This is a genomic window from Streptomyces sp. NPDC018026, assembly GCF_044327745.1.
Taxonomy (GTDB): domain Bacteria; phylum Actinomycetota; class Actinomycetes; order Streptomycetales; family Streptomycetaceae; genus Streptomyces; species Streptomyces rubrogriseus.
In genome coordinates this window covers 469,736-525,317 of record NZ_JBIRFY010000001.1, presented here as the reverse complement: position 1 = coordinate 525,317, position 55,582 = coordinate 469,736, and the positions used below count along the sequence as shown (strand labels likewise).

Sequence of the window (55,582 nt, the reverse complement as noted above, 5' to 3'; positions counted from 1 at the left end):
CGTCCGGCTCCTCCCGTCCTTCCTCGACGGCCTCCTCGCCCGCTCGGGGCGCCACGTCTTCGGCCGCACCGTCACCCATCTGCTGCGGCACCCGTGAACCGGAGGTTGCGGGCCGGGGACGGGGTGCGGACGGAATCGCGCCGCACCCCTCGCCGAGGCCGTTTCCCGCGTACCGTGCCGGCATGTCTCTCAGAGCGCGCACCTTCACCCAACTGTCCCTCTCGGGTGCATTGTTGACCCTGGCCGTGACCGCCCAGCCCGCCTCCGCCACCGATCGGGGCCACTCGGTCCCGCTGCGCATCGCCACCTACAACATCCACGCCGGGGCGGGCTCGGACGGCGTCTTCGACCTCGACCGGCAGGCCGCCGCGCTGCGCGCCCTGGACGCGGACGTGATCGGCCTCCAGGAGGTCGACGTGCACTGGGGAGCCCGCAGTCAGGGGCTCGACGTGGCCGGGGAGCTGGCCCGGCGGCTCGGCATGCGGGTGTCCTTCGCGCCGATCTACAGCCTCGACCCCGTGACGGCGGGGGAACCCCGGCGCGAGTACGGCGTGGCGGTGCTCTCCCGCTTCCCGGTCCGTTCCGCGACGAACCACGAGATCACGCGCCTGTCCACGCAGGACGAGAACCCGGTACCGGCCCCCGCGCCCGGATTCGGCGAGGTGACGCTCAAGGTGCGCGGGGTTGCGGTGCAGGTCTTCGTGACCCACCTCGACTACCGCGCGGACCCGGCGGTGCGCCGGGCCCAGGTCGCCGACACCCGGCGGATCATGGCCCGGGAGCGGGCGGAGCTGCCGGGCGCGCACCAGTTCCTGCTGGGCGACTTCAACGCCGACCCCTCGGCACCCGAGCTGGCGCCGCTGTGGAAGGAGCTGCGCGACGCGGGCGCGGGCACCGCCGCCACGTATCCGGCCGAGGCCCCCGTGAAGCGCATCGACTACGTGGCCGCCGGAAAGGACGTACGGATCCGCGGCACCGCGGTGCCGGAGGAGCCCACGGCCTCGGACCACCGCCCGGTGGTCGCGGACGTGTCCCTGCCCAGGACCCCCGGCCGGGGCTGAGGCCCGTTCAAGCCGCGATGTCGGCCTCGGGCTGGAGCGCGGGGCCGAGCAGCAGACCCCCGTCCAGGACGAATTCCGAGCCCGTGGCGAAGGAGGCGTCCTGGGAGGTGACGAAGAGCAACAGGCGGGTGATGTCGGCGGGTTCGGCGAGACGGGGGATGGCGAAGGGATCGGGCGAGTAGAAGTCGGCGATGGCGGGCAGGCCCGCGACGGCGGGTTCGTTGATCAGCGGTGTGGAGACGACGCCCGGGTGGAGGGAGTTCACCCGGATGTTGTCCCGCCCCAGCTCCAGCGCGGCCGTCTTGGTCAGTCCGCGCACGGCCCATTTGCTGGCGGTGTAGGGGGCGTAGAAGGCCGTGCCGACGTGGGCCATGGTCGAGGCGATGTTGACGACGACTCCGCCACCGCCCCTGCGCATCGACGGCGCCACGGCCCTGATGCCGAGGAACTGGCCGGTGACGTTGACGCCGAAGGTGTGCTCCCAGACGCGGAGTTCGGTGTGCTCGATGGGGGCCGCCGGGTTCTGGACGCCCGCGTTGTTCACCAGGACGGTGACCGGCCCGAAGTGGCCTTCGACTTCGCGCACCGCCGCCGCCCAGTCGTCCTCGCTGGTCACGTCCAGGTGAACGGAGAGCGCCCGAGGACCGAGCTGTGCGGCGAGATCGCGGCCGGCGTCGTCGTCGCGGCCGGCGATGACGACGTTCGCCCCCTCGGCGTGGTAGCCCCGGACGTGACTGCTGCCCATGCCCCCACTGCCGCCGGTGACGATGACGGTCTGGCCCTCGAAGCGTCCCATGATGCTTCCTTCCGGACTTGCGCCAATGGTGAGCCGAGCGGCTCACCTCTCCTCTCAAGGTAGGAGCGGGACCAGAGGTGAGTCAAGTGACTCACCTCGTAGCGAGAGGCATACTGGAGGGCATGACGGCACAGCCTTCGGAATACCACCGGCGCGTGGCAGCGCAGAAGCGGACGTCCATCGTCGAGGCGGCGACGAAACTGTTCCTCGACTCCGGCTACGACGGCACCTCGCTGGCCCGCGTCGCCGAGGCGGCCGGGGTGTCGAGGGCGACCCTGTTCAAGCAGTTCACCAGCAAGGCGGCCCTGTTCGAGGCGATCGTCACGGAGTACTGGAAGGCCGACGACGAGGAGGCGCCGCTTCCCGAGCCGGGGGATCTCCGCGCGGGGCTCGAGACCGTCGGACGCCGATACGTGGCGCTGCTCACCCAGCCCGGCATGGCCGCCCTCTTCCGTATCGTCATCGCCGAGGTGCCGCGCTTCCCCGAGCTGGGCGAGACCCAGTTCAACCTCGGCAAGATGCCCTACTTCGCATCGGTCCGCCGCTACCTGGAGGCGGAGAACGCCGCGGGTACCGCCCGGCTCGACGATGCGGAGACGGCGGCGACCCAGTTCCTCGGGATGATCTCCAACTACGTGTTCTGGCCGCGCATGCTGCTCGCACGTTGGGAGCCCGACGACGCCGCCCTCACCAACGCGGTCGACCAGGCGGTGCTGACCATGCTTGCCCGGTACGGCGCACAGGGGGCCCACGGCGCCTGCCGCCCCGGTGCTGCGCCGGAGGCAACGCGGACGCCCTCCGACTCCGGGTAGGGCACGGAATCGATGACGGATCCCGCGTCGGGCTCGGTGCGGATCTCGAGGTGGAGGTGTGGGGAGGAGGACTTTCCCGTGGAGCCGGATCGTGCGATGCGCTGCCGCGTCCACACCGTCCGGCTCGCCTGGACGGACTGGAACCGGCCGGCAAGATCTGGGGCTGAGCCCGGCCTTTACCCCGAGAGACGGCGACGGGCTCGTCGGTCTGCATGAGGGCCCGACCATGCCCCCCGGTACCCCGGCCTCCGAAGCGCTACGCCGTCGGGTCGGTGCGCCGTGTCGGGGCCGCCGGGGCTTCGTGGTGGATGGGGGTGTGTGCGCCGGTCAGGGACGTGCCCGTGCCGCCGTGGCGGGTCGCGACGATCTCGGCGGCGATGGACAGGGCCGTCTCCTCGGGGGTGCGGGCGCCGAGGTCGAGGCCGATCGGCGACCGGAGGCGGGACAGGTCCAGCTCGCTCACCCCGGCCTCGCGCAGCCGCGCCTCGCGGTCCAAGTGGGTGCGGCGGGAGCCCATCGCGCCGACGTACGCCACCGGGAGGCGCAGCGCCAGCCGGAGCAGCGGGATGTCGAACTTGGCGTCGTGGGTGAGGACGCACAGCACCGTACGGGCGTCCACGGCGGTGCGCGCCAGGTACTCGTGCGGCCACTCGACGACGACGTCGTCCGCGTCCGGGAAGCGGGCCGGGGTGGCGAAGACGGGGCGGGCGTCGCACACCGTCACGTGGTAGCCGAGGAAGTCGCCGGCCCGGACCAGCGCCGAGGCGAAGTCGATCGCGCCGAAGACGATCATGCGGGGAGGCGGGACCGAGGACTCGATCAGCAGGGTCAGCGGTGCACCGCAGCGCGAGCCCCGCTCGCCGATCTCCAGGGTGCCGGTGCGCCCGGCGGCCAGGAAGGCGTCCGCATCGGCGGCAACCGTGCGGTCCAGCCCGGGGCGGCCGCCGAGGCCGCCGGTGCGGGAGCCGTCCGCGCGGACGACGAGCGCGCGGCCCAGCAGTTCCGCCGGGCCGCTCACCACGCGTGCCACGGCCGCCGTCTCCCCGTGTGCGGCGGCGGCGAGGGCCGCGGCCAGGGCCGGGCGGACCGGGTCGGCCGCCCGTACCGGGGAGACCAGGACGTCGATGACCCCGCCGCAGGTCAGGCCCACGGCGAAGGCGTCCTCGTCGCTGTACCCGAAGCGCTCCAGGACGGTTTCGCCGTCCTGGAGGGCCTGCCGGCACAGCTCGTACACGGCTCCCTCCACGCACCCGCCGGAGACCGAGCCGACCACCGTGCCCTCGGCGTCCACCGCGAGCGCGGCGCCGGTCGGCCGGGGGGCGCTGCCGCCCACGGCCACCACGGTGGCCACGGCGAAGTCGCGCCCCTGCTCGACCCACCGGTGCAGCTCTTCGGCGATGTCCAGCATGTTCCGGTCCTCCTCGGCCCACGGGTACGTGAAGGGTTCCCGTCGTGGCGGCTAGTGCACGCCCAGCCAGCCCTCGATCGGGTTGAGGGCGAAGTAGACGACGAAGATCACCGTCAGGGCCCACATGAACGTACCGATCTCCCGCGCCTTGCCCTGCGCGACCTTGATGGCGACGTAGGAGATGACTCCGGCGGCGACACCCGCCGTGATCGAGTACGTGAACGGCATCAGGACGACGGTCAGGAAGACCGGGATCGCGGTGGCCCGGTCGGCCCAGTCCACGTGCCGGGCGTTCATCATCATCATCGCCCCGATGACGACCAGCGCGGCGGAGGCGACCTCCTGCGGGACGATCGCGGTGATCGGGGTGAAGAAGAGGCAGGCCGCGAAGAACAGGCCGGTGACGACCGAGGCGAGCCCGGTGCGGGCCCCCTCGCCGACGCCGGTCGCGGACTCGACGAAGACGGTCTGCCCGGAGCCGCCCGCCACGCCGCCGATGGCACCGCCGGCGCCGTCGATGAACAGCGCCTTCGACAGGCCGGGCATGCGGCCCTTGTCGTCGGCGAGCTTGGCCTCGGTGCCGACGCCGATGATGGTGGCCATCGCGTCGAAGAACCCGGCGAGCACCAGCGTGAAGACGATCATGCCGACCGTCATGGCCCCGACCTCGCCCCAGCCGCCGAACTCCAGGTCGCCGAAGAGCGAGAAGTCCGGCATGGAGACCGCGCTGCCGTGCAGTTCGGGGGCGCCGTTGGCCCACTGCTCGGGGTCGATGACCCCGGTGGCGTTGAGGATCGCCGCGACGATCGTGCCGGTGACGATGCCGATCAGGATGGCGCCGGGCATGTTGCGGGCCTGGAGCATGAAGATCAGCAGCAGGGTGCCCGCGAAGAGCAGGACCGGCCAGCCGGCGAGTTCCCCGGCCGGGCCGAGGGTGAGCGGGGTCGCCTCGCCCGCGTGCACGAAGCCGCCCTTGACCAGGCCGATGATGGCGATGAACAGGCCGATGCCCATGGTGATGCCGTGCTTGAGGGCGAGCGGGATCGCATTCATGATCATCTCGCGGAGCCCGGTGACCACGAGCAGCATGATCACCACGCCGTACATCACACACATGCCCATGGCCTGCGGCCAGGTCATCTGGGGGACGACCTGGCCGGCGACCACGCCGGACACCGAGAGCCCGGCGGCCAGGGCGAGCGGCACCTTGCCGACGAAGCCCATCAGGAGCGTGGTGAGCGCCGCGGCGAACGCCGTCGCGGTGATCAGGGCCTTCTGGCCCAGGGTGTCCCCGGCGGCGTCCTTGCCGGACAGGATCACGGGGTTGAGCAGGACGATGTAGGCCATCGCCATGAAGGTGGTGATGCCGCCGCGCACCTCACGCGCGACCGTGGATCCCCGGTGGGATATGTGAAAGTACCGGTCGAGCCAAGACCGTCCGCCGGGGACGCGGGAGCCCGCGCCCGCGTCTTCGGCGGTGATCTTGGGCTCCACTGACTGCTGGGTCATGGGGCCGTCTCCCAAGGTTCATAGGTGCACCCGGCCGGCCGCTGGGGCGGCCGCGGGATTTGGGATATGCACGACCCGGGGGACGGCCCGAGACGAACGCATGTGTGGTGGTACTGCTGGTACTGGCGGTGCTGGTGGCAAGAGTCGTACTGGTGGTACGTCAAGTACCGTCGGAGCCCGCCGTGCCGGTGAGGTGTTCCGGCCGTACGGGCGTGCGGTCGAGCGCCAGCCCGGTCGCGTCCCTGATGGCCGCGAGGACCGCCGGGGTGGACGACAGGGTGGGTGCCTCGCCGACGCCGCGCAGCCCGTAGGGCGCGTGGTCGTCGGCGAGTTCGAGCACGTCGACCGGTAGGGCCGGCGTGTCGAGAATCGTGGGGAGCAGGTAGTCCGTGAAGGACGGGTTGCGGACCTTCGCGGTCACGGGGTCGACGACGATCTCCTCCATCACCGCGATGCCCAGGCCCTGGACGGTGCCGCCCTGGATCTGGCCGACCACGGAGAGCGGGTTCAGCGCCTTGCCGACGTCCTGGGCGCAGGCCAGCTCGATCACCTTGACCAGGCCGAGTTCGGTGTCGACCTCGACGACGGCGCGGTGCGCGGCGAAGGAGTACTGGACGTGTCCGTCGCCCTGGCCGGTGCGCGGGTCGAAGGGCTCGGTCGGGCGGTGCCGCCACTCCTCCTCGACCTCGACCGCCTCGTCCTCCAGGACGTCCACGAGGTCGGCGAGGACCTCGCCGCCGTCGGTGACCACCTTGCCGCCCTCCAGGAGGAGTTCGGCGGTGGCCCAGGCGGGGTGGTACGAGCCGAACCTGCGGCGCCCGAGCTCCAGGACCCGTTCCCGCACCAGCTCGCAGGCGTGCTTCACGGCGCCGCCGGTGACGTACGTCTGCCGGGAGGCCGACGTCGAACCGGCCGAGCCCACCCGGGTGTCGGCGGGCCGGATGGTGACCTGGGTGACGCCCAGCTCGGTGCGGGCGATCTGCGCGTGGACGGTGACGCCGCCCTGGCCGACCTCGGCCATCGCCGTGTGCACGGTGACGACGGGGCGGCCGCCCGCGGCCTCCAGGCGGACCCGGGCGGTGGAGTAGTCGTCGAAGCCCTCGGAGAAGCCGACGTTCTTGATGCCGACGGCGTAGCCGACGCCGCGTACGACGCCCTCGCCGTGCGTGGTGTTGGACAGGCCGCCGGGCAGCTGCCGTACGTCGGCGCCCTCGCTGGACTCCCACTGGCGCTCCGGCGGCATCGGCATCGCCTTGACGCGGCGCAGGAGTTCGGCGACCGGCGCCGGGGAGTCGACCGGCTGTCCGGTGGGCATGAGCGTGCCCTGCTCCATGGCGTTGATCCGGCGGAACTCCACCGGGTCCAGGCCGAGTTCGGCCGCCACCTTGTCCATCTGCGCCTCGTAGGCGAAGCACGCCTGGACCGCGCCGAAGCCGCGCATGGCGCCGCAGGGCGGGTTGTTGGAGTAGAGGGCGAGGGCCTCGATGTCCACGTCGTCGACGACGTACGGTCCGACCGACAGCGAGGCGGCGTTGCCGACGACGGCCGGGGAGGCGGAGGCGTAGGCGCCGCCGTCCAGGACGATGCGGCACCTCACGTGGGTGAGCCGGCCGTCGCGGGTGGCGCCGTGTTCGTAGTGGAGTCTGGCCGGGTGGCGGTGGACGTGGCCGAAGAAGGACTCGAAGCGGTTGTAGACGATCTTGACGGGTTTGCCGGTGCGCAGCGCGAGGAGGCAGGCGTGGATCTGCATCGACAGGTCCTCGCGTCCGCCGAAGGCGCCGCCGACGCCGGACAGCGTCATCCGCACCCTGTCCTCGGGCAGGCCGAGCACGGGGGCGATCTGGCGCAGGTCGGAGTGGAGCCACTGGGTGGCGATGTAGAGGTCGACGCCGCCGTCCTCGCCGGGCACGGCGAGACCGGACTCCGGGCCCAGGAAGGCCTGGTCCTGCATGCCGAAGTGGTAGTCGCCGGTGACGATCACGTCGGCGTGGGCGGCGGCCGCGTCGGCGTCGCCGCGCACGATGGGCTGGCGGTGCACGATGTTGGGGTGCGGGACGTGGGCGCAGTGGTGGTCGTCGCGGTGCTCGTGGACGAGGACCGCGTCGGGGGCGGTCGCGGAGGCCTCGTCGGTGACGACGGGCAGTTCCCGGTACTCCACCCGGATCTTGGCGGCGGCGCGGCGCGCGGTCTCCGGGTGGTCGGCGGCGACGATCGCGACCGGCTCGCCGTGGTGGCGGACCTTGCCGTGGGCGAGGACCGGGGTGTCCCGGATCTCCAGCCCGTAGTGGCGCACCTCGGTCGGCAGGTCGTCGTACGTCATGACGGCGTACACACCGGGGGTGGCGAGCGCCTCGCCGGTGTCGATGGAGACGATCTCGGCGTGTGCGGTGGTGGAGCGCAGGATCTGGCCCCAGAGCATGTCCTCGTGCCACATGTCGGACGCGTACGCGAACTCGCCGGTGACCTTGAGGACGCCGTCCGGGCGGAGCGTGGACTCGCCGATGCCGCCCTTGGTCCCGGAGCCCTGGGTGAGGCCGGTGGGTGCGCCGTTGGCAGGCATGCTCAGGCCTCCTCGGACCGGCGGGCGGCGGCCAGGCGGACCGCGTCCATGATCTTCTCGTAGCCGGTGCAGCGGCACAGGTTGCCCGACAGCGCCTCGCGGATGTCCTCGTCGCTCGGGTCCGGGTGGCGCTCCAGCATCTCGTCGGCGGCGACCAGCAGTCCGGGGGTGCAGAAGCCGCACTGGACGGCACCGGCGTCGATGAACGCCTGTTGCACGGGAGCGAGTTCGATGTTCTCGCCGGTCTGCGAGTCGGTCCCGCCGGCCTGCCACCGCCGGGCCGCGTCCGGCGAGGTGCTCGCCCCGCCGTGGGCGCCGGTGGCGGGTTCGCCCTCGGCGCGTCGCCGGGCGAACCGAGCCAGGCCCTCCACCGTGACGACCTCGCGGCCCTCGGCCTGGCCGGCCGCGACCAGGCAGGAGCACACCGGCACGCCGTCCAGGCGGACCGTGCAGGAGCCGCACTCGCCCTGCTCGCAGGCGTTCTTGGAGCCCGGCAGGCCCATCCGCTCGCGCAGCACGTACAGCAGGGACTCGCCCTCCCACACGTCGTCGGCCTCCTGCGGACGTCCGTTGACGGTGAGGTTGACGCGCATCACGCGGCTCCTTCCGTGGTGCGGCGGGCGCCGCGGTACGACTCCCAGGTCCAGGTGAGCGTCCGGCGGGCCATGACGCCGACCGCGTGGCGGCGGTAGTCCGCGGTGCCCCGGACGTCGTCGACGGGGTGGCAGGCGGCGGCGCACAGGTCCGCGAACCGTTTGACCGCCGACGGGGTGACGATCTTCCCGTTCTCCCAGAAGCCGCCCTCCTCCAGCGCCGCGTTCAGGAACTCCTCGGCGGCCGTGGCCCGGACCGGGGTGGGCGCCGCCGAGCCGATGCCGGTGCGGACGGTACGGGTGGCGGGGTGCAGGGCGAGGCCGAAGGCGCACACGGCGATGACCATGGCGTTGCGGGTGCCGACCTTGGAGAACTGCTGCGGTCCGTCGGCCTTCGCGACGTGCACGGCGCGGATCAGCTCGTCGGGCTCCAGCGCGTTGCGCTTCACGCCGGTGTAGAAGGCGTCGATGGGGATGCGGCGGATGCCGCGCACCGACTCGGCCTCGACCTCGGCGCCGGCGGCGAGCAGCGCCGGGTGGGCGTCGCCGGCCGGGGACGCGGTGCCGAGGTTCCCGCCCACGCCGCCGCGGTTGCGGATCTGCGGGGAGGCGACCGTGTGCGAGGCGAGGGCGAGACCCGGCAGCTCGGTGCGCAGGTCCTCCATGATCCGGGTGTACGGCACGGAGGCACCGAGCCGTACGGAGGTCTCGCCGACCTCCCACTCGGCCAGGTCGCCGATGCGGCCCAGGTCCATGAGGTACTCGGGCCTGCGGTGATCGAAGTTGATCTCGACCATCACGTCGGTACCGCCCGCGATCGGCACAGCGGTGGGGTGCTCGGCCTTCGCGGCGAGCGCCTCCTCCCAACTGGCGGGGCGAAGGAAGTCCATGACCGGCTCTCTTCCTCGTCTGATCGGTGCGCATTGCTCGGGCGGGTCTGATCGGGCGTACGGATTGAGCCACCTGCGGGTACGGGAGGCCCGGCTCGTTCATGTGCTGTTCACGCGGAACGGCCTCAGTACACCGTCGTCCGCTCCACCAGGGTCAGTCGCAGAAACCATGAAGGAGTTGGCTGGCCAGGGCGGGCATCTTGTAGATTCGTATGAACGGAGGTGCTCAATTGCCTCCCTCTTCTCCTCTGGAATCGGGCGACACAGCCGCGTGACCTGGAACACTTCGAGACAAAGAACGGCGGCGACGAGAATGCGGCTGCGCGCACTGCTGGACACCGACGCGCTGGGCCTCAAGCTGCTCGGCGGCGAGGACGAGCTGGACCGCACGGTCCGGGGCGTGATGACCACCGACCTGCGCGACCCCAGCCGCTACCTCTCGGGCGGCGAACTGGTGCTCACCGGTCTGGCCTGGCGCCGCGGCGCCGCCGACTCCGAGCCGTTCGTCCGCCTCCTGGTGCAGGCCCAGGTGGCCGCGCTGGCCGCCGGTGAGGCGGAGCTGGGGGACGTGCCGGAGGACCTGGTGGTGGCGTGCGCGCGGCACCGGCTGCCGCTGTTCGCGGTGCACGAGTCGGTGGCCTTCGCGACGATCACCGAGCACGTCGTGCGCCAGGTGTCCGGCGAGCGGGCCGGGGACCTCGCGGCCGTGGTGGACCGGCACCGCCGGATGATGACCTCGGGACCGGCGGGCGGCGGCCCCGACGTGGTCCTGGACCTGCTCGGCTCCGACCTCGACCTGCGGGCGTGGGTGCTCTCCCCCACCGGGCGGCAGGTCGCCGGGCCGAAGGACGCCGAGCCCGCGCTCTCCGCACAGGTGTGCGCCGAGCTGGCGGCCGAGCACCTCGCGGCCACCCGCACCGGCCGGCGCGCCCCGCACCGGGTGACCGTGGGCTCGACGACGTACAGCCTCTTCCCGGTGCGCGGCCGGGGACAGCCCCCGGTCACGCCGCCGGGGGCGCGTTCGCCGCAGGGCGCCGGTGCGGGGCGCGACGTGCGCGAGACGGTGCTGTCCGACTGGCTGCTGGTGGTGGAGGCGGACGCCGGGGACTGGGCCGAGGAGCGCCTGGACCTGCTGTACGGCGTCACCCAGCTGATCGCGGTCGAGCGGGACCGGCGGGACGCGGCGCGCACGGTGCGGCGGCGGCTGGCCCAGGAGGTCCTGGAGCTGGTGCAGACGGGCGCCGCGCCGGCCGAGATCGCGGCCCGGCTCCGGGTGGCGGCGCCGGTGCTGCTGCCCGGCCTCGGCGCCGCGCCGCACTGGCAGGTCGTGGTGGCCCGGGTGGAGTGGGAGGACGGCGACGAGCAGACCGGCCGGGTCGCGCAGACCCTGCTGGAGGAGATCCTCGTCGACCCGCACGCCACCGGGCCCGAGCAGTCGGACCGTATCGCCGTGGCGCACACCGGTGAGGAGGCGGTCGCCCTGGTACCGCTGCCGGCGGTCTCCAGCGAGCACGACGGCTCCGAGGCGGGGGTCCTCGCGGAAGCGCTGCTCGCATCCGTGCGGGAGCCGTTGGCGGCGGGGCTGGACGGCGACGGGCGCATCACGCTCGGCGTCAGCGCGGCCGTGCACTCGGCGGAGGGGCTGCGCGGGGCGCTGGAGGAGGCCCGGCACGCGCGCCGGGTCGCCGCGGCCCGCCCCGGCCGGGTCTGCGCGGCCGGCCACCAGGAGCTGGCCTCGCACGTGCTGCTGCTCCCCTTCGTCCCCGACGACGTCCGGCGCGCCTTCACCGCCCGGCTGCTGGACCCGCTGCGGGACTACGACCGCCGCCACCGCGCCGAGCTGATCCCGACACTGGAGGCGTTCCTCGACAGCGACGGATCCTGGACGCGCTGCGCGAACCGGCTGCACCTGCACGTCAACACGCTGCGCTACCGCGTCGGGCGGATCGAGCAGCTGACGGGGCGCGACCTGTCGCGCCTGGAGGACAAGCTGGACTTCTTCCTGGCCCTGCGAATGAGCTGAGCGGGGCGCGCGGAGGGCGCCGGAGAGCCCGGCGCGCTCCCAAACCTCGGCGGCCCGAAGTCCACGACTTTGTGAAAAGTTTCACCCATCCCCTTGGCCGGGCCGCCGGATCCGTGCTGAGATGCGGCCACCACTCGAGAGCTCGATGGCGTGCTAAGGGGAGGGCGACGTGGCGCATTCCGCCATGGCTGGTTCTGGCTGGGGAACGACCGAAGGTGACGATCCGCTCCAGACCGCGGTATGGCGGTTGCGCTCGCGCGGCTGCTGGGCCGACGCGGCCGCCCTGCTGGAGCCGGTCACCGCGGACACCGCCTTGCAGCGGACCGCGCTGCTGGTGGAGCGGTGCCTGTACACGGAGCAGGGCTGGGCCGAGGCCGAGGACGCGCTGCGCACCGCGGAGGCCCTGGCGCACACCGACGACGAGCGCGGGGCCGCCGCGTGCGAACGGGGGCAGCTCGCCTACGCCGCCACGGTGCACGGGGTGCGGGACCGGGCCGACGAGGCGCGGGCCGCGCTGGGGCGGGCGGCGGCGCTGATCGCGCCGGGGGCCGGGGGGCGGGCGCTGCTGGACTTCCGGCGCGGGCTGCTCGCGGAGAACCTGACCCGCTCGCCGCAGGCCGCCCGCGCGGCGTACCGGCGGGCCCACGCCGGTGCCACCGCGCACGCCGATCCGCTGCTCCAGTCCTTCACCTGGCGGCATCTGGCCGGACTCGCCCTGCGGGAGGGGGAGCTGGCCGAGGCGCGGCACGGTTTCGCGGAGTCGCTGCGGATCCGCGAGGAGCTGGGGTACCTCGTCGGCACGGCCCCGGCGCTGGCCTCGCTCGCGGACGCCGAGTCGGAGCCGGAGGCGTCCCGGCTGCGGGAGGAGGCGCGGCGGCTGTTCCGGCTGCTGGGCGGCGTACCGACCTGGCTGGCGCGGCAGTTGGCGCCGCCGGCGGCGGGTGCGGCGACGGCGTGAGGGAGCCGCGCCCGGACGGACGTCACGGGTGTCTGCTCCAGCGCGGGGCCGTGTTGGCCCAGGCCGCGTCCCACTGGGCGAGGTTGCGCCGGTGCAGCACGAGGCCGGTGGCGGCGTGCGCCGCTAGGCCGGTGATGACGACGCCCAGGAATGCGAGGATCGCCCAGCCCATGGTGCGGCTGCGGATCTGCTCCGCGGTCAGCGGCGGCTCGGTGATCCGGCCCTCGTCGTCGACCCAGACCAGGACCGTACTGTCCGCCGGCAGTCCCGGTTCGACCTCGGCCTTCCCGGTCCGGCTCGCCCCGTCGGGGCCGGTGAAGCGGACCGGGACCGGGTAGCGGGTCTTCTTCGCCTCGTCCGAGCCCGGCTCGGGATGGCGCGGGGCGTCGTGGGTCAGCACCGCGGGGCGGTGGTCCCGGGTACGCGCCTCGTGCTCGGCGGTGCTCCGGTAGTGCCGGTAGGCGCTGTCGCCGACCCCGAACATCGCGGCCGGGGCCGCCACCAGCACGGCGAGCACGAGCCCGAGCGAGACCCACGCCCGCAGCCGGTCGCTCGGCCGCCGCAACGGGTTGCGCCGCCAGCGCCAGAGCAGGAGATACGGGTGCCGCCCGCGATCGGGGTCGGGATCGGGAACGGCGGGTGGTGGCTGGGCCTGAGGAATCTCTCCGGCCACGGGGTGCCTCCTTCCTGGGGCGGGGCGGTTGTCGGGTCGGGTCGGGTCGCACGCTCCCCACGTGAGACACGGGGTACGGCCGACGCCGGGGCGGACGCCGACCGTACGAACGGGGTCGGGGGACGGGGCGGGCGCGGATCGGGGACGGGGCCCAGGGCGAGGGACGGAGATCGGGAGCGGGGACGAGGGCGGAAGTCGGAGAACGGGAGCGGGGACGAGGGCCGGGGACGAGGGCGGCTTGCGGGAGAAGTGGGTGTGGTGCTTCCGGTCCGGCGGGCCGGGGCGAGCGGTGCCCGGCCCGCCGGACCGGTGGTGGACGCCGGACCCGGCCCGCCGGAGGGGGTGCCCACCCCGCCGGACGGGGGTGGGCCGCCGGAGCCTCCGGGCCGAGCCCGACGGCCGGTGTCTCACACCGGTACCGGTTGCCGGTGCCGTGGCCCCGGAACCGGTTGCGGCAACCGGTCCCCGTACGGCGGCCGGTACGGGCGGCGCCCGTCTCCCGGGGTGGGTGGCCGGGCGCCGAAGTGCCGGGCCCGTGCTCCGGCGGACCAGAGCCTGCCCGGCACCGAAGCGGTGCGAACGAGCCCACCGGCGGAGCCACGCCCGTCCCACGGACGAACGACCGACACCGTCGACGCCCAACCCCCGGCCCCCCCGGCGCACCGGAAGACGAACCGGCGACCCGGGCACCGGCCCGGCACCGGGTCAGTGCGGGTGGTGGTCGGGTGGGTCCGTGCCTGTGGTCGACGGGTGGGTGTGCGCGGCCTCCAGGAGCTTCGCGGCGCCGCGGACGGCCGCCGTGTGCGGTGCGGGCACGGCGCGCAGCGGCACGTGCAGCCGGTCGGCCAGCCGGCAGGTGATCTCGGGGCGCAGCGCACCCCCGCCCGCCAGCAGCGGCCCCCGGCCGAGCGCGTCGAGGGTGAGGGACGTGGCGTCCTGGCGCAGCATCGAGGTCGTCATGTCGGCCAGCGCCTCGCCGATCCGCGCGGACGGGGTCGCCTCGTCGATGTCCCCCGTGCCGAGCGCCGTGCGGCGGGCGTCGAAGACGGCGCCGTCCACCAGCAGCACCACCTCCGTGAGATGGGCGCCGATGTCCATCACGAGCAGCGGCCGGGTCAGGTCGGCACTCGCCGCGAGGGCCACGGCCCGCGCGCTGGGCACGGTCAGCACCGTGCGCGGGCGCAGCACCTCCACGGCCGTACGGGCCTCGGTCCGGTAGGCCAGCCCGTCGAGGACCGGCGCGGTCACCACGACCACCGGACGGGCGAAGCGGGGCAGCCGGTGGCCCAGCAGCCGGTCGAGCATCCGGGCGGTGCCCTGGGTGTCGACGATGGAGCCGCGCTGGATGGGGTACACCGCGCCCGCGCCGGGGAAGGTCACCGTCGGCACGTCGAGGATCATTCCGCGCCCGGCGACCCAGGCGCGGGTACGGGCGCTGCCCATGTCGAGGGCGACGCCGCTGCACTGCCGGCACAGCGGCCACGGCCGGTGCCGGGACAGGGCGGCCCGGGGCCGCCGGAGCACGGTCATCGTCCGGCCTCCCGCACCTGCTGGCAGCGGGCGCAGTAGCGGGCCTGCGGCACGATCATCAGGCGGTCGCGGTCGATGGCGCGCCGGCACAGATGGCAGTTGCCGTAGCGGCCCTCGGCGATGCGGTCGAGGGCCGCTTCCACGTCGGCGAGGACCATGCGTGCGGAGGCCGCCAGCTTGACCCGGACCTCGGTCTGCGCGGCGGACCGCCGCTGGATCGACTCGTCGGTGCGGGACGGGTACGCCGCGATCTGCCGCAGCTGCTCCTCGCGGAACAGCCGTTGCTCCCGGAGGTTGTCCCGGAGCGCGGCGAGGTCCTCGGGCGACAGGGGCGACAGACGCGTGTCGCGGTCGCCGATGATCTGGTTGTTCACCACTTCACCCCTTGGGCAGGGCGGGAGGGACGGTACTGGACGGGGACGGTGGGACGGGGCGTCAGGCGGCCGCGCGGCGCTGGCAGGCGACGCAGTACCGCGTGTAGGGGAGGATCTCCAGGCGCTCCCCGGGGACGGGCTTGCCGCAGCCGAGGCAGGCGCCGTAGGTGCCGTCCTCGACCCGGGCGAAGGCCTCGTCGATCTCCTTGAGCACCCGCTCGATCGCGGCCTTCTGCGCGGACATCAGCTGGTCGTCCGCCTGGCCGCTCTCGGCGAGGGCCTGCAGCTGGGTGACGCGGGTGTTGCGGGCGTGTTCGAGACGCTGGCGCGCCTCGTGAGCGGTAAGCCGCTCGGGGCGGGGTTCGATGCGGGAGGCGTCGAGCGACACGATGAGTGGTCCTTTTCTCGGAAGGTTCTGCGGGTATGCCGAGTGCCGGGCCGATCGGACCCGGTCATCCTCAACCTTGGCCGGGCCGCCCGGGGAAACCCATCGGGCGCAGGACCCATTTGCCCGGGGGTGCGGGATCCACTCGGCGGTGCGCCGGGGCGGCCGTATGGGTATGCCGCGAGCCGGAAATGGGGGTCGGGCCCCATCGACCGGAGGGGTCCGCGAGGAGCACGCTGGTCGCTTGCTCGGTCGCTACCTGGGCCGCAGCTCCCACCGAGGGTGCGCGATGACCGACAGTAGAGGCGTACCAAGTCGACACGTCGCCGAAGGAGGCGTACCCCCGGTGTCCCTGTTCTGGCGGATCTTCGGGCTCAACGCGGTGGTGCTGGGCTTCGCCACGGCACTGCTGCTGTGGGCTCCGGTGACCGTCTCCGTGCCGATCCTGCTGACCGAGGCCGTCGTCCTCGTGGTCGGCATGGGCGTCATGCTGGTGGCCAACGGCGCCCTGCTGCGCTGGGGCCTGGCGCCGCTGGAACGGCTCACCAAGCTGATGACCACCGTGGACCTGCTGCGCCCCGGCCAGCGGCTGCCGATCTCCGGCGGCGGTGAGGTCCCGGAGCTGATCCGCACCTTCAACGCCATGCTGGACCGCCTGGAGAACGAGCGGGCCACCAGCAGTGCCCGCGTCCTGCTCGCCCAGGAGGCGGAGCGGCGCCGCATCGCCCAGGAGCTGCACGACGAGGTCGGGCAGAGCATGACCGCGATCCTGCTGGTCCTGGGGCGTGCCGCGGACGACGCCGAGGAGCCGCTGCGCGACGAGCTGCACCAGGCGCAGGAGATCACCCGGGAGAGCCTGGACGAGGTCCGCCGCCTGGTGCGCCGGCTGCGGCCCGGCGTCTTGGACGACCTCGGTCTGATCAGCGCGCTGTCCTCGCTCACGCACGACTTCGCCACCCACACCGGTCTGCGGGTGGTGCGCCGTTTCGACGCCGATCTGCCGGTCCTGGACCACGAGACCGAACTGGTCCTTTACCGGGTGGCGCAGGAGAGCCTGACCAACGCCGCCCGCCACGCGGACGCCGAGCGCCTGGAGGTGGGCCTGGCCCGCGCCGACGGCGCGGTGACGCTCACCGTCGCCGACGACGGGCGCGGCATCGAGGCGGCGCACGAGGGCGCCGGCATCCGCGGCATGCGGGAACGGGCCCTGCTCATCGGGGCCGCCCTCGACATCACGTCGGCACCCGGCGCCGGCACCCGCATCCGGCTCACCGCACCCCTTCCCAGGAAGTAGCACCGACCATGTCCGACCCGTCCCTGCCCGAGCCGTCCGCCCCGTCCGCGCACGGCCGCCCCGCCGGCGCGTCCACGACGCCCACGACGCCCGCGTCCACGACGTCCGCGTACGGCACTCCCCCGGCGTCCGCCCCGTCGAAGATCCGCATCCTGCTCGCCGACGACCACGCGCTGGTGCGCCGCGGTGTGCGCCTCATCCTCGACCGGGAGCCGGACCTGGAGGTGGTGGCCGAGGCCGGGGACGGCGCGGAGGCCATCGAGATGGCGCGGGCGCACGAGGCCGACCTCGCGGTCCTGGACATCGCGATGCCGCGCCTCACCGGCCTCCAGGCGGCCCGCGAACTGGCCGCGCTGAAGCCGGGGCTGCGCATCCTGATGCTGACGATGCACGACAACGAGCAGTACCTGTTCCAGGCGCTGAAGTCGGGGGCCTGCGGATACGTGCTCAAGTCGGTCGCCGACCGGGACCTGGTCGCCGCCTGCCGCGCCGCGATGCGCGACGAGCCGTTCCTGTACCCGGGCGCGGTGACCGCGCTCATCCGCAACTACCTCGACCGGGTGCGGCACGGCGAGGAGACCTCCGACCACATCCTCACCCCGCGCGAGGAGGAGGTCCTCAAGCTCGTCGCCGAGGGCCACTCCTCGAAGGAGATCGCCGAGATCCTCTTCATCAGCATCAAGACCGTCCAGCGGCACCGGGCGAACCTGCTGCAGAAGCTCGGCCTGCGCGACCGCCTGGAGCTGACCCGGTACGCCATCCGCGCCGGGCTCATCGAGCCCTGACGGTCCCCCGAACCGCCCGTGGCTCTGGCCGCCCACTCCCCGGCCGGAGCCCCGGGCTCCTCCCCCGGCCCGCACACCCACCACAGAAGGGAACGGTGCATGCGCCACCGGCTCGCGACGGTGCTCACGGTGCTGCTGACCGTTCTGCTGCCGCTGGTCCCGGCCTGGCCCGCGGCCGGCGCCCGGGTGGGCCCCACCGGTCCCCTCGCCGGCGCCGCGGCCACGGCCGTGCCCCATCCGGCCCTCGACCTCCACGCGGACGACGGCTGTACGCCGGTCTGCGCCGCCCAGCCCCGGGCCCGGCACGACCACCTGGCCGAGCGCCCGACGGCACCCGACCACCACGCGGCCGCCGCGGCGCGCCACGCGGGTGCCGCCCCCGGTGACCACGCACGGACCTCCGCCACGCCCGGTCCGGTACCGGTCTCCCCCGGCCGCGCGAGCCACGACAGCGGCCGGGCGCCGCCCGTCTCCTCCGGCAGCTGAGACGCACACCCCGACCACCCGTCACCTTCTTCCGCCGCGGCCGCGCTCGGCCGCCGCCGCGGCGTGCCCGCCGGAGGCCCGTCTTGAAACGCTCCCGTCCCCCTTCCCGCTCCCGTACTTCCCGCTCCCGTACTTCCCGTACGCGGTCCCGTTCCCTGAACGTCCGCGCGCTCGTCGCGCTCGTCGTGATGGCCGGGGCCGTGGCCATCGCCCTGACCATGCCGGTCCGCCTGGGGCTCGACCTGCGCGGCGGCACCCAGATCGTCCTGGAGACCAAGTCCACCGAGACCACCAAGGCCGACCGGGAGGCCACCGACCGCACCGTGGAGGTGCTGCGCGGCCGCATCGACGCCCTCGGTGTCGCCGAGCCGACCATCGTCCGCTCCGGCGAGAACCGCGTCGTCGTCGAGCTGCCCGGCGTGCAGGACCCCAAGAAGGCCGCCGACGTGCTGGGCCGCACCGCGCAGCTCACCGTCCACTCGGTACTCGGCGCGGCCGAGAGCCCCGGGAACGGGGCCGACGGCACGGAGGCCAAGGACGGCGAGCGGGTGCTGCCGGACGAGTCCGGGCAGTCGCTGCGGCTGAAGGACGCCACGCTGACCGGGCAGGACGTCAAGGGCGCCGACGCCCGCTTCGACCAGCAGGGCGGCGCGGGCTGGCACGTCACCGTCGACTTCAAGGACGCCGGCAGCGACCGGTGGGCCCAGGTGACCGGCGAGGCGGCCTGCCACCCGGCCGGTGATCCCCAGCGCCGGGTCGCCATCGTGCTCGACAACAAGATCATCTCCTCGCCGCAGGTCGACCCCTCCGTGGCCTGCGGGGCGGGCATCACCGGCGGCTCCACGCAGATCACCGGGTCCTTCGACGACGCGGAGGCCCGCGAACTGGCCCTGCTCGTCAAGGGCGGCGCCCTGCCGGTGCCGGTCGAGACGATCGAGCAGCGCACCATCGGCGCCACCCTGGGCGACGAGGCCATCAACGCCGGCGCCTGGGCCGCCGTCATCGGCACCGCGCTGACCGCGCTGTTCATCATCGTCGTCTACCGGCTGATGGGCGCCATCGCGACGGTGGCCCTGCTCTGCTACGGCCTGATCTCCTACGCCGCCCTGGCCGCGGTCGGCGCGACCCTGACCCTGCCGGGCCTCGCGGGCTTCGTCCTGGCGATCGGCATGGCGGTGGACGCCAACGTCCTGGTCTTCGAACGGGCCCGCGAGGAACAGGCGGCCCGGACCCGTCCCAGTACGCGCTCCGCGCTGACCGCCGGATTCCGCAGCGCCTTCAGCGCGATCGCCGACTCCAACATCACCACGCTGATCGCCGCCGCCCTGCTGTTCTTCCTGGCCTCCGGTCCGGTCAAGGGCTTCGGCGTCACGCTCGGCATCGGTGTGCTGGCCTCGATGGTCAGCGCCCTGGTGATCACCCGGGTGCTCGCCGAGTTCGCTGCGAGCCGCCCGTCGGTCTTCCGCCGCCCGCGCATCACCGGCATCTCCTCGACCGGCCCGGTCCGGGACGCCCTGCTGCGCCGCGACCCGTTCCTGATGCGCCGGCCGCGCCGCTGGCTGGCGGCCTCGCTGATCGTCCTCGTGGTGGCGGGCTCGGGCATCCTGGTGCGGGGCCTGAACTTCGGCATCGAGTTCACCGGCGGGCGGCTCATCGAGTACTCCACCGCCACCCAGGTCGATCCCGACCGGGCGCGGGACGCCCTGGCCGACGCGGGCTTCCCGCGCGCCGTCGTCCAGTCCTCCGGGGACGGCGACCTCACGGTGCGCACGGAGGAGCTGACCGACACCGAGGCGGCGACCGTCACGAAGGCCGTCGCCGAACTGGGCGGCGAGACGGAGAAGGTCCGCGACGAGCTGATCGGCCCGAGCCTCGGCGAGGAGCTGCGCCGGGACGCCCTGATCGCCCTCGGCCTGGCGCTGGCCGCGCAGCTGGCGTACCTGGCGGTCCGGTTCCGCCTGCTGTTCGGCACGGCGGCGGTCGGTGCGCTCGCCCACGACGTGGTCATTCTGGTCGGTGTGTTCGCCTGGCTGGGCAAGCCGATCGACGGGGTGTTCCTGGCGGCGCTGCTGACCGTGATCGGCTACTCGGTCAACGACTCGGTGGTGCTCTTCGACCGCATCCGGGAGTTGCTGGGCAAGGAGCGGAAGACCCAGTTCGACCGGCTCACCAACGACGCGATCCTGCAGACCCTGCCGCGCACGGTCAACACCGGCATGGGCGCGGTGCTCATCCTGGCCTCGCTGGCGATCCTGGCCGACGACTCGCTCACCGACTTCGCGCTCGCGCTGCTGGTCGGCGTGGGGGTCGGCACGTACTCGTCGGTCTTCACCGCCTCTCCGCTGGCCATCGAGCTGCACAACCGCGACACCGGTTCCCGCCCCGGGCGCCGCAAGGGCGGCAGGGCCCGCGCCACGGGGAAGTCCGAGAAGCCGGGCAAGCGGGTACCCACGAGCCGCACCGAACGGCAGGAGGTCCGGTAGCGGCGGGCGGACAGGCCCGGGCCCCCTCGCTCAGGGGCGCCCGGGCCCGGGGCTCGCGGCCTCAGGCGCACCCCGTCCGAGCGCCCGGCTCAGAAGCGCCGGCCCAGGAGCCCACCCAGCCCGGGCAATGCCCGGCCGGCCACCGGCCCGAGGCGCGTCCCACCTGGGGGACGTCCCGACCGGGGGGCCTCCGGGCCGGGCCTCCGGCTCACGGCGTGCCCGTGAAGTGTTCCCCGACCAGGGCCCGCACCACGTCCGGGTCACCGGAGATCAGCGCGTCCAGCAGCGCGGTGTGCTGGTGCGCGTCGGCGACCAGGTCGGCCCGGCCGCGCACGGAGGGCGAGCCGGCCGGCGGCCACTGGGCGCGGCGGTGCACGTCACCGGCGATCCGGACCAGCTGTTCGTTGCCGGCCAGCCCGAGCACGGCGCGGTGGAAGGCGCGGTCGGCCTCGGCATAGGTGGCCGGGCAGCCGGAGGACGCGGCCCGGACGGTGGCCTCGGCGAGGGGACGCAGCTCCGCCCAGTGCTCGGCGGGCACCGTACGGGCCAGCCGGAGCCACACCGGAACCTCGATCAGGGCCCGGACCTCGGCCAGTTCGGCCAGCTCGCGGTCGCCGCGTTCCAGGACGCGGAAGCCCCGGTTGGGGACGACCTCGACGGCGCCCTCCAGGGCGAGCTGCTGCATGGCCTCCCGCACGGGTGTGGCCGAGACGCCGAACCGCTCGCCGAGCACCGGCGCCGAGTAGACCTCGCCGGGCCGCAGTTCACCGGTGACCAGCGCGGAGCGCAGGGCGTCGAGGATCTGTCCGCGCACGGAGGAACGCTGGACGAGGGCCCGCGGACGGGGCACCGGCGGTTCGCCGTGGGTGTGCTCGCCGCGTGCCGGACCGTCCGGCTCCGCACCGCCGGGGGCCCGGTCCCGTGCCCTGTCCGCCGCTCCCGGCTGCACCGGTATCCGCACCGCTTCGGCCGCCGCCCCCGTGCCCGTGCCCGCACCCGTTCTTGCGGCGCCCTGCGCGCTGTGCTTCACGGGTCCTCCTGCGGGACGTGTCGGTACTTGGGGTCATTACGGCGGGTTGTCACCTGTCCGTCAAGCACCATAAGCGCAGGGGCCGTCAGTTCAAATCCCGAACATATTGGGTAAGGTAAGGCTTACCTTTAAGCAGCCCGTTGTCCCGACGTGGATCGGTGGTCCCGCATGCCTGTCGCCCGCACGGCCCTCACGGACGCCTACGCGCGCCTGTCCGAGGTCCTCCCCGGGCTGGGCGTGACCGAACTGGCCGCGGCCGACGAGGTCCCGAGCGGCGACGGCTGGGTCACGGCCGCCTCCCTGGCCGCGGGCGGGACGGAGCTGGCGGCCTTCCTCGGCTGGGACGAGGCCCAGGTGCTGCGGGACTACGGACAGCGGGCCCGGCCGGACGTGATCGCCAGCTTCGGCCTGCACCGGTACGCGTGGCCCGCCTGCCTGCTGATCACCGTGCCGTGGTTCCTGCACCGCCGGGTGCCCCGGTACCCCGCGGCCCACGTGTCCTACGACCGCACGGCCGCCGGGCTCCCCCTCGGCCGGATGGCGGTGCGTGCCGCGTCCTTCGCCTGCCTCCCCGGCGACCCCGCCGCCTCGCTGCCCGGCATCCGGGTGGTCGCCGACGAGGAGGCGCTGCGCGCCGAGGTGCGGGCCGCGGTCGCCGAGCACCTGGAACCGGTGCTGGCCGGATTCGGCCCCCGGATGCGGCGGCGCGGACGCGCCCTGTGGGGGATGGCGACCGACGAGGTCGTCGAGGGCCTGTGGTACGTCGCCCACCTGCTCGGCGAGCAGGAGCGGGCCCGGCACGAGCTGGAGCTGCTGCTGCCGGGCGCGACCAAGCCGTACGTCGGGGACGCGGCGTTCCGCGAACTGACGGGGCCGGACGGCGAACCGCTGCACACCCGGGACCGGGCGAGCTGCTGCATGTTCTACACCCTGCGCCCCGAGGAAACCTGCGCCACCTGCCCGCGGACCTGCGACGCCGACCGCGTGGACAAGCTGCTCGCGGCAGCCGGCTGACGGACCGTCGGCTAAGATCGTCCGCGTCGTTCCACAACTCCCGCACACATGGCGGGAACTTTCCGTGGAACCACCCGTACGGGTAGTCTTAATCGAACTCAACTCCCGCCCCTCACGCGGCAGTTCGAGCAGAACGCCGCCCTGGGCACCCCCTCTGCACTCCCTTGGCGGCCTCTTGCCCCGAAACCCCCTGAGGGCCGCTGGGTTTGGGCCACCATGGCGGGCGTTACGCCCTATCCCACTGCAAGGGACCCCAGATGAGATTGACCGACATATCGCTGAACTGGCTGCTTCCGGGCGCCGTGCTGCTCCTGGGCATGCTGGCGGCGGTGGCGGTGCTCGCGCGCGGCAAGCGTTCCTCGGGGAAGGACGCGGGCGCGGACGACTCGTGGGAGCGCATGGAGGAGCGCCGCCGGCGCAAGGAGGCCCTCTACGGCACCTTCTCCTACGTCCTGCTCTTCTGCTGTGCCGCGGTCGCCGCGGCGCTCTCCTTCCACGGTCTGGTCGGCTTCGGCGAGCAGAACCTCGGCCTGAGCGACGGCTGGCAGTACCTGGTCCCGTTCGGGCTCGACGGTGCGGCGATGTTCTGCTCCGTCCTCGCGGTGCGCGAGGCCAGCCACGGTGACGCGGCGCTCGGCTCGCGGATACTCGTGTGGGCCTTCGCCTTCGCCGCGGCCTGGTTCAACTGGGTGCACGCGCCGCGCGGCCTGGGGCACGCGGGTGCCCCGCACTTCTTCGCGGGCATGTCCCTGTCGGCGGCGGTGCTGTTCGACCGGGCCCTGAAGCAGACCCGCCGGGCCGCCCTGCGCGAGCAGGGTCTGGTGCCGCGTCCGCTGCCGCAGATCCGCATGGTCCGCTGGCTGCGCGCGCCCCGCGAGACGTACCGCGCCTGGTCGCTGATGCTCCTGGAGGGCGTGCGCAGCCTGGACGAGGCGGTCGAGGAGGTGCGCGACGACCGGCGCCAGAAGGAGGAGAAGAAGCTCCGGCGGCGCGAGCAGGAGCGGCTGGAGCGGGCGCAGCTCAAGGCGATCAGCCGGGGCCACGGCCACCGCGGCTTCCCCGGGCGCGGCGGCCGTCAGGTCGAGGTCGAGGTGCAGCAGGTCGAGCGGGGTTCGGAACGCGCCGCCGCGGAGCCTGCCATATCGACCCCGGAGCAACTGCCCGCGGCGAGCCGGCGGCCCTCCCTGCAGCCCGTGCGGAGCGGGTCTGAGCAGATGTCGGTGGGGACCGTCGACCTCACCGCGGAGGACGACACCCAGGCCCTGCCCCGCCTGGACTCCCTGGAGCGCAAGCTCAAGGACCTGGAGCAGCAGTTCGGCTGAGCCGGGCGCGCACCGTATCCGATACCGACGGCCTGAGGCTCCGGTCTTCCCGGCGCCTCAGGCCGCTTCCGCTTCCGCTCCCGCCGCCGCTGCCGCGCCCAGTTCGAACCAGACCGACTTGCCCACCTCGCAGGGCTGTACGCCCCAGTCGTCGGCGAGCGACTCGACCAGGACCAGCCCTCTGCCGTTGGTGCTCTCGTCCCGCTGCGGTGCGCGCGGCCGGGGCTGTCGGCCCCGGCCCACGAAGTCCCGTACCTCGACCCGCAGGGCGCGCGGCCCGACCGTCGCGGTCAGGACGGCGCCCTCGTCGGTGTGCACGAGCGCGTTGGTGACCAGCTCGCTGGCGAGCAGCTCCGCGACCTCCGACTGCCCTGGTCCGCCCCAGTGCCGCAGCAGCTCACGCAGTGCCCGCCGGGCCTCGGGCACCGCCCGCAGGTCCGCCCGGCCGAGCCGCCGCCTGAGCTGTGGCACCGCCTGCTCCTTCATGTCCCCCGTCGGCGCGCTGATGTCGTCTCCCCCCGTCTGTCCCGCTTCGGTCGAACAACTTCACGGGGAAAGCCTTGCCCGTTCGAGCCCTCGGCAGTCATCGGGTTTCGGCCGGGTCGTCCGTCCGGTCACGGGCGGGGGACGTTGCGCAGGTTGGAACGGGCCATCTGGAGCATGCGTCCCACGCCGCCGTCCAGCACGATCTTCGAGGCGGACAGGGCGAAGCCGGTGACCATGTCGGCGCTGATCTTCGGCGGGATGGACAGGGCGTTGGGGTCGGTGACGACGTCGACGAGGGCCGGGCCCTTGTGCTTGAACGCCGCCTTCAGCGCCCCGGCCAGGTCCTTGGGCTTCTCCACCCGGACGCCGAAGACGCCGCAGGCCTCGGCGACGGCGGCGAAGTCGGGGTTCTTGTTGGCCACGCCGTGCGAGGGCAGGCCGGCGACGAGCATCTCCAACTCGACCATGCCGAGCGAGGAGTTGTTGAAGAGGACGACCTTCACCGGGAGGTCGTGCTGGACGAGGGTGAGGAAGTCGCCCATCAGCATGGTGAACCCGCCGTCGCCGGACATCGACACGACCTGCCGGCGCCGGTCGGTGAACTGGGCGCCGATCGCCATCGGCAGCGCGTTCGCCATCGAACCGTGGGAGAAGGAACCGATGATGCGGCGGCGTCCGTTGGGCGAGATGTAGCGGGCCGCCCAGACGTTGCACATCCCGGTGTCGACGGTGAACACCGCGTCGTCGTCGGCCATCTCGTCCAGCAGGGCGGCCACGTACTCGGGGTGGATCGGGACGTGCTTTTCGACCTTGCGGGTGTACGCCTTGACCACGCCCTCCAGCGCGTCGGCGTGCTTCTTCAGCATCCGGTCGAGGAAGCGGCGGCTCTTCTTCTCCTCGATCCGCGGGATCAGGCAGCGCAGCGTCTCCCGCGCGTCGCCCCACACCGCCAGGTCCAGCTTGGAACGCCGTCCCAGGTGCTCGGGCCGGACGTCGATCTGGGCGATCTTCACGTCGTCGGGCAGGAAGGCGTTGTACGGGAAGTCGGTGCCGATCAGGAGCAGCAGGTCGCACTCGTGGGTGGCCTCGTAGGCGGCGCCGTAGCCGAGCAGCCCGCTCATGCCGACGTCGTACGGGTTGTCGTACTGGATGAACTCCTTGCCCCGCAGGGCGTGCCCGACCGGTGCCTTGAGCTTCCCGGCGAACTCCATGACCTCGGCGTGCGCGCCCGCGGTGCCGCTGCCGCAGAACAGGGTGACCCGCTCGGCGTCGTCGATCATCCGGACCAGCCGGTCGATCTCCTCGTCGCCGGGCCGGACGGTGGGCCGGGAGGTGACGAGCGCCGTCTCGGCGGCCTTCTCCGGAGCGGGCTCGTCGGCGATGTCGCCGGGCAGCGAGACGACGCTGACGCCGCCCTGGCCGACGGCGTGCTGGATGGCGGTCTGCAGCAGTCTCGGCATCTGCTTCGGGCTGGAGATCAGCTCGCTGTAGTGGCTGCACTCGCGGAACAGCTGGTCGGGGTGGGTCTCCTGGAAGAAGCCGAGCCCGATCTCGCTGGACGGGATCTGGGAGGCGAGGGCGAGGACGGGGGCCATGGAGCGGTGGGCGTCGTAGAGCCCGTTGATGAGGTGGAGGTTGCCGGGGCCGCAGGAGCCCGCGCACGCGGCCAGCTTCCCGGTGATCTGGGCCTCCGCGCCGGCGGCGAAGGCGGCGGTCTCCTCGTGCCGCACGTGCACCCATTCGATGCCGGAGTGGCGGCGCACGGCGTCCACGATCGGGTTGAGGCTGTCCCCGACCACTCCGTAGAGGCGCTCGACCCCGGCGCGGGTGAGGATGTCGACGAACTGTTCCGCGACGTTCTGTTTGGCCATGGGTCCAGCTATGCCACAGCGAGCGGTCTCACGCCTCCCAAACGGCGGCGGCCGTACGGTCGTCCGCGTATCCCTTGACCCGTACGCCGCTGTCGGCGAGGAACTCCCCCGGTCCGGGCGCCGGGCGGCCCGCCCATCGCCGCGCGAGGAGTTCGCCCAGCTCGGGCTCGTGCAGCAGGGGCTCGGCGAGGCCCGCGGTGCACATCAGGAGCACATCACCCGGGCGGGCTACGGAGGCCCGGAAACGGAACGGCTCGCGGGGCGGCCCGGCGGGCGGGCCGTCGTACGGGCCCGGGGGCGTGGTGATGCCGAGGTCCATGGTGAGCCGGTCGCCCTCGGGCGACTCGCTCGGCGCGTCGTGGGGTGCGGAGCCGAAGCCGAGGACGGGCTCTCCGGTGACGTCACCGGCGTCCGGCTCCATGTCCTGCCAGGCGCCGTCGCGCAGCCGGAGCAGTCCGCCCGCGCCGACGCCGAAGAACACCCGGGTGCGGCACCCGGGGTCGGCGGGCAGCAGCAGGCAGCGCAGGGTGGCCGCGTACTCGTCGGGGCCGAGGCCCTGTTCGGCGGCGCCCGCCCGCAGCCGCCCCAGGCTGCGGTCGGTGAGGCGGTGCAGGCCGGACTTCAGGTCGCCGCGCCGGGCGGCCCGCAGGTCCTCGGCGAGCCGGGCGTGGCTGCGGCCCACGGCTCCCGCGATCCACCGGCACACCTCGGCCGCCGCCCGGTGCGCCCCGGCGGTGGCCCGGGCGCCGGTCGCCATGGCCACCAGGACCAGCGCCTGCTCGCCGGCGCCGAACCGGGCGACGAGGAGCGCGTCGCGCCGCGGCTCGCCCCGGTAGCGCGCGGAGTCCCCGCGTACGGAGACGGCCCGCAGCGTGCACGTCCCGTACCGGGCGCCTTCCAGCACGGTGTCCGGGACCAGTCCGTCGAGGCCGTCGGGATCGGCGGGCGGCAGCGCGGTGGGCTCGGCGTCGTAGGTGGGCGGCCCGCTGCCGACGTAGTCGCGGTCGGCCTCCGGCGAGGGGAGGAAGGGCGGCGGAAGCGGCGGCAGGCCGGGCAGGGTCCGGGGCGGCGGGACCGCTTCGGGCGGTTCCCTGAGGTCGGCGTCCCCGGCCCCGGAGGTGGTCGGCCCACGCGGATCCGACCGCCTGGTACCGGACGCCGGCGGCGAGACGGGACCCGAGGATTCACCCGGCGGCGGAGTTCCGGCGGGCGTGGGCCCTGGCGCGTCCGGCGCGCCCGTGTCCCAGGGAGCCGTGGGTCTCGGGTCGCCGTCGCCCGGACCCGGCAGGTCCGCGTGGAGCTGCGGGGCGTCGTCCCCGGTGCGCGGGCCGGGGACGACGGCGGACGGGCGATTGGACCACCAGGGCCGTCCCGGTTCGGGCGCGGTGGGGGACGGTGGTGGCGCCGGGTGCGCCGGCTCGCCGGGGCCGGGGTCCGCCGGCCCGCGGGCCAGCGTGTCCGACGCCGAGGCGAAGCGGTCGTCCAGGGAATCGGGCGCGGCCGTGGGGCCGGTGTCGTCGGTGGAGTCGTCGTACAGCTGCCCCCACCAGTCGTCCTCAGGTCCGGTGGGACCGGCGGGACCGGTGGGCCTTCCCCCCTGCTGACTCATGCTCCCGATTGTCCACCGATGGGGCCGGATGAAAACGGGGCATCGGGAAATTCGGGGCGGACCGGCCTGCGCCGGGCGGCGTGTCGGGGGACGCGTCGAACAGTTCTCCGAGGTCGGGGAGTTCTCCGAGGTGGGGTGGCCGGGCGGCCCCACCCCCCACGGGAGGACCGCCCGGCGACGCCACCTTGGCAGAGTGACCGGCGGTACGGCGATGATGTCCCGAGGCGGGTTTGCGCCGTGGCCGTTTCCCGCCACGGACGTCCGCGCAGGTGGAGGTGGGCATGGTTCTGGGGAGGGGCGACACCTGATGCTGGGAGTGCTGGGGCTGGAGGACACGCACGAGGCGGCGTACCGGGCGCTGGTGTCGGTGGGCGCGGCCGACGTACCGGATCTGGCCAGGCGGCTGGCGCTCGGCGAGCGGGACACCGAGCGCGCGCTGCGCCGGCTGGAGCAGAACGGGCTCGCCGCCCAGTCCTCGGCCCGCCCGGGACGCTGGGTCGCGGCCCCGCCGGGCGTCGCGCTGGGCGCGCTGCTCACCCAGCAGCGGCACGAGCTGGAGCGGGCGGAGCTGGCGGCGGCGCTGCTGGCGGAGGAGTACCGGGCGGCGGCCGCCGAGCCCGCGGTGCACGACCTGGTGGAGGTGGTGACCGGCGCCGGGGCCGTCGCCCAGCGCTTCCTCCAGCTCCAGCTCGGCGCGAGCGAGGAGGTGTGCGCGCTGGTCACCGACAAGCCGGTGGCCGTGACCGGCATGGAGAACGACGCGGAGGAGCAGGCCACCGGGCGCGGTGTCCGCTACCGGGTGGTGGTCGAGCGGTCGGTCCTCGACCTGCCGACCGGCATCACCGAGCTGACCGCGGCGCTGGGCCGCGACGAGCAGGTCCGGGTCGTGGACCGGGTGCCGACCAAGCTGATCGTGGCGGACCGCTCCCTCGCCCTGGTCCCGCTCACCGCGCGCTCCTCGGAGCCCGCCGCGCTGGTGGTGCACGCCAGTGGTCTGCTCGAACTGCTGTCTGGCCTGTTCGAGGCCGTGTGGCGGGACGCCCTCCCGCTGCGTCTGGGTGCCTCCGGCGTGACCGAGCAGGCCCCCGACGGCCCGGACGGCACCGATCTGGAGATCCTCTCCCTGCTGCTCGCCGGGCTGACCGACGCGAGCGTGGCCAAGCAGCTCGACCTGGGCCTCAGGACCGTGCAGCGGCGGGTCAAACGCCTGATGGAGCTGACCGGGGTCACCACCCGGCTCCAGCTGGGCTGGCACGCCTACGAACGGGACTGGGTGGCCAGAACGGACTGAGGAGACCTCGCCCGCCGGGCCGGACTTCTGCGGACCGGGCCGGACTCCTGCACCCTGGACAGATGGGAGCGTGGGACCTCCTGCTGGCCGGCCTGGTGATTCTGCTCGGGCTGTGCGGCGTCCTGCTGCCCGGCGTGCCGGGGTCGTGGCTGGTGTGGGCCGGGGTGCTGTGGTGGGCGCTGAAGGATCCGCGGCCGCTCGCGTGGGCGGTGCTGGTCGGCGCCACCGTCGTGCTCCTGCTGTCCCGGGCGGTGCGCTGGGCGCTGCCGACCCGCAGGAAACGCCGGGACGAGGCCATGCGCCGGCTGACGGCGTACGCGGGCGCGGGCGCCGTCCTCGGCTTCGTCCTGGTCCCCGTGCTCGGCGCGATCCCCGGCTTCATGGGCGGCATCTACCTCGCCGAGCGGCTGCGGCTGGGCCGGCACGGCGAGGCGATGGCGTCGCTGCGGACGGCGATGCGCCAGGGCGGTGCCGACCTGCTGACCGAGCTGTTCGCCTGCCTGCTGATCACCGGGGCGTGGCTGGGAGCGGTGCTGGCCGGCTGAGCGGGGCGCCCTCCAGCGAGAGCAGCCGCGTCTTGCGTTCCAGCCCGCCCGCGTACCCGGTCAGGGAGCCGTCGGCGCCGATCACCCGGTGGCAGGGGCGCAGGATCAGCAGTGGATTCGCGCCGATCGCGCCCCCGACGGCGCGTACCGCGGGCCGCGACGCCCCGATGCGCGCGGCGATCTCGCCGTACGTGGTCGTCGCCCCGTAGGGCACGTCGTCCAGGGCGGCCCACACGCGCTCCCGGAAGGCGGTGCCCTCCGCGCGCAGCGGCAGCGAGAACTCCGTCAGCTCCCCGGCGAAGTAGGCGCCGAGCTGTTCCCCGGCCGCCCGGAAGGGCCCGGCGTCGCGCCGCCACCCGTCCCGGACGCTCCGGCCGCCCTTCTGCCCGGGCACGGACAGGGAGGTGAGCGCGCCGTCGGAGCCGGCGGTGAGGAGCAGCCGCCCGACGGGGCTGTCGACCTCGTGCCAGTACGTCTCGGCCGGGATGCTCGTGGCCGTGGTCGCTGTCGACTTGGTCGTGGTCATCGGTCGTTCTCCCACTCTCCTGCTGCGCGCAGGTGGTTCAGTGCGTACGAGCGCCAGGGGCGCCAGGTGTCGGGGACGGCGGGGCCGGGTGGTGCGACGTCCGGGTCGCCGAGGGCGCGGGTGCGCACGACGGCGGCCGTACGGGCGTCCAGGCCGGGCACGGCGAGCAGCGCGCGCTCGGCGTCGTCCCGGTCGGCGCCCGGGTCCAGGCGTACGGAGCCGTCGGCGAGGGCGGCGGCGAGCGCGCCCGGGGTGCCGTGCGGTGCGGCCTCGGCGAGGACGCCCGGTTCGGGGAAGAGGTGGGTGAGGGTGCCGCAGGGCGCGTCGAGCACCTTGCCGTACCGCTGGACGAGGCGCTCGGCCTCCGTGCGCCCCACCAGAGCGCGCACCGCCAGTTCCTCGGGGTCGGCGGTGCCCGGCGAGCGCAGCCCGGGGCGGGCGGCGACCAGCGGGGCGAGCCGGGGGTCGGCGCCGAGCCGCTCGTCGACGGCGTACGGGTCGGCGTCGAGGTCGAACAGCCGCCGCAGCCGCTGTACGGAGGTGGTCAGGTCGCGCAGGTCGGTGAGGTGGAGGCGGGCGTCGAGCCAGCCCCCGCCGCCGGTACCCGCCCGGCCCGGCCGTTCCTGGACGGCGACGATCCCGGTGCCGTACGGCAGGCGCAGGGTGCGCCGGTAGAGGCGGCGGCCGGTCTCGCCGCTCACCTCCTCGACACCGGCGACGGCCTCCCGCTGGAGCAGGTCGAAGACGGGGCCGGCCCGGTAGGGGCCGCGGTGGGCGAGGCGCAGCGGGACGCCGGCGGACGGGGTGGCCGTGCGCCGGGCGTCCCGGTCGCGGGCCGGGGCGGCGGCGCGCAGCTCGCTCGGGGTGGCCGCGTACACGGCCCGGACGGTGTCGTTGAACTGCCGCACGCTGGCGAACCCCGACGCGAAGGCGATCTCGGTGACCGGCAGGCCGGTGGTCTGCAGCAGGACCCGCGCGGTGTGCGCCCGCTGGGCGCGGGCGAGGGCCACGGGTCCGGCGCCCACCTCGGCGGTGAGCTGCCGCTGCACCTGGCGGGCGCTGTAGCCGAGCCGCCCGGCGAGTCCGGCGACGCCCTCCCGGTCCACCACACCGTCGCCGATCAGCCGCATGGCCCGGCCGACGACGTCGGCGCGGACGTTCCAGTCGGCGGAGCCCGGCACGGCGTCGGGACGGCACCGCCGGCAGGCCCGGAAACCCGAGCCCTGCGCGGCGGCGGCCGTCGCGAAGAACCGCACGTTGCGCCGCTTCGGCGTGACGGCGGGGCAACTGGGCCGGCAGTAGATGCCGGTCGTCTCGACGGCGAAGAAGAACGCGCCGTCGAACCGGGCGTCCCGGCTCCGCACGGCCTCGTACCTGACGTCCTCGCGGGGGTCCGCGTACTCCGCCGTCTGCGCCGCTGTCCGCACTGTCTGTGGTGTCACGCTGTCCAGTCTCCGCCGGACCGGCGGACCGGGCTGGCGGAAATCGGACATCGCGTTGGTGGTGGCCGGCGGGCTACCGCAGGCCACCCCGCTTGGCCTCCATCGCCGCCTTGCCGATGGCGCCCCGGCGCTTGAACTCCTTGCGGATCTCGGCCCGCACCCGGGCGTCGGTCTTGGCGACGATGCGCTGGTTCTCCCGCATCAGCTTGCGGTAGCTCTCCAGCCGCCGCTCGGGCAGTGCACCGCTGTCGATGGCGGCGAGAACGGCGCAGCCCGGTTCGCTCTCGTGGGCGCAGTCGTGGAACCGGCACTCCTCGGCCAGCTCCGCGATCTCGGCGAACACCTGGTCCACCCCGCTGCCGGCGTCCCAGAGCCCGACGCCCCGCAGCCCGGGGGTGTCGATCAGCACGCCCCCGCCGGGCATGGCGAGGAGGTTGCGGGTGGTGGTGGTGTGCCGGCCCTTGCCGTCGACGTCCCGGGTGGCCTGCACGTCCATGGCGTCCTCGCCGAGCAGCGCGTTGGCGAGGGTGGACTTGCCGGCGCCGGACTGTCCGAGCAGCACGGCGGTGCCGCCGGAGACGACGGCGGCGAGCACGTCGAGCCCCTCGCCCTGCTCGGCGCTGACCGGCAGCACCGTTACGCCGGGCGCGGCGGTCTCCACGTCCTGGACGAGGTACGCCAGGGTCACCGGGTCGGGCACGAGGTCGGCCTTGGTGAGGACGACCAGGGGCTGTGCCCCGGATTCCCAGGCGAGGGCGAGGAACCGTTCGATCCGGGCGAGGTCCAGCTCGACCGCGAGCGACACGGCGACGATCGCGTGGTCGACGTTGGCCGCGAGGATCTGCCCCTCGGACCGCTTGGAGGAGGTGGAGCGCACGAAGGCGGTGCGGCGGGGCAGGTACGTGCGTACGTAGCGCGGGTTGCCGTCCGGTTCGACGGCGACCCAGTCGCCGGTGCAGACGACCCGCAGCGGGTCGTGCGGCGTGACGAACGCGGTGTCGGCGCGCAGGACGCCGTCCTCGGTGACGACGTCGCACTGCCCGCGGTCGACCCGCACGACCCGGCCGGGCACGCAGCCCTGGTCGGTGTACGGGGCGAACTCCGCCTCCCACCGCGCGTCCCAGCCGTACGGGGCGAGCGGGTGCGAGGAGGAGCGGGAGGAAAGGGAAGAGGAGGAAGACGAAGCGTGATTCAAGGGGGGCCCTTCACAGGGGTGGCCCCGGCGTCCGCGTGTCGTACGCGGGAAGTGAGGTGTGTCAGCCGGAGGCCACGGAGGTGGACTTGACGAACTTCCGAATGCGGGCAGCGCCCAGCTCAACGACAGTCATCGGTCAACACCTCCCAGATCCCTACGGCGCGTGGCAGCTGTGCGGCCACTGGAACATGGGCAATCTTAGCCGTCCCCACGGGTGCGCACCAGCCATTTGCCTCCCCCGGTCGCTCCATAGGATCTCCGCATGGCACAGGATGAGACAGAAGAGAACAGCGGCGCTCAGCTTCCGACGGGTACACCGGCCGGCCTCGCCACGGCGTTGCGCACCTGCCTCGCACCGCGGGTGTCGGGGCGTGTCCTCGAAGGTGCGGTCGGGTACGTCCTGCACGGCACGGGACGAGAGGTCCTGGACGCGCTGGACGACCGCGACGCGGCGGCCGCCGGCCCGCGGCCGGAAGGGAGCCATGAGGACCTCGGCGCCGCGCAGCTCGTAGTACACCGGGACGCACCGGCCGACATCCTCGCCCGGTACGGGCAGCTGCTGGACGCGGTCGGCGCCCCGGACCGGCCGGATGCCACCAGCTGGCTCGGCGCGCTGACCGACAGCGTGCTGGACGCCACCGGAGCCCGGTCGGAGGCGGCCCAGGAGGCGCGCGCCCGGTGGACCCCCGACCTCGTGTGCGAGATCGCCAGGGCCGGCCGCGCGTCCGGCGGCCGCACCCCCGTACACACGACGCTGATGACGCTGCTGCACATCGGCCCCGCCAGACGCTGGCCGCCCCGGCACGTGCTCCTGGCGACCGACGCCGGCGACGCGTTCCTGGCCCGGCACGCCGATGTACTCGCCGAGGTCGTCTTCGCGGCGAGACCCGACCACCGCAGGTTCGTGGCACGCCGGTGCGCGCGGGACGCCGGACGGCATGCCGCTCTCCTCGCCGCACTGGCGGTCGACGAGGAGCCTTACGTGCGGGCCGACGCGCTCGCCTCGCTGGCCTGGCTCGACGGGCCCCGGCAGGTGGAGGTGCTGCGGCCGCACCTGCGGACCGCGGTCCCGGACCGGCTCACCGGTGTCCTGGGGCGCCTGGCCGACCTCGACGGCGGTTGCGCGGCGATCGAGGACGCGCTGTCCGCACGCGATGGGCGCCCGCTGGACGTCGAGCGCGCGGAGCCGCTGCGCCGGACGGCCGACCGGGCGTCCGTCATGAGCGGGCCCGGAGCCGTGGTGCCCGTCCCGCGCACGACGCCGCCGGACGACGCCGGTCTCCTCGCGGAGCTGGACACGCGGGCCGCCGCCGCCCGCCTCGAAGGGGACCACTTCTGGCCCGGTGTCGAGCAGTTGCTGGCACGGATACCCGACGTGCGCGTGCTGCGCGACGCCCTGCGTCGGGCCGGGGCGAGCGACGCCGACCGCCGGGTCGCGGCGCTCCTGACCACCCGGCAGATCGGGGCGTTCGGCCGGCCCGTCGGCGCGGTCCTCACGCCCGGGGACGCCGTGCGGTGGTGGCCACTGTTCGCCGAGCGGCCGGACCTGGTGGCCGAGTACCTGGAGGGCTTCGACAGCAGGAGGCATCCCGACCAGGAGGCCGTCGACACGGCCCACATGATGCTGAAGATCCTCGAGTGCTTCCCGGCGGTTCCCAAGACCCTGGTCCCCCGGCTGACGTCGATCGCGCTCGGTGCCTCCCGGCACCGCCTGGCCGCACGCCGGGTGCTCGGCGGCCACCCGGGCGCCCGGGACGCCGCGCGGTCGGCGCTGGGCGGCGGGCGGGAGACTGCGCGCAGGTCGGCGGCGGAGTGGCTCGCCGGACTGGGCGAGCCGGGCGTCGTGCCGCCGGAGCCGGGCTGGGAGTTCGGCGAAGGGGTGCTGGCCCCGGCCGCCCGGAACTTGCCCCCCGCGACGCTCTGGTGGCTCGACCGCTTCCGGGAACAGGCCCTGGAACGGGGCGTTCCGGCGCCGGACGTGGACCGGTGGCTCGGGCTCGCCCGCCCGATGCTGCGGACGGCCCCCGACAGGAGCGGACCGGTGGTGGGCAGGCTCGGCGGCCCGCTGATGCTCCCACCGGACGTTCCCACGCCCGGTCTTCGCCACGAGTCGGCGGACGAGGAGGTCGGGGCGGATCACCAGCTCATCCTGACGCTCGACTGCTCCACCGTCCCGGACGGGGCGACCGACGTGCCGCTTCCGCCGGACGGCACGCTGCTCCTCTTCGTCAACGCCGACCTGGAACCCGATCCCGCGGGCGGCGCTGTGTACGTGCCGGCCGGGGCCCCGGTGGAGGAACGGGAGTCGTTCCCCGACTACGAGGTCTACGAGTACGACTCCCCGGAGGCCCTGGACGCCGAGTTGCGCGAAATCGGCGACCTGCGGCTCGTACCCGGGGTGTCCTTGCCGACCACACCGCCCGACGCCGGGATGCGCGCCCGGCACCCCCACGCCGAGACACTGCGGGAGGTGTGGTCCGACCGGACGGACGGCGGCGGGGACTGGCAGCTCGGCGGTCACGCCGCCAACTTCGACGACTACGGCGACCCGGTGGCCGGCTCCGCCGACCCGGACGAGGAGGCTCCCCTCTCGGACCGCGAGGCCTGGGTACTGCTCGCGCAGTGGGTGGGGTTCCCCATGTCGATCGTGTACTGGACCATCACCCGCCAGGACCTCGCCGCACGCCGCTTCGACCGGGTCGTCGTACAGATGCACGCCAACCCCTGACTGGCGGGCCGCCGCGGGACGCGCCCGTGGCTCACACCTCCACGGGCGCGTCCTCCGGCAGGCTGTCCATGAAGGAGCTGACCGAGAAGACCGCGTTGCCGGCGCCGGGCGGGCCGTAGCCGGGGGGCGAGGAGAGCCCGTAGTCCTCCATGGTCTGGCGGTAGGCCTGGAGCAGGCGGATGTGGTACTCCAGCGGGGCGCCGTCGGGGTTGGTCTTGCCGAGCGGGGTGGTGGGCTCGGGGCACCAGGTGGTGAAGCGGGGCGTGATGCCGTGCGACATGAAGAAGCGCAGGCCCTCGGTGGTGGACGCGATGGCCTCGTCGACGGTCTTGAAGCCGAAGGGCTCGGCCATCTCGACGCCCGCGACGAAGTTGGGGATGACGTTGCGCGCGCCGAAGACCTCGGTGGAGTCCAGGATGCGCCGGTGCCACTCGTCGCGGCCGACGTAGCGCTCCTTGCCCGGGCAGTACATCTTGAAGAGGTACTCGTCCCACACCTCGAAGTTGGGGTGGTAGATCTGCACGCCGTAGTCCTTGAAGCGCTGGACGTCCGGCTTGGGCAGGGCCTGGGCGACGACCTTGCCGATCCAGCGGCCGGGGAAGTGCTCCTCGATGGCCTTGGCGTACCGGCCGTAGAAGTCGGCCTCGTCCAGACCCTGGACCTTCGACGTGATCGCGCCGCCGGTGAGCGTGTACGCGGTGGAGATCTTGGCGGTGTCGTACTTGTCGATGATCTCCAGCGCCTCCAGGACCTCGTCGACGTCCTTCACGCCCGTGTACGGCCGCCCCGCCGCCTTGTGCTGGCGCCAGTTGTGGTTGATGTCGCAGTACTGGCACTCCTCCTTGGCGCCGAAGTACTGGCAGACGCGGAACGCGGTCAGGTAGATCAGGTAGCCCCACTGGATGGTCGGGGCCACCTCCATGACCGACTTCCCGTTGGAGAGCTTGTGCCGGTAGTACTCGGGCATGGGCGGCACGCCGACGTCGGCGATCCGCTTGCCGTCCAGGTAGAGGCCGAGGACACCGTCCTCGTTCGCGGCGACGCGGTAGGGGGAGGCCGGGTTCACGCGGACCGAGACGACGGTGCGGCGCAGGTCGTAGGGGCCGCCGGTGAGGATGATCTCCTCGGGCGGGCGGCGCAGGGCGGCCTCGCCCAGCTCGGGCAGGGTGCCGTGGTCGAAGGAGAAGATGAAGTACGACTTCGGCTTGACCTCGCCGTTCTCGTTGTCGCTCAGCGCCGAGGGGTCGAAGGCGACACCGCCGCGCAGCAGGTCCTCCTTGAAGACGGCCTCGCGCGGTACGTGCGGGAACCGCTCCATCAGATCCTCGACCAGCGCGGTACGGCTGTCCATCCCGTGTCTCCTCCCGGGTCCGGCGTTCGACTTCTCACGGTATGCCCCCGAGGGAGAGGCTTACCGCCCGGGGCCCCTCCAGGCGCGCCGGGTAGGTTTCCGCGCTATGAGCGACATCACGGTCACCAACTGGGCCGGCAACATCACGTACACGGCCAAGGAACTGCTGCGGCCGCACTCCCTGGACGCGCTGCGGGCCCTGGTGGCGGACAGCGCCCGGGTGCGGGTGCTGGGCAGCGGGCACTCCTTCAACGAAATCGCCGAGCCCGGCGACGGGGGCGTCCTGCTGTCGCTGGCGGGCCTGCCGTCCGCGGTGGACGTGGACACGGCGGCCCGTACGGTGCGGGTCGGCGGCGGGGTGCGGTACGCGGAGCTGGCTCGGGCGGTGCACGCGCGGGGCCTGGCGCTGCCGAACATGGCCTCGCTGCCGCACATCTCGGTCGCCGGGTCGGTGGCCACCGGCACCCACGGTTCGGGGGTGGGCAACGGTTCGCTGGCGTCGGTGGTGCGCGAGGTGGAGCTGGTCACGGCGGACGGTTCGACCGTGGTGATCGCGCGGGGCGAGGAGCGGTTCGGCGGGGCGGTGACCTCGCTCGGTGCGCTGGGCGTGGTGACGTCGCTCACGCTCGACCTGGAACCGGCGTACGAGGTGGAGCAGCACGTCTTCACCGAGCTGCCGCTGGCGGGGCTGGACACGGCGACGTTCGAGACGGTGATGGCGGCGGCGTACAGCGTGAGCCTGTTCACCGACTGGCGGGCGCCCGGCTTCCGGCAGGTGTGGCTGAAGCGGCGCACCGACCGGCCGCTGGACGCCTTCCCGTACGCGGCGCCGGCCGCCGAGAAGATGCATCCGGTGCCGGGCATGCCCGCGGTCAACTGCACGGAGCAGTTCGGGGTGCCGGGGCCCTGGCACGAGCGGCTGCCGCACTTCCGCGCGGAGTTCACCCCCAGCAGCGGCGCCGAGCTGCAGTCGGAGTACCTGATGCCCCGGGAGCACGGCCTGGCCGCCCTGCACGCGCTGGACGCGATACGGGAGACGCTCGCGCCGGTGCTGCAGACCTGCGAGATCCGCACGGTCGCCGCCGACGCGCAGTGGCTGAGCCCGGCGTACGGGCGGGACACCGTGGCCGCGCACTTCACCTGGGTCGAGGACACGGCGGCGGTGCTGCCGGTGGTGCGGCGGCTGGAGGAGGCGCTCGCCCCGTTCGCGGCCCGCCCGCACTGGGGCAAGGTGTTCACCGTCCCGGCGGGCGAGCTGCGTGCCCTGTACCCGCGGCTGGCCGACTTCGGGGCGCTGGCCGGGGCGCTGGACCCGGCGGGGAAGTTCACCAACGCGTTCGTGCGCGGGGTGCTCACGGGCTGAGCACCCCGCACCCCGCGCCCCGCGCCCTTGGGGTCCCGGCCGGGTCAGTGGTCGGCGCAGCAGGGGGTCGGGTCGGGGTCCTCGAACGGTACGAGGGTGCCGCCGACCGCGGGCATGGCGGCCAGCACCAGGCGGCCGTCCTGCCAGTGCGGGCGGACGTGGTTCCGGGTGACCAGCCGGGTGTCCGGGCTCGGCTCGTCCGGTGTGCCCAGGACGGTCACCCGGTCGACGGCGGAGCGGGCGAGCAGCTCGGCGAGCGTCAGGGTGCCGGTGAGGCCGGCCGCACCGGGGAAGAGGACCGCGCGGCCGGTCTGGTCCCAGGCGCCGTCGCGGACCTCGTGGCCCCGGGCCGTGAGCCGGTCCCGGGCGGTGCGCAGGACCGGCTCCGCCTCGGCGGCCAGCGACAGGGCGACCCGCGGGCGGCCCTCCCGCACCAGGTGCGTGCAGCCGAAGACGCCCTCGGGGAGGGCGAGTTCGGCCGCCAGCGCCCGGAGCAGGTGGTCGGCCTCGCGCAGGGTCGTCGCGTCGGTGTCGATGCCGAGGACGTACGTCGCGGCGGGCGGTGTCACGAGGGCAGGATCCAGACGGGGTTGGAGTAGAACCACAGGTCGCGCCACGGGTCGGCGTCGCCGACGACGTCGATGGCGGGGCCGGCCGGGTCGACCTTGGCGCCCAGCGATCCGACGGCGGACCGGTTGCCGTCGGTGCCGCGGGTGCGGAGGTAGACGGGGCGGTCGACGCGGCCGAGGTCGTAGGTGAGGCGGACGGTGCCGCTGTCCTTGTTCACCTCGTACGACTTGACGACCCGGGCGGTCGGCGCGGTGAAGGTGTCCTTGTCGGCGGCCGGTCCGGTCACGTCGCCCTGGATGACGTCGACGCGGGCCAGCTTCGGGACGAATCCCGCCCAGTTGGGGCCGCCGGCCAGGGCGACGTCGATGGACAGGGTGACCCGGGTGCCCCTGCGGACGTGCAGGGCGCCGCCGAGCGTGGCCCAGCGGCCGCCGCCCGAGACCCGGACGTCCAGGCCGCTGACGAGCTGCCCGTGGTCGACCCAGACGCGGCCGGCCCGGATGCCGTCCATGACGGCGGCGTAGGAGAAGCCGTCGGAGCCGACGTGGGTGCGGCTGTACTGGCCGGGCCAGAAGTCGTTCTGGTTGATGTCGATCTGCCCGGCGTAGACCGGGTCGTCGTAGCGGCCGTTGGCGTTGAAGTCGCCGCCGCCGCGGGCGCCGGTGTCGGCGTAGACCTGGTGGGAGTCGGAGTTGGCGGTGATCCACCAGGGGCGGCCCTCGGCGATCAGGCTGTCCCACAGGCCGCCGACGGTGGCGGTCATCCAGTCGAAGCCGCCCCAGGTGCGGTAGCTCTCCAGGGGGTAGCCGGCGAAGGAGTTGGCGCTCGGGCTGCCGTCGTAGATGCCGCGGGCGCCGCCCGGGCCCAGCGGCTTCGGCAGGCCGCCCGCCTGGTGGCCCGGGGCGCCCTCGAAGCCGACGGCGATCTGGTGGCCGCGGGAGGTGGCGTCGCGCCAGGCGCGGATCTCGTGCGGGGAGTCGATGCCCTTGCGCGCCGGGTGGTTGGCGAGCATCAGGGCGTCCTTGACCTTGCGCCGCCTGACCTGGTCGGCGAGGAAGGAGAGTCCGGCGATGGCGAGGGCCTCATTGGCGGGGGTGGAGTCGCCCGCGCCCTTGACGCTGCCGTCGTAGTCGGTCTCGAACTGCTTGAGGACGGAGACCTCGTGCCTGCCGGGGTGGACGAAGACGGTGCCGTGCTCGGCGGCCGGGATGTTCCACTCCAGGCCCTGGAAGACGAGGGTGTCCTCGTGGGCTTCGCGGGCCTCGCGGATGTCCGGGTTGACCTTCTCCACACCGATCTTGGCGTGGGTGGCGCTGCCGTGGTCGGTGATGACCAGCCAGTCCATGCCGTGCCGGGCGCCCTGGCGGACCTGGTCGACGACGCGGTACTTGCCGTCGCTGCTGTACTGGGTGTGGATGTGGTGGTCGCCGGCCAGCCAGAGGAAGCCCTTCCTGCGGCGGCCGTTGCTCGCGGCCTGCGCGGGGGCGGCGGTGGCGGTGCCGGCCGGGGCGAGGACAGTACCGGCGGCCAGTCCGGCGCCGAGCAGACCGGCGCGGCGCAGCAGGCCGCGGCGCGACTGCTGCGCGGGGCTCAGGGCCTCGTCGGGGACGCTGGTGTCGAAGGCGGCGGGCAGGGCCTGCGCGGTGGTGTGCTCGTGCTCGTGCGGGTGTCCGTGGTGGTGGTGACCGTGCGGGTGTCCGTGTCCGTGCCCCATGCGTGTTCCTCCTGGATACCGCCGCCGTGCGCGGCTCCGAGGAGAATCGGCGCGGAAGGTGAACGTTGAACGACTCGCAGGTGATCCGCGGCTGCCGCCCGTCCTGCCCTAGCATGAAACCTAGGAATCCTAGGTTTCGGGAAGGCGGCGCATGCCCCGAGTGGGTCTTACCACCGACCGCGTCGTCGCCGCGGCCGCCGACCTGGCCGACGAGACCGGCTTCGAGGCGGTCACCGTCTCCGCGCTCGCCCGGCACTTCGGGGTGAAGGACGCCAGCCTGTACACGCACGTGCGCAACCTCCAGGACCTGCGGGTCCGGGTCGCGCTGCTGGCCGGCGGCGAGCTGATCGAGGAGATCGCCGGGGCGGTGGCGGGCCGGGCCGGGAAGGAGGCGCTGGCCGCCTTCGCGGGCGCCTACCGGGCGTACGCGCTGCGCCACCCCGGCCGCTACGCCGCCACGCAGATCCGCGTCGACCAGTCCCTGATCGCCGGCTCCCCCGCGCTGCGCCGCACCGCCGAGATCACCTACGGCATGCTGCGGTCCTACGGCCTCACCGAGCCCGACCTCACCGACGCCGTGCGCCTGCTGCGCAGCACCTTTCACGGGTACTGCGCGCTGGAGTCCTCCGGCGCCTTCGGCGCCCCGCGGGACGTGCGGGCGTCCTGGGACAAGGCGGTCGACGCGCTGCACGTCGCGCTGGAGCACTGGCCGCGCACCTGAGACCGGCCCGGCGCACACACCTCGTCGTACGTGGGCGTCGGACCGCCCGGGTCCCGGCCCGCCCGGACGTCGGCGGCCGCCGCCAGGGCGGCGCCCAGCGCCCGCCGGAAGAGCAGCGACCCGAGGCTGACACGGCGTACGCCGAGGTCGGCGAGGTGCGCGAGGGTGGGTCCGGCGGGCGTGTACAGGACGTTGAGGGGCACGTCGAAGCGGGCGGCGAGGGACGCGATGCGGGCGGGGTCGGTGAGCCCGGGGACGAAGACGCCGTCGGCACCGGCCTCGCGGTAGGCCTCCAGGCGCCGCAGCGTCTCGGTGGCGTCGCCGTCGCCCGACCAGTACGTGTCCGTGCGGGCGTTGACGAACAGGCCGGGGGCGGCCGAGCGGACCGCGGCGATCTTCGCGGCGTGCCGGCCGGCGGGCCCGAGGGCGTCCTCCAGGTTGATCCCGACGGCGCCGGCGGCCGCCAGTAGCCGCGCGAACTCCCCCACCTCGTCGGGGTCGTCGCTGAACCCGTCCTCCGCGTCGACGGAGAGCGGGACGGAGGCCGAGCCGAGGGTGAGGGCCAGCCGCAGGGTCTCGTCGCGGGTCGCGGACGCCCCGTCGGGCAGTCCGGCCGCCGCCGCGACGCCGAAGCTGGTCGTGCCGACGGCGCGAAAGCCCTGCCCGGCCAGGGCGAAGGCGGAGGCGTGGTCCCAGGCGCAGGGCAGCAGCAGGGGCTCCCCGGCGCGGTGCAGGGCGGCGAAGGCGGTCACGACAGGTCGCCCACCGCGTCGGCGTAGTACACGGACCCGGCGAGGTGCACGGCCAGTTCGCGAAAGCTCCAGCCCTCGCCCGGCGAGTGGTCGAGCTGCTCGTCGGTGAGCGCGTCGAGGCGGTTGGCCCAGATCCGGGCGAGCCGGGTGAGTCGGCTGCGGGCCTCGTCGAGGTCCTCGGCGGTGAAGGCGGCGCGGTCCGCTTCCGTGGTGACCAGGGAGGCGTGCCAGTGGTCGGGCTGCGGCTGCTCCCCCGCCAGCCGGGCCTCCAGCTCCGCGAGGTGGTCGACCAGGTGGTCGGCGACCCGCCGGATCGCCTTGTGCGGGGTGTAGACGCGGTCGTCGACGTGGGCGGGCGTCCCGTCCCAGCGGGTCCAGCCGGCGGCCAGGTCCAGGACGTGGTCGACCATGCCGGTGACGGCGTCGGCGGGCGAGGTGACGGTGTTCGTGTCGCTCATGCCCCGCACGCTAGGTGCCGGTTGTTTCGGCGGCGGCCGAAGTGTCCCCGGCGGCCCGCGGGCGCGGGTCCTGCGCTTCAGGTCACCAGCCCGTGCCGGTAGGCGAAGACGACCGCCTGGACGCGGTCGCGCAGGTCGAGTTTGGTGAGGATGCGGGAGACGAAGGTCTTGACGGTCTCGGGGCTGATCACGAGGGCCGCGGCGATCTCGCTGTTGGACAGGCCGTCCGCGATCAGGCGCAGGACCTCCGTCTCCCGGGGGGTCAGCGGAATGTCCCGGGCGGTGCCCTCGGCGGGGCGGATCCGGGCCGCGTACCGGCCCACGAGGCGGCGCGTCACGTCGGGGTCGAGCAGCGCCGCGCCCATGGCGACGGTGCGGATGCCGTGCAGCAGCCGGTCCGGCGGCGCGTCCTTGAGCAGGAAACCGCTCGCGCCCGCGCGCAGCGCCTCGTAGACGTACTCGTCGAGGTTGAACGTCGTCACCACGAGCACCTTGACGGGGTGCTCCACCCCGGCGCCGGCCAGCAGCCGGGTGGCCTCCAGGCCGTCGAGCACCGGCATGCGGATGTCCATCACCACGACGTCCGGGCGCAGTTCCCTGGCCAGGTCGACCCCAGCCTGACCGTCCCCGCACTCGCCGACCACCTCCAGGTCGGGCTGGGCGTCGACGATCGTCGCCAGCCCGGTGCGGATCAGTGCCTGGTCGTCGCAGATCACGACCCGGACCGGCGCGCTCATGCCGTGCTCCCCCCGCTCCCGCCGGGTATCCGGGCCCGGACGACGAAGCCGCCGTCCGCCGGGCGGTCGGTGCTGAACTCGCCGCCCAGCACGTCGACCCGCTCCCGCAGACCGGCCAGCCCCCGCCCGCTGCCGCCGGGGGACGCGGCCCCCGTGCCGGAGCCGTCCGTGCGCACCTGCACCGTGATCTCCTGTTCCCCGTGCCGCACCAGGACCGAGGTCCTGCCGCCGTGGTCGTACTTGAGGGCGTTGGTCAAAGCCTCCTGGACGACACGGTAGGCCACCAGGTCGGAGCTGCCGGTCGCCGCCGCCGGGGTGCCCTCCTCGGTGAACTCCACCGGCTGCCCGGCCCGGCGGGTCTGCTCGACCAGCGTGAGCACCCGGCCGACGGGCGGTGTCCTGGGCTCGGCGGTGCCGTGGTCCGGGTTGAGGAGGTCGAGCAGGTGCCGCAGGTCGGTGATGGCCCGCCGGCCGGTGTCGCTGACGGCGGCCAGGCTCTCGTCGAGCCGCTCGGGCGCCGCGGTCAGGTACCGGGCCGCCTCGGACTGCACGACCATCGCCGTCACGTGATGGGTCACGACGTCGTGCAACTCGCGGGCGATGCGGGTCCGTTCGGCGTTGCGGGCGTCCTCGGCGACCCGCTCGCGGCGTTCGGCCTCCGCGGCGCGCGCCGAGCGCATCCAGGCGCCGACGCCCCAGGCCAGGGCGAGGATCAGGTAGAACGTCGCATACTCGACCAGCGTCTCGTCGCCGCCGCGCGCGTTCAGCCCGACCGCCAGGGCCACGTACGCCAGGGTGGCGGCGATCTGCGTGGCACGCCGGTACTTCTCCTGGTGGGAGCCCGTGTTGACCAGCACGATGGGGAGCGCGGCGCCCGCGAACAAGTGGTAGCCGCGCAGTTGGTCGAGGGCGAAGCCGAGCGAGACCAGGGCGAAGCAGACGAGCGTCCACCGCCGGCGCACGGCCAGGGGGACGGACTGCAGGACGGCCGCCACCCCGGCCAGCGCGTCGGCGGAACGGGTCGGCAGGCCGCCGATCTCCGTGCCCTGGCCCTGGAGCGCCGGCAGCAGCGACGCGACGAGCAGCAGTACCCCGAGCGGGAGGTCCCGGACCGTGACGTCGAGCCGACGCCACAACTCCAGGACCCGTCGTCGATCGATCACCGGGGAAGTGTAGCGGCGGAGTTGGCACCCGCGGCCCGCCGCCGCGAGCCGAACGCCACGATGTGCCCGCGCCGGTGCGCCAGCCACAGGAACACCAGGGTCAGCAGCGCCCCGAAGCCCACCGAGTACACACTGCCCTCCGGCCCGAAGTCGCCGCCGGTGAGCAGCTTCGGACCCGACATCGCGGCGTCCAGCAGGCCCTCGCTGTCGCCGTTGCCGGAGACGACGGTGCTGAAGATGCCACCCGCGGCGTAGTTCCAGCCGAAGTGCACGCCGATCACCAGCCACAGGTTGCGGGTGGCGGCGTACGCGGCGGCGAGCATGAATCCGGCCTCGATGGCGATGGCGAGGGCGCCCCACAGCGTGGCGTCCTCGTTGAGCAGGTGCATGAGGCCGAACGCGACGCCGGTCAGGCCCAGTGCGAGGTAGGTGCCGAGGTGCTCCTCGATGATCCGGAACAGGACCCCGCGGAACACGACCTCCTCCGTCGCGGCGGCGGCGGCCATGAACCCGACCAGCCCGACCGCGCCCTGCACCGAGCCGAGTCCGTCGACCTCGTAGTACCCGGAGGCGTAAAGGTTCGTGATGACGGCCCCGAACAGTCCGAGGCCGATCAGCGTGCCCCAGCCCGCCTTGGCCGCGGCGCCGTCCAGGGCCACGTCCAGGGCCTCCCGGCGCTCGGTCCGCCGCACCACCCAGGCGTACACGAACACCACGAGCGCGACCGACGTGAGACCGACCACCAGCGTGAGCCAGTCGTTGTCCTTCACCGCCTGGACGGCGATGCCGCCGATGGCGTAGGCCACCAGCACGGCCAGGAACTGCCAGACAAACCTCACGGGAACTCCTCTGTCGGGCCCGTGACTTCCGCGCCTCGGGCTACTGCACCGGACGCTACGGATCCGGCGGCCGGAGATCGTCACCTCACGGTGGACACCTGTCTGTAGCTCGCACGGGGGACAAGGGCCCGTGCTCCCGCCGCACGGGCCGTAGCCTCGTGCCATGACCAGCGACTTCGCCGACGCCCTCGCCTGTGGCCCGCTCGTGCTGGACGGCGGGCTGTCCAACCAGCTGGAGGCGGCCGGGCACGACCTGGGCGACGCGCTGTGGTCGGCCCGGCTGCTCGCCGAGGACCCCGAGGCGATCACCCGGGCCCACCTCGCCTACTTCGAGGCGGGCGCCGACGTGGTGATCACTTCCAGCTACCAGGCCACCTTCGAGGGCTTCGCCCGGCGCGGCATCGGACGGCAGCGGGCCGCCGGACTGCTCGCGCTCAGCGTGGAGTCGGCCCGCGAGGCCGCCCGCCGGGCCCGGACGGCCCGCCCGGACCGCGCGCTGTGGGTGGCGGCGTCGGCGGGCCCGTACGGGGCGATGCTCGCGGACGGCTCCGAGTACCGGGGACGGTACGGCCTCGGCGGGGGCGAGCTGGAGCGCTTCCACCGCCCCCGCCTGGAGGTGCTGGCCGCCGCACGGCCCGACGTCCTCGCGCTGGAGACGGTCCCGGACACCGACGAGGCGGCGGCGCTGCTGAGGGCGGTGCGCGGACTGGGCGTGCCCGCCTGGCTGTCGTACACGGTGGCCGGGGACCGCACCCGCGCCGGGCAGCCGCTGGAGGAGGCCTTCGCCCTGGCCGCCGACGCGGACGAGGTGATCGCGGTGGGCGTCAACTGCTGCGCCCCCGAGGACGTGTCCGGCGCGGTCGAGACCGCCGCCCGCGTCACCGGCAAACCGGTCGTCGCCTATCCCAACAGCGGAGAGACGTGGGACGCGAAGTCCCGCAGCTGGCGGGGGCGTTCGTCGTACGCGGCCGAGCGGGTGCCGGGCTGGCGGGAGCGCGGGGCCCGGCTGGTCGGCGGCTGCTGCCGGGTGGGCCCAAAGACCATCACGTCGATCGCGCGGGTCCTGTCCCGGGAGTGACCGGCGCGGCGTGTGCCAAGATTGCCGTGAACAGGCGTTCGGGGGCGGCGACGGGTTCGGCGGGGGGGCACGGCATGGGACGCGGGGAGCGGACGGGACACCGAGTGGCGCCGGGGGTGGTGCTCGCCGCCGCGGTGGTCGGGACGCTGTCCGTCGCCGCGCTCGCGCTGCGGCCCGCGGAGGGGTTGCTGCACTCCGGCCGGGGTCCGCTCGGTCACTGGGGTTTCGTGGCGATCGTGACGTCCGTCGGCTGGACCTTCGGGGCCTGGACGGTCCTGCAGCGTCTTCGCCCCCGTTTCGGCGCCGACCGGCTTTCGCTGCCGCCGGGCGAGGAGCGGCTGCGGGAGGCCGCCGCGCCCCTGCTGCTCGCCGCGACGAGCGTCATCGGCGTCCTGGCGCTGGTCCTGCACCGGTTCTCCACCGGCGGCAACACGACGGGACCGCCCCCGCCCCTCGCGACGCAACCGGCGCCCTCACCGACCCTCGTCACTCCCCCGCCCCGGCAGCGGCACGGTTCCACGGACCATTCCTCGCTCCCGCTGTACCTCGTGCTCGCGCTGCTGGCGGCGGTCGCCGTCGTGCTCGTCGTGGTGGCCGTCGTGCGGCGGCTGCGACGGTTCGGGCTGAGGGTGCCGCAGCGCCCCGGCGTCCCGGCCGCCGCGACGCCGGACGACGACGCGCGGCTGCTGCTGTCCGCCGTGGACTCGGGCCGCCGCGCCCTGGCCGGCCCGGATGACGACGCCCGGGCGGCCGTCATCGCCTGTTACGCCGCGATGGAGGACGCCCTCGCGGCGTCGGGTGTGCCGCGGCACGCCTCCGACAGCCCCGCCGACCTGCTCACCCGCGCCGCCGGCACGGGCTTCGCCCCGGGTCCGGCCGCGCCGCGCCTCACCGCGCTGTTCCGCGAGGCCCGTTACTCCTCGCACCCGATGCACGGCTCGCACCGCGAGGCCGCGGCGGACGCCCTGGAGGAGATCGCGTCCCTGCTCCGGGACCGTGCCGCGGACGCGGGCCGGGAGACAGCGCGGTGAACCGGCCCATGGAGGAGACCTCGGTGGCGGAGACCTCGGCGGCGGAGACCTCGGTGGCGGAGACCTCGGGAGACGGCATGCTCGGCCTGCCCCGGCTCGGGCTGCTCGGCGCCGCGGTCGCCGGCTCGGGCGTCCTGCTCGTCCTGCTCTTCGACGGCCCCGTGGCGGCCGGTGCCCTGGTGGCCCTGCTCGTCGCCGTGGCCGTGCTCGCCGCCCGGTACGTCGCCGGGGCGGGCGCCCTGGACTCCGCGTACCGCGACGAGGTCCGGCTGCTGCGGACCCGGGCCCCGGGCATGGGCGAGTGGCGGCGGAACGTGGGCACGTCCACCGGTCCCGACGGCGCCCTCTACTACCGTGCGGTGCTCCGGACCGAGCTGCGCCGCCTGTACGCGGCCGCGCTCGCCGAGCACCACCACGTGTCCCTGGAGCACCAGCCCGAGCGGGCCGCCGAGTTGATCGGCCCCGAGCTGTGGCCGTGGCTGGGCCCCGTGCCACCGGGCACCGGCCCCGACGGCGAAGTGCCCCTCGACGTGCTGCGCCGCCTCGTCGACCGGCTCGAAGCACTCGGCTCACCCGGCACACCCGGCACCCGCACCCCGAGCACCAGCACCAGCGCCCGCACCCCCCGTACCGGTAAGGACCAAGTGACGTGACGACTACCTCCACGAACCGGCTCCGCACCGCCGAGCAGGTCGGCGAGCAGGCCGGTGCCGTACTGCGCGAGATCGGCCGTGCCGTCGTCGGCAAACCGGACGCCCTGGAACACGTGATGCTGGCCGTGCTGGCGGGCGGCCACGTCCTCGTCGAGGACCTGCCGGGACTCGGCAAGACGCTCCTCGCCCGGTCCTTCGCCACCACCCTCGGCCTGGACTTCCGCCGGATCCAGTTCACGCCCGACCTGCTGCCCTCCGACGTCACCGGGACGCCGCTGTACGACCAGCGCTCCGGCGAGATGGTGTTCCACCCCGGCCCGGTCTTCACGCACCTGCTGCTCGCCGACGAGATCAACCGGACGCCCCCGAAGACCCAGGCCGCGCTGCTGGAGGCGATGGCCGAGTCGCAGGTGACCGTGGACGGCGAGACCCGGCCGCTCGCCGACCCCTTCCTGGTGATCGCGACCGCCAACCCGGTGGAGTACGAGGGCACGTACTCGCTGCCCGAGGCGCAGCTCGACCGGTTCCAGCTGCGGGTGCGCATGGGGTATCTGGCCGCGCAGGAGGAGCTGGCGATGCTGCGGGCCCGGATCGACCGGGCCGCGCCCGAGGCCGTACTGGAGAGGCTCGCCGGGCCGGACGACGTCGTGGCGTGGCGGGCCGTCGTGGAGCGGGTGGAGATCGACGACGACCTGCTGGAGTACGCCGTCGCGCTCGTCGGCGCGACCCGCGACCACCCCCAGATCAGCATCGGGGCCTCGCCGCGCGGCGGACTCGCCCTGGTCCAGCTCGCCCGCGCCCGCGCCGTGCTGGACGGCCGCGACTACGTCGTCCCGGAGGACGTCAAGGGCCTCGCGGTGCCCGCGCTGGCCCACCGGGTGTCGCTGCGGCCGGAGTTGTGGGTGCGCGAGATGTCCACGGACGACGTGCTGCGCGAGATAGTCGACAGCGTGGGTACGCCGACGACGCGGCGTACGGCCGCAGCCTCGTCGTGACCGCGCCCGCACCGCGCCCGGCACCGGCTCCGGCTGTCGCGCCGGGCCCCGTGCCCCGGCCGAGTCCGGCGGTGGTCCGCGCCCTGGAGGGGCGCACCGCCCCGACGCAGCCGCCGCCACCGCCGCCCGGCGGCCCCCGGCCGAGCGAGCGCACCCTGCGCCTGCTGACCGTCGCGGCGGTGGCACTGGCCGCCGCGCTGGTCACCGGCCGGGCGTGGCTGCTGGCACTCGCGGCGGCGCCGCTGGTCCTGCTCGCGCTGGCACTGCCCCGCGCCCACGCCCGCCGCGTCGAGACGTCGACGACCGTCGAGCCGGGGCGCTGCTTCGAGGGCGACACGGTCACCGTCCGCATCGCGCTGGCCCACGACGGCGAGGCCGTGCGCCTCGACCCCGGTGTCACGCTCGGCCCCGGCCTGCGCCTGGACGAGGTCGTCGTCGGCCCGTCCACGGTGACGCTGCGCCACACGGCGCTGCACTGGGGCCGCTGGTCGCTCGGCCCGGTGGACGTCGACGTGTACGACCCCGGCGGCACCGTCCGGCGCACGGTGCGCGTCGAAGCGGCCGAGGTGTCGGTGTTCCCGCGTGCCGCGCAGGCCCGGTTCACGCCGATCCCGGTGCGGCTGCCGCAGCGGCTCGGCGAGCACGCCGCGCCGCAGTCCGGGGAGGGCGTCGAGGTCATCGGGGTGGGCCCCTGGGTCCCCGGGGAGCGGCAGCGGCGCATCCACTGGCCGTCGACGACCCGGCGCGGGATGGTGCAGTTGCACCGGTTCGCGGCGGAGCGGGCCGCCGACACCGTGATGCTCATCGACGCGTTCGGGGACGTCGTCGACCCGGTGACCGGGCTGTCGTCCCTGGACGAGACGGTACGGGCCGCCGCCGGGCTCGCCCGGGCCTATCTGCGCACCCACGACCGGGTCGGGGTCGTCTCCACCGGCGGCACCACCCGGTGGCTGGCGCCGGGCACCGGGGACGCGGCGTTCTACCGCATCGTGGAGAGCGTCCTGGACGTCCGCAAGGACCGCGCCTTCGGCGGCGACGGGCTCGAACGGGTCCCGCCGCCCGCGCTCCCGGAGGGGGCCCTGGTGTACGTGTTCACCCCGCTGAGCGACGCACGGATCCTTCAGGTGCTGCGGGACCTCCAGGCGCGGGGGCGCCGCCCGGTCGTGGTGGAGATACCGAGCGGGGACCCGGTGGTGGAACCGGGCGACGAAGCGGGCGAGTTGGGGCTGCGGCTGTGGCGCGCGGAGCGCGACGCGATGCGGTTCGCCCTGCGGGACAGCGGGGTGCCGGTCCTGCGGCACACCGAGGGTGAGTCACTGGATCTGGCGCTGGCGCCGCTGCTGGCGGGGCGGGTCGGCGGAAGGGGGCGCGCGGGATGACGGGGCTGGACGGGCGGGTCGGCCTCCGTGAGTACCTCGGCTACTGGATCGGCACCGTGCCGGTGCGGGTGCTGGGAGCGGCGGCGGTCGTGGCGGCCTGGCGGCCGTGGGCGACGGTGGACACGGCCGGGGAGGCCGTGCCCTTCGTCTGCGCGGTCGCCTTCGCGCTGTGGGCGGCGCCCTCGCTGGACCGGCGGCCTTCGGTGGAGGCCGTCTGGTGGTCCTACCGGCTGCTGCGCCACCGGACGACGCTGCTGGCGTCGGGCGTCGTGGTGATCGCGGCCTTCCGGGAACCGGCCTGGTGGGAGGGCGCCTGTGTGGTCGTGCTGCTGGTGGCCTACCTGGTGACCAGTGAGACGTGGCCGTGGCGGTGGGGCGGGACCGCCCGGGTGTGGGGCGAGGCGGCCGCGGCGTGCGCGGGTGCGGGTGTGGTGGTGGCCGCGGCGGCGGTTCCGGTGTCCGGGACGGGCTCCGGGCTGGGCCGGACGATCGCCGCCGCGACGGTGGCGGGCCTGGCGGTGGCCGGCGGCGCGGTGCTGCGTGCCCGGTGGCGGGCCGATGCCCCGAAGTCCCGCGCCCCGGGGAACTGAAGGGCAACGGAACTTCCCGTTCGGCATCGGAAAATCCCCTTCACGAAAGCATTCGGACGACGATCCGCCAATTCGGTCGCAGGATATTCACACTCTGTCAATTTCCGCCCAGGCCCTTCATATGACGGCTGGTAGCGTGCCCAACGCTTCACCCCCACAGAACGAAGTAACCGATCTTTGGATTTCACTTCATGACTGGTACGCCAGAGGAAACCCCCACGAACACCTTCGCCCCGGGCGGACGGCGCAGGCATCGCAGGGCGAGAGTGAGCCGCGTCGGCGCACGCCGGGCCCTCGTGCTCGCGATGGCCGTGCCCGTGGCCTCCGCCACGCTGGCCGGAACCTCGGCCTTCGCCGCCGACGACAACTCCCCGCGGCCGCAGGGCATCTCGGTCGACGACCTCGCCGCCGACGACGCCCAGTTGGTCGAGAACCTCAACGAGCGCCTCGCCGACGAGCGTCTGGGCACCGACGTCAGCGGCGTGGTGCTCGACGCCGACTCCGACACCGCCCTGTGGGACCACAACGGCTCCACCGCCCTCATGCCGGCCTCCAACGCCAAGCTCGCCACGGCCACCACGGCCCTGACGCTGCTGGGCGCGAACCACGAGTTCACCACCAAGGTCGTGTACGGCGAGGGCACCCTCACCCTCGTCGGCGGCGGGGACCGCACCCTCACGGGCGAGGACGTCGCCGCACTGGCCAAGACCGCCGCCGACGGCCTCAAGGCGGCCGGCCGCACCGACGTCCAGGTCCGGGTGGACGACAGCCTGTTCGCCGACCCGAGCCTCGCCGAGGGCTGGAACGAGGGCTACTACCCCACCGAGGTCGCGCCGGTCCGTTCACTCGTCGTCGACGGCGCCGCCGTCCAGGACACCTCGATCGACGCGGGCGAGGTCTTCGCGAAGAAGCTCGCCGCGCAGGGCATCACGGTCGACGGCGAGGTGTCCCGCACGACGGCGAAGCAGTCCGACGTACCGGTGGCCCAGCACAAGTCGGCGCCACTGTCGGACATCGTCAAGCAGATGCTCAAGACCAGCGACAACAACATCGCCGAGACCCTGCTCCGCATGTCCGCCGTGGAGCTGGGCAAGCCGGGCACCTTCGAGGCCGGCACCGCGCTGGTCCGCCAGGTGCTCAGCTCGTACGGCATCTCCCTCGACAACTTCGAGATGCACGACGGCAGCGGCCTCTCCCGCGCCGACCGCATCCCGGCCGCCACCCTCGCGCAGCTCCTCGACGCGATCACGGAGTCCCCCGCCCTGGGCTCGATCCTGGAGGGCCTGCCGATCGCGGGCGAGGCCGGGGCCAGCCTGGGCCCGGAGTGGGGACGCTTCGACGACCCGAACTCCGAGTGCGCCGTCGGCAAGGTGCACGCCAAGACCGGCACGCTCACCGGCGCCATCGCCCTGAGCGGTGTCACGCGGACCGACGACGGCGACTGGCGGATCTTCTCCTTCATCGAGAACAACTCGACGGCCGACCCGAGCGACATCAAGGACGCGATGGACGGCCTCGCCGCGACCGTGAACGGCTGCTGGGCCTGACACGTCGCACGTGACGGAGCGTGGAGATCCGGTGAAGGCCCCCGAGGGCAGACGGGCGTGCCCCGTCAGTCCGCCAGGACGCCGCACTCGAACCACACGACCTTGCCGGGCTCCCGCTCCGTCACGCCCCACTTGTCCGCCAGCTCCGACACCAGAAGCAGACCGCGCCCGCCCTCGTCCGACCCACCGGATTCCAGGGGCACCGCCGGTACCCCGTCCCCGCTGTCGTGGACCTCGACGCGCACGCCGCCCCCGCCGGGCAGCGGCCACAGCCGCAGCAGGAAGCCCCGGCCGGGCGGTACGCCGTACAGCAGGGCGTTGGTCGCCAGTTCGCTGACGCACAGCAGTACGTCGTCCGCGCGCCCGCACCCGCCCCAGTCGGCGAGCGCCTCCCTCGCGAAAGCCCGCGCGGCGGGGACGGACCGGCGCTCACGGCGGTAGAGACGCTCATGTGGGGACGGGGGTGGAGTTTCACTGTTCACATGACGAGGGTCACGCTCCGTGGTCATGATGGGACAGTGCGCATGGCCGTACAGCCGGTCTGTACGGGTGCGCGTTGGTGAACGTACGCGCGCGGGTGGGGAGTTCGACCTCATGGGCACGACGACACGGAGGAACACCTCCGCGATGAAGATGGTGGGCGCGCTGCTCGCGCTCTACCGGCAGGCGGCGGGGCACACCCAACGGTCCCTGGGCGATCGCTTCGTCATCGGCGAGCAGCAGATCGCCTCGATCGAACAGGGCCGACGCCCGCTGAAGCCGGATCTCGCCGAGCAGCTCGACGAACTCCTCCAGACCAAGGGGGCGTTGTCGATCGCGCTGAGCAAGATGCCGGAGGTGGATCTGGTCCCGCTGTGGGCGGAGGAGTTCCTGGACCGGGAGCGGGAGGCCATCGCCATCTCGTCCTACGAGAACCAGGTGTTGCCGGGTCTGCTCCAGACGGAGGCGTACGCGTGGGCGGTGTTCCGCAGCCGCGTGCCCTTCTACGACGAGGACACGATCGCCCGGCTGGCGGCGGCACGCATCGACCGGCAGGGAATCCTTCAGGGCAAGGAGCCGCCGATCACGTGTTTCGTGGTGTGGGAGCCGGTCGTTCGGGCACCGATCGGCGGGCGGACCGTCTGGCGCGAGCAGCTACAGCATCTGCGCGCGTGCTCGGAGCTGCCAGGGCTCATGTTGCAGGTCCTCCCTCAGGACCGGACGAGTCACGCGGGGCTGAACGGCCCGTTCGTGCTGCTGGAGACACCCGAACACCAGCGGCTCGCCTACACGGAGAACCAGCGCGGCAGCCAACTCATCGCCGACCCGGATGAGGTGGCGATCCTTACGCAGAAATGTGCGATGCTGCGGTCTCAGGCCCTCACCCCCGAGGACACGAGGGATCTGCTGGACCGTCTCCTGGGAGAGCAATGAGCAGCACCGCACTTCGGTGGTTCAAGTCGAGCTACAGCGGCGACGAAGGCGGCAACTGCGTCGAGGTCGCCCAAGAACCCACCGCCACCCACATCCGCGACTCCAAAGCCCCGCAGGGACACGTCACCGTCGGACCAGGCGCCTGGGTCGCGTTCCTCGGGGCGTTCGGGACGCGGTGACGTCGGCCTTCCACAGGTCGTACTCGGCGTCCAGCGGGCCGTAGGCCGTGTGCGGGGCGCCGTCGCCGAAGACCCGTACGGGATGCGCGGCGTCCCACGCCTCCCACCCGGGGTCGCCGGACTCCACGAACCGCACCCACGCCCCGTGCATCGCGTCGGCCAACTCCTGCGGGGCGCCCTCGCCCGCGAGCCTGCGTGCGTCGGGGCCGTCGCCGGAGTCGAAGACGAAGCCCAGCTCCAGGGCGTGGCAGGCGCCGAGGCCGGGGAGGTTGGACGGCCAGGCGAAGTCGTAGACGTACGTGGACCCGGGCCGCGCGTCGGCCACGCGGTGCATCGGGATGCGGAGCAGGTGGTCGGTGACCAGCTGGCCCACGGTCTCGGCGGCCCCCGCGTCGGGGCGCAGCGCGCGGTAGCCGCGGATCACCTCGTTGCCGCAGTGGCAGCGGGCGCGGGCACCCGCGAGGGCCACCGCACCGAGGCGGTCCACGCGTTCGACGAGGCCGCCGGGGACCAGCCAGAGCCGGTACTCGTCGCGGGTCCAGCCCATCATGAGGTCGACGCCGGGTGCCGCGCCGCCGTCGACGAGCGCCTCCAGCGGGTCGCGGGGCAGCACGTCGCCGTCGACGACCAGGCCGAACCCGGGGCCACCGAGTACGGGGCTGCTGAAGCGCCCCACCTCGGCCTGGGCCCGCAGCAGCTGCTCGCGGTCGGCGGCGGCGAAGGCCTCCGCGGTGGCGGGGACCTTCAGGCGGGAGGCCATGCGGCGGACCATGCGCCGCACCTTGTCGCGGTCGGAGGCCTCGGGTGCGCCGCTCTGGAGCACGGCCCGCCGGAACAGGCCCCGGGCCCCGGGGGCGGCGAGGAGCGCGCCGGTGCTGATGGCGCCCGCCGACTGCCCGGCGACCGTGACCCGGTCGGGATCGCCACCGAAGGCCGCGATGGAGTCCCGCACCCACTGGAGGGCGGCGATCTGGTCGCGCAGGCCGGCGTTGGCGGGGGCGTCCGGGAACAGGCCGTAGCCCTCCACACCCAGCCGGTAGTTGATCGACACGCAGACGACGCCGTCGCGGGCGAAGGTGTGGCCGTCGTAGACCGGTACGGCGGAGGAACCCCTGGTCAGCGCGCCGCCGTGCAGCCAGACCAGGACCGGCAGCCGGGCGCCGGGGCCGGGCTCGGGGGTCCAGACGTTGAGGTTGAGGCAGTCGTCGCCGGGGATCTCCGGGTCGGACAGGTACCGGGCGAAGGCCTCGGAGTACGGCGGTTTCGGGGCGGTGGGGCCGAACGAGCCCGCGTCGCGGACGCCGTCCCAGGGCTCGGGGGGTACGGGCGGGCGGAAGCGGCCCGGCCCGAAGGGGGGCGCCGCGTAGGGG

At 74.0% G+C, this 55,582-nt stretch carries 51 protein-coding genes and 1 pseudogene (2 of these 52 cut by a window edge); 25 read left to right on the top strand and 27 right to left on the bottom strand.

Annotated elements, in window-relative coordinates; translation table 11 throughout:
- Nucleotides 1–97 carry the 3' end of an SRPBCC family protein gene (locus tag ACH4D3_RS02160; protein ID WP_398315396.1) on the top strand. 344 nt of this gene lie to the left of the window's left edge, so the window shows 97 of its 441 coding nt (coding positions 345–441); its start codon lies beyond the left edge, outside the window; it ends in the stop codon at nucleotides 95–97.
- An 85-nt stretch (nucleotides 98–182) separates the two neighbouring features.
- Nucleotides 183–1,061 (top strand): endonuclease/exonuclease/phosphatase family protein, encoded by an 879-nt coding sequence (locus ACH4D3_RS02155; protein ID WP_398315394.1) that lies wholly within the window; start codon nucleotides 183–185, stop codon nucleotides 1,059–1,061.
- A gap of 7 nt (nucleotides 1,062–1,068) precedes the next feature.
- On the opposite strand, the gene ACH4D3_RS02150 is transcribed toward ACH4D3_RS02155, so the two are convergent.
- The gene (locus ACH4D3_RS02150) at nucleotides 1,069–1,857 is read right to left on the bottom strand and encodes an SDR family NAD(P)-dependent oxidoreductase (RefSeq protein ID WP_398315392.1); all 789 of its coding nucleotides are present in this window, start codon (nucleotides 1,855–1,857) and stop codon (nucleotides 1,069–1,071) included.
- A gap of 122 nt (nucleotides 1,858–1,979) precedes the next feature.
- On the opposite strand from ACH4D3_RS02150, the gene ACH4D3_RS02145 reads away from it, so the two are divergent.
- A complete protein-coding gene (locus tag ACH4D3_RS02145) occupies nucleotides 1,980–2,669 on the top strand; it encodes a TetR/AcrR family transcriptional regulator (RefSeq protein WP_398315390.1) in 690 nt (229 codons plus the stop codon).
- 256 nt (nucleotides 2,670–2,925) lie between these two features.
- Here the strand turns inward: ACH4D3_RS02145 and ACH4D3_RS02140 are convergent, their stop codons facing one another.
- The 5 genes from ACH4D3_RS02140 to ACH4D3_RS02120 form a co-directional block, all read right to left on the bottom strand.
- A complete protein-coding gene (locus tag ACH4D3_RS02140) occupies nucleotides 2,926–4,077 on the bottom strand; it encodes an XdhC family protein (protein WP_398315388.1) in 1,152 nt (383 codons plus the stop codon).
- A 51-nt stretch (nucleotides 4,078–4,128) separates the two neighbouring features.
- On the bottom strand, nucleotides 4,129–5,586 hold the full coding sequence (locus tag ACH4D3_RS02135) for an NCS2 family permease (protein ID WP_398315386.1): 1,458 nt from the start codon (nucleotides 5,584–5,586) through the stop codon (nucleotides 4,129–4,131).
- A gap of 160 nt (nucleotides 5,587–5,746) precedes the next feature.
- A complete protein-coding gene (locus ACH4D3_RS02130; protein ID WP_398315384.1) occupies nucleotides 5,747–8,146 on the bottom strand; it encodes a xanthine dehydrogenase family protein molybdopterin-binding subunit in 2,400 nt (799 codons plus the stop codon).
- A 2-nt stretch (nucleotides 8,147–8,148) separates the two neighbouring features.
- Nucleotides 8,149–8,739, bottom strand: coding sequence for a (2Fe-2S)-binding protein (locus tag ACH4D3_RS02125; RefSeq protein WP_398315382.1), 591 nt, complete (start codon nucleotides 8,737–8,739; stop codon nucleotides 8,149–8,151).
- The gene (locus ACH4D3_RS02120; RefSeq protein WP_398315380.1) at nucleotides 8,739–9,629 is read right to left on the bottom strand and encodes an FAD binding domain-containing protein; all 891 of its coding nucleotides are present in this window, start codon (nucleotides 9,627–9,629) and stop codon (nucleotides 8,739–8,741) included. Before ACH4D3_RS02120 ends, ACH4D3_RS02125 begins: the two co-directional genes overlap by 1 nt.
- Before the next feature lie 313 nt (nucleotides 9,630–9,942).
- Between ACH4D3_RS02120 and ACH4D3_RS02115 the strand changes: the two genes are divergently transcribed.
- The gene (locus ACH4D3_RS02115) at nucleotides 9,943–11,652 is read left to right on the top strand and encodes a PucR family transcriptional regulator (RefSeq protein WP_398315378.1); all 1,710 of its coding nucleotides are present in this window, start codon (nucleotides 9,943–9,945) and stop codon (nucleotides 11,650–11,652) included.
- 169 nt (nucleotides 11,653–11,821) lie between these two features.
- A complete protein-coding gene (locus ACH4D3_RS02110) occupies nucleotides 11,822–12,610 on the top strand; it encodes a hypothetical protein (protein ID WP_003972756.1) in 789 nt (262 codons plus the stop codon).
- Between the two features lie 22 nt (nucleotides 12,611–12,632).
- On the opposite strand, the gene ACH4D3_RS02105 is transcribed toward ACH4D3_RS02110, so the two are convergent.
- From ACH4D3_RS02105 to ACH4D3_RS02090, 4 genes are all read right to left on the bottom strand, one after another.
- Entirely contained in the window at nucleotides 12,633–13,283 is a 651-nt protein-coding gene (locus tag ACH4D3_RS02105; protein ID WP_398315376.1) for a hypothetical protein, read from the bottom strand.
- A gap of 705 nt (nucleotides 13,284–13,988) precedes the next feature.
- Nucleotides 13,989–14,813, bottom strand: a complete 825-nt coding sequence (locus tag ACH4D3_RS02100) for a rod shape-determining protein (protein ID WP_398315374.1) — start codon at nucleotides 14,811–14,813, stop codon at nucleotides 13,989–13,991.
- A complete protein-coding gene (locus ACH4D3_RS02095) occupies nucleotides 14,810–15,190 on the bottom strand; it encodes a TraR/DksA family transcriptional regulator (RefSeq protein ID WP_398315372.1) in 381 nt (126 codons plus the stop codon). The genes ACH4D3_RS02100 and ACH4D3_RS02095 overlap by 4 nt, the downstream gene beginning before the upstream one ends.
- Before the next feature lie 58 nt (nucleotides 15,191–15,248).
- Complete coding sequence (locus tag ACH4D3_RS02090) at nucleotides 15,249–15,575, bottom strand: TraR/DksA C4-type zinc finger protein (RefSeq protein WP_109029625.1); 327 nt, start codon at nucleotides 15,573–15,575, stop codon at nucleotides 15,249–15,251.
- Nucleotides 15,576–15,918: 343 nt separating this feature from the next.
- Here ACH4D3_RS02090 and ACH4D3_RS02085 point away from each other — a divergent pair, with 343 nt between their 5' ends.
- From ACH4D3_RS02085 to secD, 4 genes are all read left to right on the top strand, one after another.
- Nucleotides 15,919–16,866, top strand: coding sequence for a HAMP domain-containing sensor histidine kinase (locus ACH4D3_RS02085; protein ID WP_164271016.1), 948 nt, complete (start codon nucleotides 15,919–15,921; stop codon nucleotides 16,864–16,866).
- Nucleotides 16,867–16,874: 8 nt separating this feature from the next.
- Nucleotides 16,875–17,651 (top strand): response regulator, encoded by a 777-nt coding sequence (locus tag ACH4D3_RS02080; protein ID WP_398315370.1) that lies wholly within the window; start codon nucleotides 16,875–16,877, stop codon nucleotides 17,649–17,651.
- Nucleotides 17,652–17,750: 99 nt separating this feature from the next.
- Nucleotides 17,751–18,137, top strand: coding sequence for a hypothetical protein (locus ACH4D3_RS02075; protein ID WP_398315368.1), 387 nt, complete (start codon nucleotides 17,751–17,753; stop codon nucleotides 18,135–18,137).
- Nucleotides 18,138–18,220: 83 nt separating this feature from the next.
- The gene (secD, locus tag ACH4D3_RS02070) at nucleotides 18,221–20,620 is read left to right on the top strand and encodes a protein translocase subunit SecD (protein ID WP_398315366.1); all 2,400 of its coding nucleotides are present in this window, start codon (nucleotides 18,221–18,223) and stop codon (nucleotides 20,618–20,620) included.
- Between the two features lie 208 nt (nucleotides 20,621–20,828).
- Here the strand turns inward: secD and ACH4D3_RS02065 are convergent, their stop codons facing one another.
- Entirely contained in the window at nucleotides 20,829–21,650 is an 822-nt protein-coding gene (locus tag ACH4D3_RS02065) for a GntR family transcriptional regulator (RefSeq protein ID WP_398315364.1), read from the bottom strand.
- 168 nt (nucleotides 21,651–21,818) lie between these two features.
- Here ACH4D3_RS02065 and ACH4D3_RS02060 point away from each other — a divergent pair, with 168 nt between their 5' ends.
- A complete protein-coding gene (locus tag ACH4D3_RS02060) occupies nucleotides 21,819–22,664 on the top strand; it encodes a (2Fe-2S)-binding protein (RefSeq protein ID WP_398315362.1) in 846 nt (281 codons plus the stop codon).
- A gap of 257 nt (nucleotides 22,665–22,921) precedes the next feature.
- The gene (locus tag ACH4D3_RS02055; protein WP_011030695.1) at nucleotides 22,922–23,986 is read left to right on the top strand and encodes a DUF2637 domain-containing protein; all 1,065 of its coding nucleotides are present in this window, start codon (nucleotides 22,922–22,924) and stop codon (nucleotides 23,984–23,986) included.
- A 57-nt stretch (nucleotides 23,987–24,043) separates the two neighbouring features.
- On the opposite strand, the gene ACH4D3_RS02050 is transcribed toward ACH4D3_RS02055, so the two are convergent.
- From ACH4D3_RS02050 to ACH4D3_RS02040, 3 genes are all read right to left on the bottom strand, one after another.
- Nucleotides 24,044–24,457 carry an ATP-binding protein gene (locus tag ACH4D3_RS02050; RefSeq protein WP_398315360.1) on the bottom strand — a complete coding sequence of 138 codons (414 nt, stop codon included), beginning with the start codon at nucleotides 24,455–24,457 and terminating at the stop codon, nucleotides 24,044–24,046.
- Nucleotides 24,458–24,600: 143 nt separating this feature from the next.
- Nucleotides 24,601–26,343, bottom strand: a complete 1,743-nt coding sequence (locus ACH4D3_RS02045) for a pyruvate dehydrogenase (protein WP_398315358.1) — start codon at nucleotides 26,341–26,343, stop codon at nucleotides 24,601–24,603.
- Between the two features lie 28 nt (nucleotides 26,344–26,371).
- On the bottom strand, nucleotides 26,372–27,952 hold the full coding sequence (locus ACH4D3_RS02040) for a protein phosphatase 2C domain-containing protein (protein ID WP_398315356.1): 1,581 nt from the start codon (nucleotides 27,950–27,952) through the stop codon (nucleotides 26,372–26,374).
- A gap of 307 nt (nucleotides 27,953–28,259) precedes the next feature.
- Here ACH4D3_RS02040 and ACH4D3_RS02035 point away from each other — a divergent pair, with 307 nt between their 5' ends.
- Both ACH4D3_RS02035 and ACH4D3_RS02030 read left to right on the top strand, forming a co-directional pair.
- Nucleotides 28,260–29,243, top strand: coding sequence for a helix-turn-helix domain-containing protein (locus tag ACH4D3_RS02035; protein ID WP_398315354.1), 984 nt, complete (start codon nucleotides 28,260–28,262; stop codon nucleotides 29,241–29,243).
- Between the two features lie 62 nt (nucleotides 29,244–29,305).
- Complete coding sequence (locus ACH4D3_RS02030; RefSeq protein WP_382821963.1) at nucleotides 29,306–29,788, top strand: DUF456 domain-containing protein; 483 nt, start codon at nucleotides 29,306–29,308, stop codon at nucleotides 29,786–29,788.
- Here the strand turns inward: ACH4D3_RS02030 and ACH4D3_RS02025 are convergent.
- From ACH4D3_RS02025 to rsgA, 3 genes are read right to left on the bottom strand one after another with little or no spacing between them, the layout of a single operon-like run.
- Entirely contained in the window at nucleotides 29,751–30,314 is a 564-nt protein-coding gene (locus ACH4D3_RS02025; RefSeq protein ID WP_398315352.1) for a methylated-DNA--[protein]-cysteine S-methyltransferase, read from the bottom strand. The genes ACH4D3_RS02030 and ACH4D3_RS02025 overlap by 38 nt on opposite strands.
- A complete protein-coding gene (locus ACH4D3_RS02020; RefSeq protein ID WP_398315350.1) occupies nucleotides 30,311–31,807 on the bottom strand; it encodes a DNA-3-methyladenine glycosylase 2 family protein in 1,497 nt (498 codons plus the stop codon). Before ACH4D3_RS02020 ends, ACH4D3_RS02025 begins: the two co-directional genes overlap by 4 nt.
- Nucleotides 31,808–31,829: 22 nt before the next feature.
- On the bottom strand, nucleotides 31,830–32,951 hold the full coding sequence (rsgA, locus tag ACH4D3_RS02015) for a ribosome small subunit-dependent GTPase A (protein WP_398315348.1): 1,122 nt from the start codon (nucleotides 32,949–32,951) through the stop codon (nucleotides 31,830–31,832).
- Nucleotides 32,952–33,213: 262 nt separating this feature from the next.
- Here rsgA and ACH4D3_RS02010 point away from each other — a divergent pair, with 262 nt between their 5' ends.
- Entirely contained in the window at nucleotides 33,214–35,679 is a 2,466-nt protein-coding gene (locus tag ACH4D3_RS02010) for a DUF1963 domain-containing protein (RefSeq protein WP_398315346.1), read from the top strand.
- Between the two features lie 31 nt (nucleotides 35,680–35,710).
- Here the strand turns inward: ACH4D3_RS02010 and ACH4D3_RS02005 are convergent, their stop codons facing one another.
- Nucleotides 35,711–37,030 (bottom strand): radical SAM protein, encoded by a 1,320-nt coding sequence (locus ACH4D3_RS02005; RefSeq protein WP_398315344.1) that lies wholly within the window; start codon nucleotides 37,028–37,030, stop codon nucleotides 35,711–35,713.
- A 106-nt stretch (nucleotides 37,031–37,136) separates the two neighbouring features.
- On the opposite strand from ACH4D3_RS02005, the gene aldO reads away from it, so the two are divergent.
- Nucleotides 37,137–38,393 (top strand): alditol oxidase, encoded by a 1,257-nt coding sequence (gene aldO / locus ACH4D3_RS02000; RefSeq protein ID WP_398315342.1) that lies wholly within the window; start codon nucleotides 37,137–37,139, stop codon nucleotides 38,391–38,393.
- 44 nt (nucleotides 38,394–38,437) lie between these two features.
- Here aldO and ACH4D3_RS01995 read toward each other — a convergent pair whose 3' ends face one another.
- A complete protein-coding gene (locus ACH4D3_RS01995) occupies nucleotides 38,438–38,962 on the bottom strand; it encodes a hypothetical protein (RefSeq protein WP_398315341.1) in 525 nt (174 codons plus the stop codon).
- Entirely contained in the window at nucleotides 38,959–40,677 is a 1,719-nt protein-coding gene (locus tag ACH4D3_RS01990) for a PHP domain-containing protein (protein ID WP_398315339.1), read from the bottom strand. Before ACH4D3_RS01990 ends, ACH4D3_RS01995 begins: the two co-directional genes overlap by 4 nt.
- A 151-nt stretch (nucleotides 40,678–40,828) precedes the next feature.
- Between ACH4D3_RS01990 and ACH4D3_RS01985 the strand changes: the two genes are divergently transcribed.
- The gene (locus ACH4D3_RS01985; protein WP_398315337.1) at nucleotides 40,829–41,398 is read left to right on the top strand and encodes a TetR-like C-terminal domain-containing protein; all 570 of its coding nucleotides are present in this window, start codon (nucleotides 40,829–40,831) and stop codon (nucleotides 41,396–41,398) included.
- 5 nt (nucleotides 41,399–41,403) lie between these two features.
- On the opposite strand, the pseudogene ACH4D3_RS01980 reads toward ACH4D3_RS01985, so the two are convergent.
- From ACH4D3_RS01980 to ACH4D3_RS01960, 5 genes and pseudogenes are all read right to left on the bottom strand, one after another.
- A pseudogene (locus ACH4D3_RS01980) lies at nucleotides 41,404–42,150 on the bottom strand (isocitrate lyase/phosphoenolpyruvate mutase family protein); the annotation flags it as partial.
- Nucleotides 42,147–42,608 (bottom strand): hypothetical protein, encoded by a 462-nt coding sequence (locus ACH4D3_RS01975; RefSeq protein WP_398315335.1) that lies wholly within the window; start codon nucleotides 42,606–42,608, stop codon nucleotides 42,147–42,149. The gene ACH4D3_RS01975 and the pseudogene ACH4D3_RS01980, both read right to left, overlap by 4 nt.
- A gap of 77 nt (nucleotides 42,609–42,685) precedes the next feature.
- Entirely contained in the window at nucleotides 42,686–43,345 is a 660-nt protein-coding gene (locus ACH4D3_RS01970; protein WP_398315333.1) for a response regulator, read from the bottom strand.
- Nucleotides 43,342–44,508 (bottom strand): sensor histidine kinase, encoded by a 1,167-nt coding sequence (locus ACH4D3_RS01965; RefSeq protein ID WP_398315331.1) that lies wholly within the window; start codon nucleotides 44,506–44,508, stop codon nucleotides 43,342–43,344. The genes ACH4D3_RS01970 and ACH4D3_RS01965 overlap by 4 nt, the downstream gene beginning before the upstream one ends.
- Nucleotides 44,505–45,347, bottom strand: coding sequence for a lysostaphin resistance A-like protein (locus ACH4D3_RS01960; RefSeq protein ID WP_398315329.1), 843 nt, complete (start codon nucleotides 45,345–45,347; stop codon nucleotides 44,505–44,507). The genes ACH4D3_RS01965 and ACH4D3_RS01960 overlap by 4 nt, the downstream gene beginning before the upstream one ends.
- Before the next feature lie 163 nt (nucleotides 45,348–45,510).
- Between ACH4D3_RS01960 and mmuM the strand changes: the two genes are divergently transcribed.
- From mmuM to dacB, 7 genes are all read left to right on the top strand, one after another.
- Entirely contained in the window at nucleotides 45,511–46,425 is a 915-nt protein-coding gene (gene mmuM / locus ACH4D3_RS01955; protein WP_398315327.1) for a homocysteine S-methyltransferase, read from the top strand.
- Between the two features lie 74 nt (nucleotides 46,426–46,499).
- Nucleotides 46,500–47,456 carry a DUF4129 domain-containing protein gene (locus tag ACH4D3_RS01950; RefSeq protein ID WP_398315325.1) on the top strand — a complete coding sequence of 319 codons (957 nt, stop codon included), beginning with the start codon at nucleotides 46,500–46,502 and terminating at the stop codon, nucleotides 47,454–47,456.
- Nucleotides 47,453–48,109, top strand: a complete 657-nt coding sequence (locus ACH4D3_RS01945; protein WP_398315323.1) for a hypothetical protein — start codon at nucleotides 47,453–47,455, stop codon at nucleotides 48,107–48,109. The genes ACH4D3_RS01950 and ACH4D3_RS01945 overlap by 4 nt, the downstream gene beginning before the upstream one ends.
- Nucleotides 48,106–49,104, top strand: a complete 999-nt coding sequence (locus ACH4D3_RS01940) for an AAA family ATPase (protein WP_398315321.1) — start codon at nucleotides 48,106–48,108, stop codon at nucleotides 49,102–49,104. The genes ACH4D3_RS01945 and ACH4D3_RS01940 overlap by 4 nt, the downstream gene beginning before the upstream one ends.
- Entirely contained in the window at nucleotides 49,101–50,483 is a 1,383-nt protein-coding gene (locus ACH4D3_RS01935; RefSeq protein ID WP_398315319.1) for a DUF58 domain-containing protein, read from the top strand. Before ACH4D3_RS01940 ends, ACH4D3_RS01935 begins: the two co-directional genes overlap by 4 nt.
- Nucleotides 50,480–51,073: a hypothetical protein gene (locus ACH4D3_RS01930; RefSeq protein ID WP_398315317.1), complete on the top strand. Its 594-nt coding sequence runs from the start codon at nucleotides 50,480–50,482 to the stop codon at nucleotides 51,071–51,073. Before ACH4D3_RS01935 ends, ACH4D3_RS01930 begins: the two co-directional genes overlap by 4 nt.
- A 191-nt stretch (nucleotides 51,074–51,264) precedes the next feature.
- Complete coding sequence (gene dacB / locus ACH4D3_RS01925; RefSeq protein ID WP_398315315.1) at nucleotides 51,265–52,620, top strand: D-alanyl-D-alanine carboxypeptidase/D-alanyl-D-alanine-endopeptidase; 1,356 nt, start codon at nucleotides 51,265–51,267, stop codon at nucleotides 52,618–52,620.
- Between the two features lie 65 nt (nucleotides 52,621–52,685).
- On the opposite strand, the gene ACH4D3_RS01920 is transcribed toward dacB, so the two are convergent.
- Entirely contained in the window at nucleotides 52,686–53,129 is a 444-nt protein-coding gene (locus tag ACH4D3_RS01920) for an ATP-binding protein (protein ID WP_398315313.1), read from the bottom strand.
- An 85-nt stretch (nucleotides 53,130–53,214) separates the two neighbouring features.
- Between ACH4D3_RS01920 and ACH4D3_RS01915 the strand changes: the two genes are divergently transcribed.
- Nucleotides 53,215–54,033: a helix-turn-helix domain-containing protein gene (locus ACH4D3_RS01915; protein ID WP_398315311.1), complete on the top strand. Its 819-nt coding sequence runs from the start codon at nucleotides 53,215–53,217 to the stop codon at nucleotides 54,031–54,033.
- A complete protein-coding gene (locus ACH4D3_RS01910; RefSeq protein ID WP_398315309.1) occupies nucleotides 54,030–54,212 on the top strand; it encodes a DUF397 domain-containing protein in 183 nt (60 codons plus the stop codon). The genes ACH4D3_RS01915 and ACH4D3_RS01910 overlap by 4 nt, the downstream gene beginning before the upstream one ends.
- Here the strand turns inward: ACH4D3_RS01910 and ACH4D3_RS01905 are convergent.
- Nucleotides 54,157–55,582: the 3' portion of a carboxylesterase/lipase family protein gene (locus tag ACH4D3_RS01905; RefSeq protein ID WP_398315308.1), read on the bottom strand. The gene runs 92 nt beyond the window's last position; the window shows 1,426 of its 1,518 coding nt (coding positions 93–1,518); its start codon lies beyond the right edge, outside the window; the stop codon is at nucleotides 54,157–54,159. The genes ACH4D3_RS01910 and ACH4D3_RS01905 overlap by 56 nt on opposite strands.

Bases quoted from the DNA above. Each gene is read 5' to 3' on its own strand.
- ACH4D3_RS02075 (WP_398315368.1), top strand. From the start codon at position 17,751: ATGCGCCACCGGCTCGCGACGGTGCTCACGGTGCTGCTGACCGTTCTG.
- ACH4D3_RS02145 (WP_398315390.1), top strand. From the start codon at position 1,980: ATGACGGCACAGCCTTCGGAATACCACCGGCGCGTGGCAGCGCAGAAG.
- ACH4D3_RS02055 (WP_011030695.1), top strand. From the start codon at position 22,922: ATGAGATTGACCGACATATCGCTGAACTGGCTGCTTCCGGGCGCCGTG.
- ACH4D3_RS02150 (WP_398315392.1), bottom strand. From the start codon at position 1,857: ATGGGACGCTTCGAGGGCCAGACCGTCATCGTCACCGGCGGCAGTGGG.
- ACH4D3_RS02155 (WP_398315394.1), top strand. From the start codon at position 183: ATGTCTCTCAGAGCGCGCACCTTCACCCAACTGTCCCTCTCGGGTGCA.
- ACH4D3_RS02005 (WP_398315344.1), bottom strand. From the start codon at position 37,030: ATGGACAGCCGTACCGCGCTGGTCGAGGATCTGATGGAGCGGTTCCCG.
- ACH4D3_RS02010 (WP_398315346.1), top strand. From the start codon at position 33,214: ATGGCACAGGATGAGACAGAAGAGAACAGCGGCGCTCAGCTTCCGACG.
- ACH4D3_RS02020 (WP_398315350.1), bottom strand. From the start codon at position 31,807: ATGTCCGATTTCCGCCAGCCCGGTCCGCCGGTCCGGCGGAGACTGGAC.
- ACH4D3_RS02135 (WP_398315386.1), bottom strand. From the start codon at position 5,586: ATGACCCAGCAGTCAGTGGAGCCCAAGATCACCGCCGAAGACGCGGGC.
- ACH4D3_RS01950 (WP_398315325.1), top strand. From the start codon at position 46,500: ATGGGACGCGGGGAGCGGACGGGACACCGAGTGGCGCCGGGGGTGGTG.
- ACH4D3_RS02045 (WP_398315358.1), bottom strand. From the start codon at position 26,343: ATGGCCAAACAGAACGTCGCGGAACAGTTCGTCGACATCCTCACCCGC.
- ACH4D3_RS02115 (WP_398315378.1), top strand. From the start codon at position 9,943: ATGCGGCTGCGCGCACTGCTGGACACCGACGCGCTGGGCCTCAAGCTG.
- ACH4D3_RS02100 (WP_398315374.1), bottom strand. From the start codon at position 14,813: ATGACCGTGCTCCGGCGGCCCCGGGCCGCCCTGTCCCGGCACCGGCCG.
- ACH4D3_RS02035 (WP_398315354.1), top strand. From the start codon at position 28,260: ATGCTGGGAGTGCTGGGGCTGGAGGACACGCACGAGGCGGCGTACCGG.
- mmuM (WP_398315327.1), top strand. From the start codon at position 45,511: ATGACCAGCGACTTCGCCGACGCCCTCGCCTGTGGCCCGCTCGTGCTG.
- ACH4D3_RS02120 (WP_398315380.1), bottom strand. From the start codon at position 9,629: ATGGACTTCCTTCGCCCCGCCAGTTGGGAGGAGGCGCTCGCCGCGAAG.
- ACH4D3_RS01970 (WP_398315333.1), bottom strand. From the start codon at position 43,345: ATGAGCGCGCCGGTCCGGGTCGTGATCTGCGACGACCAGGCACTGATC.
- ACH4D3_RS02125 (WP_398315382.1), bottom strand. From the start codon at position 8,739: ATGCGCGTCAACCTCACCGTCAACGGACGTCCGCAGGAGGCCGACGAC.
- ACH4D3_RS02080 (WP_398315370.1), top strand. From the start codon at position 16,875: ATGTCCGACCCGTCCCTGCCCGAGCCGTCCGCCCCGTCCGCGCACGGC.
- aldO (WP_398315342.1), top strand. From the start codon at position 37,137: ATGAGCGACATCACGGTCACCAACTGGGCCGGCAACATCACGTACACG.
- ACH4D3_RS01975 (WP_398315335.1), bottom strand. From the start codon at position 42,608: ATGAGCGACACGAACACCGTCACCTCGCCCGCCGACGCCGTCACCGGC.
- dacB (WP_398315315.1), top strand. From the start codon at position 51,265: ATGACTGGTACGCCAGAGGAAACCCCCACGAACACCTTCGCCCCGGGC.
- ACH4D3_RS01990 (WP_398315339.1), bottom strand. From the start codon at position 40,677: ATGGGGCACGGACACGGACACCCGCACGGTCACCACCACCACGGACAC.
- ACH4D3_RS01985 (WP_398315337.1), top strand. From the start codon at position 40,829: ATGCCCCGAGTGGGTCTTACCACCGACCGCGTCGTCGCCGCGGCCGCC.
- ACH4D3_RS02030 (WP_382821963.1), top strand. From the start codon at position 29,306: ATGGGAGCGTGGGACCTCCTGCTGGCCGGCCTGGTGATTCTGCTCGGG.
- ACH4D3_RS02060 (WP_398315362.1), top strand. From the start codon at position 21,819: ATGCCTGTCGCCCGCACGGCCCTCACGGACGCCTACGCGCGCCTGTCC.
- ACH4D3_RS02140 (WP_398315388.1), bottom strand. From the start codon at position 4,077: ATGCTGGACATCGCCGAAGAGCTGCACCGGTGGGTCGAGCAGGGGCGC.
- ACH4D3_RS01915 (WP_398315311.1), top strand. From the start codon at position 53,215: ATGGGCACGACGACACGGAGGAACACCTCCGCGATGAAGATGGTGGGC.
- ACH4D3_RS02130 (WP_398315384.1), bottom strand. From the start codon at position 8,146: ATGCCTGCCAACGGCGCACCCACCGGCCTCACCCAGGGCTCCGGGACC.
- ACH4D3_RS02025 (WP_398315352.1), bottom strand. From the start codon at position 30,314: ATGACCACGACCAAGTCGACAGCGACCACGGCCACGAGCATCCCGGCC.
- ACH4D3_RS01930 (WP_398315317.1), top strand. From the start codon at position 50,480: ATGACGGGGCTGGACGGGCGGGTCGGCCTCCGTGAGTACCTCGGCTAC.
- ACH4D3_RS02040 (WP_398315356.1), bottom strand. From the start codon at position 27,952: ATGAGTCAGCAGGGGGGAAGGCCCACCGGTCCCGCCGGTCCCACCGGA.
- ACH4D3_RS01920 (WP_398315313.1), bottom strand. From the start codon at position 53,129: ATGACCACGGAGCGTGACCCTCGTCATGTGAACAGTGAAACTCCACCC.
- ACH4D3_RS01910 (WP_398315309.1), top strand. From the start codon at position 54,030: ATGAGCAGCACCGCACTTCGGTGGTTCAAGTCGAGCTACAGCGGCGAC.